Source organism: Bradyrhizobium sp. 137 (assembly GCF_023074095.1).
Classification (GTDB): Bacteria; Pseudomonadota; Alphaproteobacteria; order Rhizobiales; family Xanthobacteraceae; genus Bradyrhizobium.
Map to the genome: position 1 here is coordinate 55,937 of NZ_JADPKU010000011.1, position 56,185 is coordinate 112,121.

General features: G+C 64.9%; 52 protein-coding genes and 1 pseudogene (2 of these 53 cut by a window edge). 29 read left to right on the plus strand and 24 right to left on the minus strand.

Going from position 1 to position 56,185, the window contains the following annotated elements:
- From glmS to IVA78_RS02230, 3 genes are all read left to right on the plus strand, one after another.
- A protein-coding gene (gene glmS / locus IVA78_RS02220; RefSeq protein WP_247419454.1) for a glutamine--fructose-6-phosphate transaminase (isomerizing) crosses the window boundary here: on the plus strand, positions 1-54 show its 3' end. The gene continues 1,773 nt to the left of window position 1, outside the view; only the last 54 of its 1,827 coding nucleotides appear in the window; its start codon lies beyond the left edge, outside the window; the stop codon is at positions 52-54.
- Between the two features lie 84 nt (positions 55-138).
- Positions 139-903, plus strand: a complete 765-nt coding sequence (locus IVA78_RS02225; protein WP_247275662.1) for a DUF502 domain-containing protein — start codon at positions 139-141, stop codon at positions 901-903.
- A gap of 103 nt (positions 904-1,006) precedes the next feature.
- Entirely contained in the window at positions 1,007-1,864 is an 858-nt protein-coding gene (locus IVA78_RS02230; protein WP_247419455.1) for an NAD(P)-dependent oxidoreductase, read from the plus strand.
- A 28-nt stretch (positions 1,865-1,892) separates the two neighbouring features.
- On the opposite strand, the gene IVA78_RS02235 is transcribed toward IVA78_RS02230, so the two are convergent.
- Both IVA78_RS02235 and recG read right to left on the minus strand, forming a co-directional pair.
- Positions 1,893-2,414 carry an AAA family ATPase gene (locus IVA78_RS02235; protein ID WP_247419458.1) on the minus strand — a complete coding sequence of 174 codons (522 nt, stop codon included), beginning with the start codon at positions 2,412-2,414 and terminating at the stop codon, positions 1,893-1,895.
- Positions 2,415-2,639: 225 nt separating this feature from the next.
- Entirely contained in the window at positions 2,640-4,748 is a 2,109-nt protein-coding gene (recG, locus tag IVA78_RS02240) for an ATP-dependent DNA helicase RecG (protein WP_247419460.1), read from the minus strand.
- Between the two features lie 189 nt (positions 4,749-4,937).
- Here recG and IVA78_RS02245 point away from each other — a divergent pair, with 189 nt between their 5' ends.
- Complete coding sequence (locus tag IVA78_RS02245) at positions 4,938-5,228, plus strand: succinate dehydrogenase assembly factor 2 (RefSeq protein WP_247275659.1); 291 nt, start codon at positions 4,938-4,940, stop codon at positions 5,226-5,228.
- Complete coding sequence (gene mfd / locus IVA78_RS02250) at positions 5,225-8,743, plus strand: transcription-repair coupling factor (protein ID WP_247419462.1); 3,519 nt, start codon at positions 5,225-5,227, stop codon at positions 8,741-8,743. The genes IVA78_RS02245 and mfd overlap by 4 nt, the downstream gene beginning before the upstream one ends.
- Positions 8,744-8,910: 167 nt before the next feature.
- Here mfd and IVA78_RS02255 read toward each other — a convergent pair whose 3' ends face one another.
- The 3 genes from IVA78_RS02255 to IVA78_RS02265 form a co-directional block, all read right to left on the minus strand.
- Positions 8,911-10,134 (minus strand): GGDEF domain-containing protein, encoded by a 1,224-nt coding sequence (locus tag IVA78_RS02255; protein WP_247419463.1) that lies wholly within the window; start codon positions 10,132-10,134, stop codon positions 8,911-8,913.
- A gap of 84 nt (positions 10,135-10,218) precedes the next feature.
- Positions 10,219-11,721, minus strand: a complete 1,503-nt coding sequence (locus IVA78_RS02260) for a class I adenylate-forming enzyme family protein (RefSeq protein ID WP_247419464.1) — start codon at positions 11,719-11,721, stop codon at positions 10,219-10,221.
- Positions 11,722-11,725: 4 nt separating this feature from the next.
- Positions 11,726-13,582 carry an extracellular solute-binding protein gene (locus IVA78_RS02265; protein ID WP_247419707.1) on the minus strand — a complete coding sequence of 619 codons (1,857 nt, stop codon included), beginning with the start codon at positions 13,580-13,582 and terminating at the stop codon, positions 11,726-11,728.
- A gap of 261 nt (positions 13,583-13,843) precedes the next feature.
- Between IVA78_RS02265 and IVA78_RS02270 the strand changes: the two genes are divergently transcribed.
- Positions 13,844-14,665: an invasion associated locus B family protein gene (locus tag IVA78_RS02270; protein ID WP_247464045.1), complete on the plus strand. Its 822-nt coding sequence runs from the start codon at positions 13,844-13,846 to the stop codon at positions 14,663-14,665.
- A 77-nt stretch (positions 14,666-14,742) separates the two neighbouring features.
- Here the strand turns inward: IVA78_RS02270 and hspQ are convergent, their stop codons facing one another.
- The gene (hspQ, locus tag IVA78_RS02275) at positions 14,743-15,075 is read right to left on the minus strand and encodes a heat shock protein HspQ (RefSeq protein ID WP_008564941.1); all 333 of its coding nucleotides are present in this window, start codon (positions 15,073-15,075) and stop codon (positions 14,743-14,745) included.
- A 105-nt stretch (positions 15,076-15,180) separates the two neighbouring features.
- On the opposite strand from hspQ, the gene IVA78_RS02280 reads away from it, so the two are divergent.
- Positions 15,181-16,134: an AEC family transporter gene (locus IVA78_RS02280; protein WP_247275654.1), complete on the plus strand. Its 954-nt coding sequence runs from the start codon at positions 15,181-15,183 to the stop codon at positions 16,132-16,134.
- Between the two features lie 6 nt (positions 16,135-16,140).
- On the opposite strand, the gene IVA78_RS02285 is transcribed toward IVA78_RS02280, so the two are convergent.
- Complete coding sequence (locus tag IVA78_RS02285; protein WP_247275653.1) at positions 16,141-17,325, minus strand: UbiH/UbiF family hydroxylase; 1,185 nt, start codon at positions 17,323-17,325, stop codon at positions 16,141-16,143.
- 86 nt (positions 17,326-17,411) lie between these two features.
- Between IVA78_RS02285 and pcsA the strand changes: the two genes are divergently transcribed.
- From pcsA to IVA78_RS02300, 3 genes are all read left to right on the plus strand, one after another.
- Positions 17,412-18,179 (plus strand): phosphatidylcholine synthase, encoded by a 768-nt coding sequence (pcsA, locus tag IVA78_RS02290; protein ID WP_247275652.1) that lies wholly within the window; start codon positions 17,412-17,414, stop codon positions 18,177-18,179.
- The gene (locus tag IVA78_RS02295) at positions 18,176-18,910 is read left to right on the plus strand and encodes a TerC family protein (protein WP_247275651.1); all 735 of its coding nucleotides are present in this window, start codon (positions 18,176-18,178) and stop codon (positions 18,908-18,910) included. The genes pcsA and IVA78_RS02295 overlap by 4 nt, the downstream gene beginning before the upstream one ends.
- A 75-nt stretch (positions 18,911-18,985) precedes the next feature.
- Entirely contained in the window at positions 18,986-19,960 is a 975-nt protein-coding gene (locus IVA78_RS02300; RefSeq protein ID WP_247275650.1) for a quinone oxidoreductase, read from the plus strand.
- 152 nt (positions 19,961-20,112) lie between these two features.
- Here IVA78_RS02300 and IVA78_RS02305 read toward each other — a convergent pair whose 3' ends face one another.
- Positions 20,113-21,309 (minus strand): acetylornithine transaminase, encoded by a 1,197-nt coding sequence (locus IVA78_RS02305; protein ID WP_247275649.1) that lies wholly within the window; start codon positions 21,307-21,309, stop codon positions 20,113-20,115.
- A 326-nt stretch (positions 21,310-21,635) separates the two neighbouring features.
- Entirely contained in the window at positions 21,636-22,961 is a 1,326-nt protein-coding gene (gene rimO / locus IVA78_RS02310; protein ID WP_247275648.1) for a 30S ribosomal protein S12 methylthiotransferase RimO, read from the minus strand.
- A gap of 110 nt (positions 22,962-23,071) precedes the next feature.
- Here rimO and IVA78_RS02315 point away from each other — a divergent pair, with 110 nt between their 5' ends.
- The 5 genes from IVA78_RS02315 (at position 23,072) to IVA78_RS02335 (ending at position 28,957) form a co-directional block, all read left to right on the plus strand.
- Positions 23,072-23,662: an ANTAR domain-containing protein gene (locus IVA78_RS02315; RefSeq protein WP_008564898.1), complete on the plus strand. Its 591-nt coding sequence runs from the start codon at positions 23,072-23,074 to the stop codon at positions 23,660-23,662.
- Positions 23,659-24,822, plus strand: a complete 1,164-nt coding sequence (locus IVA78_RS02320; RefSeq protein ID WP_247275647.1) for a CmpA/NrtA family ABC transporter substrate-binding protein — start codon at positions 23,659-23,661, stop codon at positions 24,820-24,822. The genes IVA78_RS02315 and IVA78_RS02320 overlap by 4 nt, the downstream gene beginning before the upstream one ends.
- A 337-nt stretch (positions 24,823-25,159) precedes the next feature.
- The gene (locus IVA78_RS02325; RefSeq protein WP_247275646.1) at positions 25,160-26,941 is read left to right on the plus strand and encodes a NirA family protein; all 1,782 of its coding nucleotides are present in this window, start codon (positions 25,160-25,162) and stop codon (positions 26,939-26,941) included.
- Positions 26,938-28,548 carry a sulfite reductase subunit alpha gene (locus IVA78_RS02330; RefSeq protein WP_247275645.1) on the plus strand — a complete coding sequence of 537 codons (1,611 nt, stop codon included), beginning with the start codon at positions 26,938-26,940 and terminating at the stop codon, positions 28,546-28,548. Before IVA78_RS02325 ends, IVA78_RS02330 begins: the two co-directional genes overlap by 4 nt.
- A 256-nt stretch (positions 28,549-28,804) precedes the next feature.
- Entirely contained in the window at positions 28,805-28,957 is a 153-nt protein-coding gene (locus IVA78_RS02335; RefSeq protein ID WP_212025333.1) for a hypothetical protein, read from the plus strand.
- On the opposite strand, the gene IVA78_RS02340 is transcribed toward IVA78_RS02335, so the two are convergent.
- Genes IVA78_RS02340 through pxpB form a run of 3 tightly spaced genes read right to left on the minus strand, consistent with a single transcriptional unit; the run spans position 28,958 to position 31,525 of the window.
- On the minus strand, positions 28,958-29,728 hold the full coding sequence (locus tag IVA78_RS02340; RefSeq protein ID WP_247275644.1) for a 5-oxoprolinase subunit PxpA: 771 nt from the start codon (positions 29,726-29,728) through the stop codon (positions 28,958-28,960).
- A 31-nt stretch (positions 29,729-29,759) separates the two neighbouring features.
- Positions 29,760-30,797 carry a biotin-dependent carboxyltransferase family protein gene (locus IVA78_RS02345; RefSeq protein ID WP_247275643.1) on the minus strand — a complete coding sequence of 346 codons (1,038 nt, stop codon included), beginning with the start codon at positions 30,795-30,797 and terminating at the stop codon, positions 29,760-29,762.
- On the minus strand, positions 30,794-31,525 hold the full coding sequence (gene pxpB, locus IVA78_RS02350) for a 5-oxoprolinase subunit PxpB (protein WP_247275642.1): 732 nt from the start codon (positions 31,523-31,525) through the stop codon (positions 30,794-30,796). The genes IVA78_RS02345 and pxpB overlap by 4 nt, the downstream gene beginning before the upstream one ends.
- Before the next feature lie 248 nt (positions 31,526-31,773).
- Between pxpB and IVA78_RS02355 the strand changes: the two genes are divergently transcribed.
- On the plus strand, positions 31,774-32,472 hold the full coding sequence (locus IVA78_RS02355; protein ID WP_247419471.1) for a ribonuclease activity regulator RraA: 699 nt from the start codon (positions 31,774-31,776) through the stop codon (positions 32,470-32,472).
- Positions 32,473-32,496: 24 nt separating this feature from the next.
- A complete protein-coding gene (locus IVA78_RS02360) occupies positions 32,497-32,901 on the plus strand; it encodes a cupin domain-containing protein (RefSeq protein WP_247275640.1) in 405 nt (134 codons plus the stop codon).
- Between the two features lie 157 nt (positions 32,902-33,058).
- Here IVA78_RS02360 and IVA78_RS02365 read toward each other — a convergent pair whose 3' ends face one another.
- From IVA78_RS02365 to IVA78_RS02375, 3 genes and pseudogenes are all read right to left on the minus strand, one after another.
- A complete protein-coding gene (locus IVA78_RS02365; protein WP_247275639.1) occupies positions 33,059-33,415 on the minus strand; it encodes a hypothetical protein in 357 nt (118 codons plus the stop codon).
- A gap of 180 nt (positions 33,416-33,595) precedes the next feature.
- A complete protein-coding gene (locus IVA78_RS02370; protein WP_247419473.1) occupies positions 33,596-34,468 on the minus strand; it encodes a DUF2147 domain-containing protein in 873 nt (290 codons plus the stop codon).
- Positions 34,469-34,639: 171 nt separating this feature from the next.
- Positions 34,640-35,420, minus strand: a pseudogene (locus IVA78_RS02375) (transporter substrate-binding domain-containing protein).
- Between the two features lie 105 nt (positions 35,421-35,525).
- Here IVA78_RS02375 and IVA78_RS02380 point away from each other — a divergent pair.
- A complete protein-coding gene (locus IVA78_RS02380; protein ID WP_247275675.1) occupies positions 35,526-36,023 on the plus strand; it encodes a DUF1993 domain-containing protein in 498 nt (165 codons plus the stop codon).
- Positions 36,024-36,075: 52 nt separating this feature from the next.
- Here IVA78_RS02380 and IVA78_RS02385 read toward each other — a convergent pair whose 3' ends face one another.
- From IVA78_RS02385 to IVA78_RS02410, 6 genes are all read right to left on the minus strand, one after another.
- A complete protein-coding gene (locus tag IVA78_RS02385; protein ID WP_247275636.1) occupies positions 36,076-36,549 on the minus strand; it encodes a hypothetical protein in 474 nt (157 codons plus the stop codon).
- Positions 36,550-36,717: 168 nt separating this feature from the next.
- Positions 36,718-37,707 carry a hydroxyacid dehydrogenase gene (locus IVA78_RS02390; protein WP_247275635.1) on the minus strand — a complete coding sequence of 330 codons (990 nt, stop codon included), beginning with the start codon at positions 37,705-37,707 and terminating at the stop codon, positions 36,718-36,720.
- 34 nt (positions 37,708-37,741) lie between these two features.
- Positions 37,742-38,842, minus strand: a complete 1,101-nt coding sequence (gene ugpC / locus IVA78_RS02395) for a sn-glycerol-3-phosphate ABC transporter ATP-binding protein UgpC (RefSeq protein WP_247275634.1) — start codon at positions 38,840-38,842, stop codon at positions 37,742-37,744.
- A gap of 20 nt (positions 38,843-38,862) precedes the next feature.
- Positions 38,863-39,774 (minus strand): carbohydrate ABC transporter permease, encoded by a 912-nt coding sequence (locus IVA78_RS02400; protein ID WP_247275633.1) that lies wholly within the window; start codon positions 39,772-39,774, stop codon positions 38,863-38,865.
- Positions 39,774-40,712, minus strand: a complete 939-nt coding sequence (locus IVA78_RS02405) for a sugar ABC transporter permease (RefSeq protein ID WP_247275632.1) — start codon at positions 40,710-40,712, stop codon at positions 39,774-39,776. The genes IVA78_RS02400 and IVA78_RS02405 overlap by 1 nt, the downstream gene beginning before the upstream one ends.
- A gap of 148 nt (positions 40,713-40,860) precedes the next feature.
- Positions 40,861-42,201 carry an extracellular solute-binding protein gene (locus tag IVA78_RS02410; RefSeq protein WP_247275631.1) on the minus strand — a complete coding sequence of 447 codons (1,341 nt, stop codon included), beginning with the start codon at positions 42,199-42,201 and terminating at the stop codon, positions 40,861-40,863.
- 485 nt (positions 42,202-42,686) lie between these two features.
- On the opposite strand from IVA78_RS02410, the gene IVA78_RS02415 reads away from it, so the two are divergent.
- Both IVA78_RS02415 and IVA78_RS02420 read left to right on the plus strand, forming a co-directional pair.
- On the plus strand, positions 42,687-43,487 hold the full coding sequence (locus IVA78_RS02415; protein ID WP_247275630.1) for a Spy/CpxP family protein refolding chaperone: 801 nt from the start codon (positions 42,687-42,689) through the stop codon (positions 43,485-43,487).
- 112 nt (positions 43,488-43,599) lie between these two features.
- The gene (locus tag IVA78_RS02420; RefSeq protein WP_247275629.1) at positions 43,600-43,977 is read left to right on the plus strand and encodes a response regulator; all 378 of its coding nucleotides are present in this window, start codon (positions 43,600-43,602) and stop codon (positions 43,975-43,977) included.
- Positions 43,978-44,112: 135 nt separating this feature from the next.
- Here the strand turns inward: IVA78_RS02420 and IVA78_RS02425 are convergent, their stop codons facing one another.
- The 3 genes from IVA78_RS02425 to glk form a co-directional block, all read right to left on the minus strand.
- The gene (locus tag IVA78_RS02425) at positions 44,113-44,268 is read right to left on the minus strand and encodes a hypothetical protein (RefSeq protein WP_247275628.1); all 156 of its coding nucleotides are present in this window, start codon (positions 44,266-44,268) and stop codon (positions 44,113-44,115) included.
- A 149-nt stretch (positions 44,269-44,417) separates the two neighbouring features.
- Positions 44,418-44,621 (minus strand): hypothetical protein, encoded by a 204-nt coding sequence (locus tag IVA78_RS02430; protein ID WP_247275627.1) that lies wholly within the window; start codon positions 44,619-44,621, stop codon positions 44,418-44,420.
- A gap of 150 nt (positions 44,622-44,771) precedes the next feature.
- Entirely contained in the window at positions 44,772-45,758 is a 987-nt protein-coding gene (glk, locus tag IVA78_RS02435) for a glucokinase (protein WP_247275674.1), read from the minus strand.
- 265 nt (positions 45,759-46,023) lie between these two features.
- Between glk and pncA the strand changes: the two genes are divergently transcribed.
- The 9 genes from pncA to IVA78_RS02480 all read left to right on the plus strand — a co-directional run.
- On the plus strand, positions 46,024-46,650 hold the full coding sequence (pncA, locus tag IVA78_RS02440; RefSeq protein ID WP_247450259.1) for a bifunctional nicotinamidase/pyrazinamidase: 627 nt from the start codon (positions 46,024-46,026) through the stop codon (positions 46,648-46,650).
- A gap of 13 nt (positions 46,651-46,663) precedes the next feature.
- Positions 46,664-47,779, plus strand: coding sequence for an alpha/beta fold hydrolase (locus tag IVA78_RS02445; RefSeq protein WP_247460708.1), 1,116 nt, complete (start codon positions 46,664-46,666; stop codon positions 47,777-47,779).
- 161 nt (positions 47,780-47,940) lie between these two features.
- Entirely contained in the window at positions 47,941-49,974 is a 2,034-nt protein-coding gene (locus IVA78_RS02450; protein ID WP_247275673.1) for an NAD(+) synthase, read from the plus strand.
- 35 nt (positions 49,975-50,009) lie between these two features.
- Positions 50,010-50,387, plus strand: a complete 378-nt coding sequence (locus IVA78_RS02455; protein WP_247275624.1) for a GrlR family regulatory protein — start codon at positions 50,010-50,012, stop codon at positions 50,385-50,387.
- A gap of 92 nt (positions 50,388-50,479) precedes the next feature.
- A complete protein-coding gene (locus IVA78_RS02460; RefSeq protein ID WP_247275623.1) occupies positions 50,480-51,745 on the plus strand; it encodes a DUF1236 domain-containing protein in 1,266 nt (421 codons plus the stop codon).
- A 544-nt stretch (positions 51,746-52,289) separates the two neighbouring features.
- A complete protein-coding gene (locus IVA78_RS02465; protein ID WP_247281124.1) occupies positions 52,290-53,105 on the plus strand; it encodes a sugar phosphate isomerase/epimerase family protein in 816 nt (271 codons plus the stop codon).
- Between the two features lie 28 nt (positions 53,106-53,133).
- Positions 53,134-54,771 carry an ABC transporter substrate-binding protein gene (locus IVA78_RS02470; RefSeq protein ID WP_247460706.1) on the plus strand — a complete coding sequence of 546 codons (1,638 nt, stop codon included), beginning with the start codon at positions 53,134-53,136 and terminating at the stop codon, positions 54,769-54,771.
- Between the two features lies 1 nt (position 54,772).
- Complete coding sequence (locus IVA78_RS02475) at positions 54,773-55,756, plus strand: ABC transporter ATP-binding protein (RefSeq protein WP_247281122.1); 984 nt, start codon at positions 54,773-54,775, stop codon at positions 55,754-55,756.
- On the plus strand, positions 55,753-56,185 hold the 5' end (the start) of the coding sequence (locus tag IVA78_RS02480) for an ABC transporter ATP-binding protein (RefSeq protein WP_247281121.1). 554 nt of this gene lie beyond the right edge of the window; only the first 433 of its 987 coding nucleotides appear in the window; its start codon is at positions 55,753-55,755; its stop codon lies off the right edge, out of view. The genes IVA78_RS02475 and IVA78_RS02480 overlap by 4 nt, the downstream gene beginning before the upstream one ends.

The window sequence follows — 56,185 nt, forward strand, 5'->3', positions numbered from 1 at the left end:
GGCACCGACGTGGACCAGCCGCGCAACCTCGCAAAATCGGTGACCGTGGAATAGGCACAAGGGATATCGGTTGGTCGCAGTCTTCCCAAACCTGCTAGAAGCCCCTAGCTTGTGTGCTGCGACCCATCTGGAACCCTAATGACCCCCCGCGACGACGCGCCTGCGCCACCTGATCCCATTCCGGAACCACATACCGGCCTGATCGGCCGTTTCCGCAATTATTTTCTGACCGGCCTCGTCGTGACGGGGCCTATCGCGATCACGCTCTACCTGGTCTGGTGGTTCGTGACCTGGGTCGATGGCGTGGTGCGGCCGTTCGTGCCGCTGGCCTATCGGCCTGAAACATATCTGCCCTACGTCATTCCGGGCTGGGGACTGGTTGTCGCGTTTTTCACGCTGACGCTGGTCGGTTTCCTCGCGGCCAACCTGATCGGCCGGACGCTGGTCGACGTCGGCGAGACCTTTCTCGGCCGGATCCCGGCCGTGCGCGCCATCTACCGCGGCCTCAAGCAGGTGTTCGAGACATTGTTCTCGGGCAAGGGCTCGAGCTTCCGGAAAGTGGGCCTGGTCGAGTTTCCTTCGCCCGGCATGTGGTCGATCGTGCTGATCTCGCAATCGCCGAACGAAGACATTGCGCGCAACCTGCCCGGACAGGAGGAACACGTCTCGGTATTCCTGCCGTGCTCGCCGAATCCGACCACCGGCTTCTTCTTCTATGTCCCCAAAAGCAAGATCATCGAGGTCGATCTCACCGCTGAGGACGCGGCCACGCTGATCATGTCGGCCGGCGTGGTTCAGCCGGGCTCGGCGCCAGATCCGAAGAAGGCCGCCGCGCTCGCGGGCGTCGCCAACGCCGCACGCATCGCGAATGCGTCTGCGCTCCAGCCTGCGAAAGTGGAGTAGGGCCATTCCCGCGCGGGATGGCCACATTCACGCGGGCGTTCGCGTCCTCTGCTACTGTCCGGTCGACTGAGCGTATCGTTCGGAATTCGACCTGGAGTGCATGATGTCCAAAACCATTGCGATCCTCGCGCCCGGTGCCATGGGCAGTGCCGTGGCTCGCCGCCTCGGCGAGAATGGCGCACGCGTGCTGACGTCCCTGAAAGGGCGAAGTGAAGCCACCCTGAAGCGCGCGGCGGACGCTGGCATGGTCGGCGCCGAGGACGACGCGCTTGCTGAAGCCGATATCATCCTCTCGATCGTGCCTCCGGGCGAAGCAGTGGCGCTGGCTGAACGGCTGGCCGCGCTGATCGTCCGGCGCGAGAAGAAGCCGGTTGTGGTCGACTGCAACGCCGTCAATGTCGACACCGTGCAAAGGATCGCGGAGATCATCGGCTCGGCGCAGGCGCCATTCGTCGATGCCGGCATCATCGGCTTTCCGCCGCAGCCGGGGGGCAAGAGCCCGGCCTTCTACATGTCCGGCGAGTACGCCAAGGACGTCGCCGTTCTGAACGACCTTGGTCTCGACGTGCGGATCGTTGAAGGCCCGGTCGGCGCAGCCTCTGCGCTCAAGATGTCCTACGCCGGGATCGTCAAGGGTCTCGCCGGCATCGGCTCGGCCATGGTAATCGCGGCAACGAAAGCGGGCGCGGCCGAGGCGCTGCGCGACGAGCTCGCGCTCAGCCAACCCGCGATCCTGGCTCGGCTCGAGATCGCGCTGCCCGACATGATCCCGAAAGCCTATCGCTGGGTCGCGGAAATGCGGGAGATTTCCGGATTCCTCGGCCCCGATCATCCGGCCAGCCAGATCTACGAGGGTTTTGCGCGGTGGTTCGAGCATCTCGCGGAGGACGCGAAGGGCGAGGCGGCGGATGCGGAGCTGTTGAAGTCGTTCGCCGCGCGCATCGCGCAGAAGAAATCCTGATCGCCTGATCTCACGTCACCACAATCATTCACTCGCCGTGCGCTGAAACGGATTCCAGAAAACCCTGGATATCCCGGTCGCGTCTCAGGCGCACGACCGGGACATCAGGGCCATATTGAATGCGCTCGGCCTCGATGGCGGGCACGCGCTCCGTGTTGTAGCGCCACGCCTCTTTCATCAGTTTCCAGTCGAACTGTTCCGGACATCCCTCGGGCAAATCGGGCCGTGCGGTAGCGCGATCGAAAGCCGAGCGCCAGAGAATGCGCCATTGGCAAAGCCAGCGCGGACGGTCGATAACGACCAGCGTATCGGCGCGCGCGAGCGTGAGATCGAAGGCCAGCCCCGAGAAGCTGCCGTCGACGACCCACGCATCGCCCGCGATTGCCTCAGCGACGCGCGAGCGAAAGTTTGCCTTGTCGGATGGCTTCCAGCCCGACCGCCAGTAGAGCACGTCGAGATGGACCACCGGCAGATCGAGCTTCTGCCCGAGATTTCGGGACAGGCTTGTTTTTCCGCTTCCCTGGGAGCCAACGACGATGATCCGGCGCATGGCCGAAGGTTTTCACGAAAACGCTCGCAACGAAAGATAGCACTCTTGGCCAAGACCGAGGCGGCCGCATCCTTCGCTCCCGCGAGACGATTGGTTGAGATGCGCAGGTCTGTGTCCACGCCGTCATTGCGAGCGCAGGGAAGCAATCCAGAGTCCCTCCGCGGCAAGATTCTGGATTGCTTCGCTGCGCTCGCAATGACGGGGAGGAGGCGTCCCGGCTGTAGCTCAGCCCGCTCCGATCAGCGGAATCGCCTCGTCCCGCTCATACAGATACAGCAGGCACCGCAACGCTTCGCCGCGCTCGCCCTTCAGCTTCGGATCGTCCTTCAGGATGCGCAGCGCCTCGTCGCGCGCCTGGGTGATGAGCTGGCCATGGACTTCCGAACGCGCGATGCGATAGCCGGGCAGGCCGCTCTGGCGCACGCCCAGCACGTCGCCTTCGCCGCGCAGCTTTAAATCTTCCTCGGCGATGCGGAAGCCGTCGGTGGTTTCGCGGATCACCTTCAGCCGCGCCTTCGACATCTCGCCGAGCGGCTCCGAATACAGCAGCAGGCAGGTCGAGGCTTCCGAGCCGCGCCCGATCCGGCCGCGCAGCTGATGCAATTGGGCAAGACCAAATCGTTCGGCGTTCTCGACTACCATGATGGTCGCGGCCGGCACGTCGACGCCGACTTCGACCACGGTGGTCGCGACCAGAAGCCCGATCTCGTGGGCGGCGAACTTGCCCATAACGCGGTCCTTCTCGGTGCCCTTCATCTGGCCGTGGACGAGGCCGACGCGCTCACCGAAGCGTTTTTGCAGGCTTTGGAAACGCTTCGTCGCGTTGGTCAGGTGCTCGGTGCCCTCGGCCTCGGATTCCTCGACCAGCGGGCAGATCCAGTAGACCAGCTTGCCGGATTGGAGCGCGCGGCCGATGCCGTCCATGACCTCCTCGATTCGGCTCATCGGCACCGCGCGGGTGTCGATTGGCTGGCGGCCGGCTGGCTTTTCGCGCAGCTCGGAGATGTCCATGTCGCCGAAATAGGTCAGCACCAGCGTGCGCGGGATCGGCGTTGCACTCAGCACCAGCACATCGACGGATTCGCCCTTCGAGGTCAGCGCGAGGCGTTCGCGCACGCCAAAGCGGTGCTGCTCGTCGACGATGGCGAGCGCGAGGTCCTTGAAGATGACATCGTCCTGGATCAGCGCATGCGTGCCGACGAGGAGGTTGATCTCGCCGGCTTCAAGCTGCGCCAACAACTCCCGACGCTCCTTGCCCTTTTCGCGGCCGGTGAGGATCGCAACCCGCATGCCGGCGCGCTCGGCGAGCGGGGCGATGGTCTTGATGTGCTGGCGCGCCAGGATCTCGGTCGGGGCCATCAGCGCGGCCTGCTTGCCGACCTCGGCGACCGCGGTGGCAGCTAACAGCGCCACTACGGTCTTGCCGGATCCGACGTCGCCCTGGAGCAGGCGCAGCATGCGCACGGGCTGTTTCAGGTCCTCGGCGATGGCCGCAGCAGCGCTGCGCTGCGACGGCGTGAGCGCGTAGGGCAGGGCGTCGATGATGTTGTTGCGCAGGTGCCCGTCGCCGGCATTGCGCACGCCGGCGGGGCGGCGCAATTGCGCGCGGATCAGGGCGAGTGCGAGCTGGCCGGCGAGCAGTTCGTCGAAGGCGAGACGCGACCAGAACGGCTGGTCCGGCAGGACGTCGGTGAGCTCGACCGGCTGGTGCACGCGCGTGAGCGCCTCGGTAACCGGAGGAAAATTGCAGCGGCGCATCACCTCCGGACTGATCCACTCCGGCAGGGCTGGCAGCTTTTGAAGGGCCTGCGCGATCGCGCGGCGCAGCGAGCCGAGCGCGAGGCCCTCGGTCAGCGGATACACCGGATCGATGCCAGAGAGCTTTGCAATCGCCTCTTCGTCGAGCACGCGATCGGGATGCACGATCTGCGGGATGCCGTCATACATCTGCAGCGTGCCGGAGACGTAGCGCTTCTCGCCTACCGGCAGCAGCTTTTCGACATAGCCGGGCTTGGCGCGGAAGAAGGTCAGCACGACCTCTCCGGTGTCGTCGCTGGCGTACACGAGATAGGGCGCGCGCGCGTTGCGCGGCGGGGGCGGGCGATGGCGGTCGACGGTGACCTCCAGCGTCACCATGGTTCCCTGGACGGCGTCGCGGATTTTTGGCCGGGTCCGGCGGTCGATGACGTGGCTCGGCAGGTGCAGCAGCAGATCGACCAGCCGCGGCGTCTCGTTGCGGCTGAGCAGGTACTGCAACAGCTTGTCTTGCTTCGGACCGACGCCGGGCAGGCTGGTCACGGGAGCAAACAGCGGATTGAGCAGACTGGGGCGCATTCTCGCAACAATCGTCACGCGGGCTCAACCCGCGCATCCATCTATTCAAGAGGATGGATTGCCGGGTCAAGCCCGGCAATGACGACCACAAACAATTGCAACAACAAAGGGCTGACACGGCCGGTCCGAGTGGCTATATCCACCCCGCCCGGCACGTCCGGGCTTTCTGCGTTTGACTGGATTTGAGACATGACGGGAACGACACGATCGAGCAGCGGGCTCGACGACCGCCGCAAGCGGCTTCTGTTCCGCTGCTGGCACCGCGGCACGCGCGAGATGGACCTGATCCTCGGCCGCTTTGCGGATGCCGAGATCGGCAATTTGTCCGAGCCTGAATTGATCGAGCTCGAGCGCTTGCTCGAGGTCAACGATCCCGATCTCTATGCCGCGGTCACCGGCGACAAGGTGCTTCCGGCCGATGTCCCCGGCGCGCTGTTTGCCCGCATCAAGGCATTCCCGATCGCGGACGGCGACGCATGAAGCAGGGCATGAAATCACCGGCCGAGCTGCTGACGCCCGGCCGCGCGCTGACGCTTGCCAATGTCGCCGAGGGCGCCGAAGGCCTCGTCGTCTCCGATCTCGCCCGTGCCATCGCGGCGCGGCCGAAGAAGCCGGCGGTCAGCCTTGCGGTGGTCTGCCGCGACGGTCCGCGCATGCAGCAGCTCGAACGGGCACTGCAATTCTTCGCGCCCGATCTGCCGGTGCTGACCTTCCCGGCCTGGGACTGTCAGCCCTATGACCGCGTCTCGCCGCATGGCGGCATTTTGGCGCAACGCCTGACAACGCTGGCGCGGCTGGCTGCGCTCGCCGGCAGCGACAAGCCGCTGATCGTGCTGACCACGGTGAACGCCGTGGTGCAGCGCGTGCCTGCGCGCGACCTCGTCGCGGCGCAGGCGCTGTCGGTTGCGCCAGGCAACGTGGTGCCGATGGACACCATCGTCGCCTGGCTCGAGCACAACGGCTACAACCGCTCCTCGACCGTGCGCGAGCCTGGTGAATACGCCGTGCGCGGCGGCATCCTGGACCTGTTTCCGGCCGGCCTCGACCAGCCCGTGCGCTTCGACTTCTTCGGCGACAGCCTGGAATCGATCCGCTCGTTCGACGCCGAGACCCAGCGCACGCTGCTCGACATGCGCGCGCTCGACCTCGTGCCAATCTCGGAATTTCAGCTCGTCACCGATACCATCCGCCGTTTCCGCATGGGCTATGTCGCCGAGTTCGGCGCGCCCGAGCGCGACGACGCGCTGTACGAGGCGGTCAGTGAAGGCCGCCGCCATCCCGGCATGGAGCACTGGCTTCCGCTGTTCCAGGACCGGATGGACACGCTGTTCGACTATCTGCAAGGCGCGGCGGTCGCGATCGAGCCGCAGGCCGAGGATGCCGTCCGCGAGCGCTTCAAGCAGGTCCTCGACTATTACGAGGCCAGACGCGAGGCGCTGGAGCATCCCGGTGGCGGCGCCATCTACAAGCCGCTGCCACCCGACCGGCTCTATCTGACCGAGGAGGAGTGGGGCAAACGCCTCGGCGACGTCCCGGTGGCGCGGCTGACGCCGTTCTCCGTGCCGACCGACGGCACGAGTGTCGTCGATGCCGGCGCGCGCAAGGGCCGCGACTTCGCGCCGGAACGCAATGACACCACCGTCAATGTGTTCGAGTCCGTCGTCGCGCATGTGATGGCCTTGCAGGCCCAGCGCAAGAAGGTCGTGATCGCGCTGTGGACCGAAGGCTCGCGCGACCGCATGACCTCGATGCTGCGCGACCACAAGCTGGCCCACACAACCAGCGTCAACAGCTGGCGGACGGTGCAGGCGACGCCGCGAAACGAGACCATGCTCGCCGTGCTCGGCCTCGAAAGCGGCTTCGAGACCGACGAGATCGCACTGATCAGCGAGCAGGACATCCTCGGCGACCGTCTGGTGCGGCCGCGCAAGGCGAGCCGCAAGCTCGACAATTTCATCTCGGAAGTGACGAGCCTCGCCGCCGGCGACATCGTCGTCCACGTCGATCACGGCATCGGCCGCTTTATCGGCCTGCAGACCCTCGACGTCGCGGGCGCGCCGCACGACTGTCTCGAGCTGCATTATGCCGCCGAGACCAAGCTGTTCCTCCCTGTCGAGAACATCGAGCTGTTGTCGCGCTACGGCTCCGACCAGACCACCGTCGAGCTCGACCGCCTCGGCGGTTCGGGCTGGCAGACTCGCAAGGCCAAGCTGAAGAACCGCATCCGCGAGATCGCTGGCGAGCTGATCAAGATCGCGGCCGAACGCATGCTGCACGAGGCGCCGAAGCTGCCGGTGCAGCAGGGCCTCTACGACGAGTTCTGCGCGCGCTTTCCCTATGACGAGACCGAGGACCAGCTGGGCGCGATCGAGTCCACCCTGAAGGACCTCGAAAAGGGCCGCCCGATGGATCGCCTGATCTGCGGCGACGTCGGCTTCGGCAAGACCGAGGTGGCGCTGCGCGCGGCCTTCGCCGTGGCACTCGACGGCAAGCAGGTCGCGGTCGTGGTGCCGACCACGCTGCTCGCCCGTCAGCACCACAAGACTTTCTCCGAGCGGTTCAAGGGTTTTCCGGTCAACGTGGCGCAGGCCTCACGCCTCGTCCCGACCAAGCAGCTTAACCAGGTCAAGAAGGGCCTCGCCGACGGCTCCGTCGACATCGTCGTCGGCACCCATGCGCTGCTCGGCAAGGCGATCAAATTTCGCGACCTCGGCCTGCTCATCGTCGACGAGGAGCAGCATTTCGGTGTCAGCCACAAGGAGCGGCTGAAGGCGCTTCGGGCCGAGGTGCACGTGCTGACGTTATCGGCGACCCCGATTCCGCGCACGCTGCAATTGGCGCTCACCGGCGTGCGCGAACTCTCGATCATCGCCTCGCCCCCGGTCGATCGGCTCGCGGTCCGCACCTTCGTCGCCCCGCACGATCCCTTGATGATCCGCGAGGCGCTGTTGCGCGAGCGTTATCGCGGCGGCCAGGCGTTCTACGTGGTGCCGCGCATCGACGACCTCGCCGAGGTCAAGGATTTCCTCGACAAGAACGTGCCGGAGATGAAGGTCGCGGTCGCGCACGGCCAGATGCCGCCCGCCGTGATCGAGGACATCATGACGGCATTCTACGACGGCAAGTTCGACATCCTGCTGTCGACCACGATCGTGGAATCCGGCCTCGATATCCCCAACGCCAACACGCTGATCGTGCACCGCGCGGACATGTTTGGTCTGGCCCAGCTCTACCAGCTCCGTGGCCGCGTCGGCCGCTCCAAGCTGCGGGCGTACGCGCTGTTCACGCTGCCGGCGCAGCAGAAGATCACCGCGCAGGCCGAGCGCCGGCTCACCGTGCTGCAATCGCTGGAGACCCTCGGCGCAGGCTTCCAGCTTGCCTCGCACGATCTCGACATCCGCGGCGCCGGAAACTTGCTCGGCGAGGAGCAGTCCGGCCACATCAAGGAGGTCGGCTTCGAGCTCTATCAATCGATGCTGGAGGAGGCGATCGTCAACCTCAAGGCCGGCGTCTCCGAACCCGCCGCCGACCGCTGGTCGCCATCGATCACGATCGGCATGCCCGTGCTCATTCCGGAGGACTATGTCAACGACCTCTCGGTGCGGCTGTCCCTGTATCGGCGCCTCGCCGATCTCGACACCGAGGAGGAGATCGAGAATTTTGGCGCCGAGATGCGCGACCGCTTCGGCGTCTTGCCCGACGAGGTCCGCTATCTGTTCAAGGTCGCCGCGATCAAGGCGTTCTGCCGCCGGGCCAATGTCGAGAAGATCGATGCAGGTCCCAAGGGCGCCGTCATCGCCTTCCGCGACAATTCCTTCGCCTATCCCGATCGCCTGGTGACGTTCATCCGCAGCCACGGCCAGGCCGCGAAGGTGCGGCCCGACATGAAGGTGGTGTTCCTCCAGGACTGGGAGACGCCCGAAGAGCGTCTCGCCGGCACCACGGAGATCATGCGCCAGCTGGCGCAGCTCGCGCAGAGCAGGAAGGCGGCGTGAACCTCCGGCCTCTCCGCGTCATTGCGAGGAGCCCTTGCGACGAAGCAATCCAGAATCGTTCCGTGGAGAGAGCCTTGGATTGCTTCGCGGAGCCTGTCATCGGGCCGCGCTTCGCGCGGACGCGTTGGCTCGCAATGATGGTGCTTGTTGAAGGCGCTCGCTAAAAACTACGACGCCGCCCGCGACGCATCGGCGGAGAGCCGCCCAAGGAGCGAGCGCGCCGTATCCGATGCCGACAGCGAATCCACGCTGACCACGGGATCGCTGCGCATCTCGTGCTTGCCGTTCGCGGTGTGCCGCATCACCGCCGACAGACGACGCGCGATCATATGGGCGGTGCGGAAGTCGGTCTCTGCGAACACCACGATCACCGAACCGTCCTTCTGCGCCGCGCCAAAATCCATCTGCCGCATCAGGCGACTGAGGATCCGCGCGGCATCGAGCTGGGCACGGGGATTATTGGGATCGAAGGCGAAACGGGCAACAGAGAGGCCGCCGCCGCGGGCCAAGGTCTGTTCGACCGCCTTGGCAAAATCTCGGGCGAAGGCTTCCACGGTGAGTAGGCCGCTGCGTGGATCGATCCAGCCGCCGGCATCGATCGAGCGCAGCGTGCGGCTCAGCTGTGCTTCCATCGCATGCTGGCGGATCAGTGGCAGTGCATTGGCGGCGACCTTCACCGGCTCGCCGGAGATCAGCTCGAGATTGGGCAGATCGTAACTTTGCGCGAGCTGGTGTGCGGTGACGACGACGGGCAGGCTACGGAAGCGGGTGTCCTCGGCGAGCACCGTCAGGAAGGCATCGGTGACGCGCGCCGTAAAGCCTTCGGCGAGCACGACGCCATCGAGGTCGCGGGTGTTGAGATGCTTGGCGGCGGCTTCGATCGAGAGCGCGCCGATGACGCCGATGCGTTCGCCGAGCGCGACCGACAGCGCAGGATAGGCCGCGCCGCGGCCGATCAGGAGCACGGTGGCATCGCGTGCGGGATCGGCCGCGGGCAACGGGACCGTCGCTTCCGGCAGCCGGCGCAGCACGGTGGCGTGAAGGGTGCGCACACGCAGCGCGGCGCGGAGCCGCGCGATCAGGCGGTCGGGATTGCCGCCGCGTGAGGCGAAGGGCAGGGCGTTGTGCGGCAGCGTGCCCGCGGCATCCATGGCTACGAAGGGAAGGTAGGGTGACTGGCTCGCAATCTTCTTCGCGAGCGGAGCCATGTGCGGCTCGTGTCCGGCATGCATCGCCGCGAGAACGGCGGCCGGCTGCACCTGCTCGACCGCGCGTGCGGCGCTGGCCCAGTCGGTGTCGACCACGGGAAAGAGCCGGGCCTCGTCCAGCGCCGCAATGAAGGGCGGCCGTTCGGCATTGGACACAAACAGGATCGGGCCCGCCTGGGACATTGCAAACTCTGATCACGCGACAGATGCCGCACAATCTAGTTTGGCTGCCTTAATGCAGCGTCAACGGAACGGGTGGAACTGGGCCTAGACCTGCCCCGAGCGGTCACGAAAAGCCTCGACCATCAGGGGGTTGAGCCCGAGCTCGCTGAGCGCCTCGCGGGCGCGGGCATTGTCGTGGGCCCGGCCTGCCAGCCGATGGCCGGAGAGGCGGTCGGGCAGGGCGGTGAGCAGGGCACCCTGACCGAGGCGGCGAGCCCATTCTTGGAGATCGTTGGAGAGGAAGCGGTAGCCGCCGACGGCCATGATGCCGGAGGGCGGCGCGGTGATGCAGATTGCGCCGCTCGGACGGTCGAGCCGCGCGGCATAGCCGGTATCGACATAGTCGCGCGGCGGCTGCGCGACCAGCGTGTCGCCGACCGGCTGCGGCGGCGCGTAGGCTGCGATCGGCACCATCGGCCCGCGCAGGCCGAGCGTGCCCTTCGGGGTCAGCAGGATCTCGCCCGCGATGGAGGAGCCGGACTGCTCGCGCGGGGCGCCGTGCGGCCCCGGCATCACCGCGACAGGCATGCCGTCCTCGCCGCGGCGGGCGCCGAACAGGCCAGCCTCGCCGAACAGATAGACATCCGTCAGCCGCGCATGCGGCGCTATCCAGGCATCGCTTGCGGCGACCTGCTCGGGCGCGCGCCAGAGGCCGATGACGTTGCGCAAGGTCGGCATCCGCGCGGCGAGATCGGAATCGCCGAGGCGTAGCGCGAGCTGGGCAGGCGCGATCAGCACCTCGCATTTGTGCTGGTTGATCTGCTGCTCCAGCACCTCGCTCTCGAAGGGATGATGCAGCGCCAGCGTGCCGCCCGAGAGCAGCCAGACCGCCAGCGAAGAGGCTAGCCCCGCGAACGACATCGGCGCGAACGCCGCCATCACGGTCGCGCCCTGCTTGACGTCGGCCTCGAGCGACATCGCGAGGCCACCGGCGATCAGGCTGAAATGCGGCCGCGGCACCGGGCGAAAACCTTCCGCGGTGACGTCGAAAGAGATCATCGCCGCCTTGCGGCCGTCCTGGATCACGGTGCGCGTGCTGCCGGGCGGGCGGGCCAGCACGTCGTCGAGCGAAGCCATGCCCTCGGGCAGATCGGTGCCGAAGCCGCAGACGTGACGGATCGAGAATGCTTCTGCCGCTGCTTGCATCGCCAGGTCGGCATAGCTGACGCCATCGACCGTGCTCATGGTGACGATGGCGCGCGCCGCGGTGCGGTTGAGCGCGGCGGTCAGTTCCGCATGCCGCCACAGCAGCGGCAGCACGGCGACGACGAGGCCCGCGCGGTGGGCGGCGAGCACCGTCAGCACGAATTCGACCGTGTTGGGCAGCTGGATCGCGATGACGGAATTGGCCGGCAGGCCGGATTCGACGAAATGCGCCGACAGCGCCTCGATCGCCGTATCGGCCTCGGCGTAGCTCATCCGCCGCGGCTGGTGCCCGGTCACGTGCGTCTTGTTGAGGGGATCGAGCAGAGCCGGCGCGTGCGGCTGCCGGGTCAGCGTGCGCTGAAACAGCGTGTCGAGCGTCGGCGATATTGCTGGCTGGTTCACGGCGTCACTTTGCTTGATGGGCTTCCGGCTGCCCCTTCGACCACCAGGTCTCCGGCAGATAGCCGGACAGCGAAGTGGCCTTCGGCCGTTCTATCCGATTCCAGCGCGCGATCCATTGCTCGGATACGTTAAACAAGGGGATTGTGTAGAAGCCCGCGACCAAGGCGCGGTCGAGCGCGCGCACCGCCGAGACGAAATCCGCATGTTCACGGGCCTCCAGCAGAGCGGCGATCATGGCATCGACGGCGGGATCCCTGGCGCCCATGTAGTTGCGGGTCCCCGGATTGTCGGCGGCAGCGCTGCCCCAATAGAAATACTGCTCGTTGCCGGGCGACAGCGACTGGTCCCAGCGGTTCTGGATCATGTCGAACTCGTAAGCGAGTCGGCGCTGATCGAACTGCACGGGATCGACCGAGCGCACGGTCGGCTCGATGCCGGCGCGCTTGAGGTCGCGCTGGAAGGCGAGCGCGATGCGCTCCTGGTCGCGGGTTGTGACCATGATCTCGAAGGTGAAGGGCGCCTTGGTCGCGCGGTTGCGCAGCACGGTTCCGTCGAGATCGTAGCCGGCCTCCGACAACAGTTTCAGCGCGGCGCGCAGTGTCGCGCGGTCGCGACCCGAGCCGTCGGTGACCGGCAGGCGGTAGCTGCCGTCCATGATGTCGGGCGGGATCCCGGCGGCGAAGGGTTTCAGCAGCTCACGCTCACGCGCATCCGCAGGCCGGCCGTAGGCCGATAGTTCCGAGCCGGCGAAATAGCCGGCGACGCGCGAATAGAGGCCGAAGAAATAATTGCGGTTGACCAACTCGAAATCGAACAGCAGCGTCAGCGCCTTGCGTACGCGGATGTCGGCGAAGATCGGTCGGCGGGTGTTGAACACCAGGAATTCGGAAGGCTGCGGCACCCCCGGCTTGACGGTATCGCGGATCACTTCACCGCTTCGTGCAGCGGGAAAATCATAGCCGTCGTGCCAGCGCAGCGGCTCGTGCTCGACACGGAAATCATAGAGGCCGCGCTTGAAGGCCTCGAACTGGCCGTTGGCCTCGCGAAAATAGTCGAGCCTGATCTCGTCGAAATTGTAGAACCCGCGATTGATCGGCAAATCACGGCCCCAATAGTCGGGATTGCGGGTCAGCGTCACGCTGGCGCCGGGCCTCACCGCCGTGACGCGATAGGGGCCCGAGCCGATCGGGCCCGTCAGCGTTGTCTCCTCGAAGCTGGCGAGGTCCACCGCATGCTTGGGCAGGATTGGCATCAGGCCGAGGATCAGTGGCAACTCGCGGTCATTGGCGCCAGAGAGGTCGAAGCGGACGGTGAGGGGGTCGGGCGCCTCGGCCTTTGCGACCTTGGCGTAATATTGCCGGTGATTGGGACGGCCGTGGTCGCGCAGGAGTTGCCAGGAGAACAGCACGTCTTCAGCCAGCACGGGTTTGCCGTCGGAGAAGTGGGCGCGCGGATCGAGGTGGAACGTGACAAAGGTCCTGTCGTCGTTGGTTTCGACGGTCCTGGCGAGCAGGCCATAAAGCGTGAACGGCTCGTCCTGGCCGCGCGCGAGCAGGCTCTCGACCACGTAGCTCCGCACCTGCTGCACGGCCAACCCCTTCACGATGAAAGGATTGAGGCTGTCGAAGGTGCCGAGAACGCCCCACGTCATGCGTCCGCCTTTGGGGGCATCCGGATTGACGTAGGGCATGTGGGTGAAATCGGCAGGTATCGCCGGCTTGCCGTGCATGGCAATGGCATGGGCTTCCTCGGCACACGCGCCGCCTGCCGACAATCCGACGGAGAGGGCCAAAACGAGGGCCGGGGCGAGACGGCAAAGGCGGAGTCCGGGGCCCTCGAAGAGGCGCTGGAACATGAACATCGGCACACGTTGATTCGAGGACCGGCAGGCCTGAATCCTATCACAGGGAATTTCCCCTGGGCGCAGCTGTGGGTGTGGCCAAAGATGGCTGTCGGCATTGATCTTTTCGTCGGCCACGTTAAGAAGGCGGTCAATCGCGCAAGAGCGCCGAGCCCGTCACTTATCCGCCTCAATTGACGGGAAGAGAGCCGCGCCCAAGGCGGCCAGGTTCGGCGCTTCGGAGCGGTTCGGGCACTTCCCGTTCAGAAAGGGTTTTCCGCAATGAATTTCCGTTACTTGGCCGCGTCCGTCCGGCCGCGCGGGCGACTTCTCGCCCTGTTGACGGCGACGGCGTTGGCCGTTCCGTTTGCCGCTGAGGCCCAAGCTCCCGCACCAGCTCCTGGCGCGCCCGCGCCCAAGGCGACTCCGGCCCCGAAAGCGGCGCCGAAGGCTGCCCCCAAGGCTCCGGCGCCGGCGGCCTCACCGCAGGCCCAGCAGGCTCCGGCGCAGAGCGGCCAGCAGCAGGGCGCAGCCCAGCCGGCCGATCAGCAGATCCAGCTGATCTATGCCCCCTGGACCAAGTTCTGCCTGAAGGGCCAGGACGCCAACGCCAAGCAGGTCTGCTTCACCGGCAAGGACGGCCGCATCGAGTCGGGCCAGCCGGTCATCGCCGCCGTGATCATCGAGCCCGAAGGCGAACCCAAGAAGATTCTGCGTGTGACGCTGCCGCTCGGCATGCAGCTCGTGCACGGCACCCGCATCATCGTGGACAGCAACGCGCCGCTGCAGCAGCCCTACGTGATCTGCTTCCAGAACGGCTGCATGTCCGATTACGAGGCCACGCCCGAGCTCATCAACAGCATGAAGAAGGGCCAGAACCTCGTTGTCCAGGCGATCAATGCCAACGGCGCGCCGCTGACCCTGCCGCTGCCGCTCGCCGGCGAATTCCAGAAGGCCTATGACGGTCCGCCGACCGACCCGAAGGTGTTCGAGGAAACCCAGAAGAAGCTTCAGGAAGAGCTTCAGAAGAAGGCGGAGGAGCAGCGCAAGAAGCTCGAGCAGCAGGGCATGCCTCCCGGCACAGCTGCGGCTGGTCAGAAGTAATCGGGACCACATCCCAAACACGAAAAAGGCGCTCGGTTTGAGCGCCTTTTTTGCGGGCCGCTTGCTGGCGGCGAATTTCAGTTCAGCGACGGATTGCGCGGGCGATAGCCGCCGGCTTTGTCCTTGATGAAGATCTCGGCAACCTGTGAATGCCGGACCGGCTCGCCGGAATCGTCGGGCAACAGATTCTGCTCCGAGACATAGGCGACGTATTCCGATTCCGCGTTCTCCGCGAGCAGGTGATAGAACGGCTGGTCCTTGTGGGGCCGCACCTCCTCGGGAATCGAGAGCCACCACTCCTCGGTGTTGTTGAATTCCGGATCGATGTCGAAGATCACGCCCCGGAACGAGAAGATCCGGTGGCGCACGACCTGTCCGATCTGGAATTTGGCGGTCCGCGCTTTAATCATCCCCCGTCGATAGACCAGGATTGTGGCCGATGCTAGTGGCGTCACCGGAATTAACCTTCGCGTCAGGGACGGGTAGCCCCCAAGTCTTCAGAAAACACTTCATCAATGCTCAATATCCTCAATCTGGCTCTGCCTTATTTCGGCTTGATCTTCGTCGGATTCGCGTGCGGCAAGGCCAAGTCCCTGCCGGAATCGGGCCTCGCCTGGATGAACTTCTTCCTGCTTTACGTCTCGCTGCCAGCGCTGCTGTTCGCGATCATGTCGAAGACGCCGTTTGCGGAGCTGAATAATCCACCGTTCCTGATCGCGACCACGCTGGCGACGGTTGCGGCGTTCACGCTCGCGCTGGTCGCCGGCAAGGTTCTCGGCCGGCTGACGCTGCGCGAGGCGACGCTTGCGGGCCTCTCCGGCGGCTACGGCAATATCGGTTATATGGGGCCGGGCCTGGCGCTCGCAGTGCTTGGGCCGAAGGCATCGGCGCCAACCGCGCTGATCTTCTGCTGCGACAGCATCTTCCTGTTCACGATCGTGCCGCTCTTGATCGAGTTGTCCGACCGCGACCATCCCTCGCTCGTCCACGCCTTCGGCGTCGTGCTGAAGCAGATCGTGCTCAACCCGCTGATCATGTCGGCCTGTTTTGGTGCAGCGGTTGCAGCGCTGCATATCGAGCTGCCGGTTGCGCTCGACCGCACCATCACCTTCCTCCAGAACGCAGCTGCGCCGACCGCGCTGTTCGTGCTCGGCGTGACCGTGGCGCTGCGCCCATTCGACCGCGTGCCTTGGGAGGTGCCGGGCGTGATCGCGGTCAAGCTCCTGATCCATCCGCTCACGGCATTCGGCCTGATGCTGGCGTTCGGTCCGTTTGCGCAGCCCTGGGCCGCGACCGCTGTACTGATGGCTTCACTGCCACCGGCCCTGAACGTGTTCGTGATCGCTCGGCAGAACGATGCCTGGATCGAATCCGCCTCCGTTGCGGTACTGCTCGGCACCTTCGCATCGGTGGTCACGCTGACCAGCGTGATGTGGGCGATCCAGAGCGGCCGGCTGGCGCTCCCGTGAGGCGGCTTACCTTCGCCATGTCGGCGCCAGGCCCTCGCGCATCGCAAAGCGACGGAGCGGGCCGATGGCGCCGAGCAGGCGCATGCCAACGGCGCGGACCGGCTGCAGCGGCAGGAAATCGTTGAGCAGGGAGCGGTTGGCGATGTCGATCGCAAAGGTCCGGCTCAAGACGTCCGGACGCCGCGCCCGGTCGTAGCGCTTGAGCACGTCGCTCGCGCCCGGATCCCGGCCCGCTGCGAGGGCCTCGCCCGCGACCCGGGCGATGTCGGCGGCATCGCGCAGGCCGAGATTAAGGCCCTGGGCGCCGATCGGGGGAACCACATGGGCCGCTTCTCCGACGAGCGCGATACGGTCACGGCCGAAGGATCTTGGACGCTCGATCGCCAGCGGGAACAGGTTGCGGCCGGGCTCGACCGTCATGCGTCCCAGAATCGAATGCGACTGCTTCTCGATCGCGGCGGACAACTCCTCGTCGCTCAGGCCGCGAAGCCGCTCGGCCTCCGCCGGCGCCGCGACCCAGACGATGCTGGAGCGATCGCCGGGCAGGGGCACGAACACGCAAGGACCGTGCGGCGTGTGGAACTCGGTCGAGACATTGCGATGCGGCCGTGCATGGCAGACGTTGAAGGTCAGTGCGGTTTGCGTCAGCTCACGCCGCATCACCGCGATGCCGGCAGCCTCGCGGCATAGCGAATGCCGACCATCGGCGCCGACCACGAGCCGGGCCGAGAGGAATTGTGCCGCGGCCGTGCGAATGGCGACCGCGTCGGCTTCGATCAAGACGCTTTCCGCCTCGTCGTCGCAACGGACGAGGTGGGGGAGTTCGGCCGCGCGTTCTTCGAGCGCCAGCATCAGCGAACGATTGTCGATGTTGTAGCCGAACGCGTCGAGACCGATTTCGTGACAGGAGAAGCGGACCTCCGGGGCACGGAAAAGCCGGCCGGTGTCGTCGACGAGGCGCATCACCTCGAGCGCGGCCGCCTTTTCCTTGCAGTGCGACCAGACGCCGAGGCTCTCCAGAAGATCGACGGAGGCCCCCAACAGTGCGGTGGTGCGGTTGTCTGCATAGGGCACGCGGCGCGCCACCAGCGCGGTCCGCGCACCCGCCTGCGCCAACGCGATCGCCGCTGCAAGTCCTGCCGGTCCGCCGCCGATCACGGCGGCGTCATGGAGTGTCGATGCGTCTGTCATGGAAGGACAATTGACACGCCCCGCGGCAAATTCAAGCCCGCTGATTTTGCCTGATTTTATGACGAATTGTGCAACGGCGCGCCGCAATGGCGGATGTGCAAATCGGTCTCATTCTGGTAGCAGAAGCCATGGACAGCCAAGAGGATTCCCTGAAGCCCAGCCCCGCGATCCGCGCCGCGGCGTTCTCGGTCCACATCTTCACCGCGTTCGGTGCGGCGATCGCGCTGCTGGCGATGCTGGAGGCCGTGCGCGAGCACTGGGCAGCGATGTTTCAGTGGCTGGGCGTTGCCCTGATCATCGACGCGATCGACGGTCCGATCGCGCGCCGGCTCGACGTCAAGAAGGTGCAGCCGAACTGGTCGGGTGACGTGCTCGATCTCGTGGTCGACTTCGTCACCTATGTCTTCGTGCCGGCTTACGCGATCGTGGCCAGCGGGCTGTTGCTGCCGGTCGCAGCTCCCTTGCTCGGCGTCGCCATCATCGTCACCAGCGCATTATATTTCGCCGATCTGCGCATGAAGGCGGACGACAATCATTTCCGCGGCTTCCCGGCACTGTGGAATGCGGCGGCGTTCTATTTGTTCCTGCTGCACTGGCCGCCGCTCTGGTCGACGTTGCTGGTCGCCGTGCTCGTGGTGCTGACCTTCGTGCCGTTTCACGTGCTGCATCCGGTCCGCGTCGTGCGGCTGCGCTGGCTGACGATGTCGTTGATCGCTATCTGGGCGCTGCTCGGCCTCTATGTGCTGCAGATGGATTTCCGCGTCGGCACCGGCGTGACAATAGTGCTTTGTGCCATCGCGCTCTGGATCAGCTTCAGCGATGCCCTGATACGACTGGTGAGATCCTTCGCATGATCGATCTCCTCACCAGTCCCGAAGCCTGGGCTGCGCTGCTGACATTGACGGCGCTCGAGATCGTGCTCGGCATCGACAACGTCATCTTCCTGTCGGTGATCGTCTCGCGCATTCCGGAGAAGCAGGCGCATCGCGCCCGCCAGATCGGGCTGGCGCTGGCGCTGCTGTTCCGCATCGTCCTGCTCAGCCTCCTGGTCTGGCTGATCGGGCTGACCGCGCCGGTGTTCGCCGTCAAGGGTTACGACTTCTCCTGGCGCGATCTCATCCTGATCGCCGGCGGCCTGTTCCTGATCGCCAAGGCGACGCACGAGATTCACGGCGAGGTCGAAGCCGATGACGGCGAGGGCGACGAGAAGTCCGCCGGCAACGCCTTCTTCTGGGTGATCGTCCAGATCGTGATCATCGATGTCGTGTTCTCGCTGGACTCGATCATCACCGCGATCGGCATGGCGCAGGACATCGAGATCATGATCGCGGCCGTCGTGATCGCCTGCCTGATCATGTACATTTCGTCGGGGCCGGTGTCGCGATTCGTCGCGGAGCATCCGACCACCAAGATGCTGGCGCTGGCATTCCTGGTGCTGATCGGCGTCGCGCTGGTCGCGGACGGATTCCAATTCCACATTCCGCGCGGCTACATCTATTTTGCGATTGCGTTCTCGGCGGCGGTCGAATTCTTCAACGTGCTGGCCAAGCGCAACCGCAGGAAAGCCGGCACGCCGTCCGTCTAGCCGTTCCTAACTGGGTCGAGTTGACAAGGCGGGCGCGATGCCGTTCGCTGAGCCGCGAGAAGAGGAGGTCAGGTGATGACCAAAGCCGTCCGTGTGCACAAGGTCGGAGGCCCCGAAGCCCTGGTCTATGAGAGCGTCGACGTGCCGGCGCCCGGGCCCGGCGAGGTGCGCATCCGCCAGCACGCGGTCGGCCTGAACTTCATCGACGTCTATTACCGTACCGGCCTCTACAAGGCGCCGGGATTGCCTTTCATCGCCGGCAACGAGGCCTCGGGTGAGGTCGTCGCGGTGGGACCGGGCGTCACCAATTTCCATCCCGGCGACCGCGTGGCCTATTATCACAATCTCGGCGCCTATACCGGCGAGCGCAACATCCCCTGGGAGAAGCTGGTCAAGCTGCCCGACCACATCACCCACGAGCAGGGCGCCGTGCTGATGCTGAAGGGGCTCACGGTCTGGTATCTCCTGCACAAGACCTTCAAGGTCGAGCCGCATCATCGCGTGCTGATCCACGCAGCCGCCGGCGGCATCGGCTTGCTTGCCTGCCAATGGGCGAGGGCGCTCGGGGCCCACGTCATCGGCACGGTGGGTTCGCGCGAGAAGGCCGAGCTTGCGGAGGCCAATGGCTGCGACCACGTTATCCTCTACAACGAGGAAGACTTCGTCGCGCGCGTCAAGCAGATCAGCCGCAACGAGGGTTGCGACGTGGTCTATGACGGCGTCGGCAAAGCGACCTTCCCGGGCTCGCTGTCCTGCCTGAAGCCGCGCGGCATGTTCGTCTCGTTCGGCAATGCCTCCGGTCCCGTGCCGCCGTTCTCGATCGCCGAGCTCAACAATCACGGCTCGCTGTTTGCGACGCGGCCGAAGCTCAACGACTATGTCGGCAAGCGCTCGGAATTGCTGGAAGGCGCCGACACGCTGTTCGCCGCCGTCATCAATGGCAAGCTGCACGTGCCGATCAACCACGCCTACGCGCTCAAGGACGCCGCGAAGGCGCATATCGAGCTGGAAAGCCGCAGGACGACGGGCGCGTCGATCTTGAAGCCGTAGTTTCTTCCGTCATCACCTGCTCCGGGGTCCCGGACAAGCTGCAGCGCGCAAGCGCTGCGGCGTAGATGCGCACCATGCAGAGAGATGGGGCCCCGGCTCTGCAGCGCATCGCCGAAGGGGCGCTGCGCTGCGTCCGGGGCACGAGACGTGTTTTACGCCACCCGCCGTGCCGCGCCGGCCTTGGTCAGAATCGCGTCGAGACAATCGATCATCTCGGCGATCTCAGCCCGCGTGACGTTCAGCGCCGGCATGAAGCGCAGCGTGTCGACCTGCGGCGCGTTCAGGAGCACGCCGGCCTCGAACGCCTGCGCGACGATCCCCGGCGCGATCGGCAGCTTGAGGTCGAGCGCCAGCAGCAAGCCTCGGCCCCGCACGCCGCCAAGCCCGTGCCGGGCCGAGACTTTCTGCAGCTCGCTTTCGAGCAGCAGCCCGGTCTCGATGACCGACTTCAAAAAGTTCGGCTTGCTGACCGCTTCCAGCACCGCAAGCCCCGCCGCGCACATGATCGGGTTGCCATTGAACGTGCCGCCCTGATCGCCATGCGCGAAGCAGGAGGCGCGTTCGGCCGCAAGCAGGGCGGCGAGCGGCACGCCGCCGCCGATACCTTTGCCGAGCGTCATGATGTCGGGCGAGATCCCGGTGTGCTCGTGGTGGAAAAGTTTTCCGGTCCGGCCCATGCCGGTCTGGATCTCGTCGAAGATCAGCAGAAGACCGTGCGACTCGGTGAGCGCGCGCAGCTCTTGCAGGAACTGATCACTCGCCGGCCACACGCCGGACTCGCCCTGGATCGGCTCGAGCATCACAGCGACGGTGTTGTCGTTGATCAGCTTCTCGACGGAGGCAATGTCGTTGAGCTTGGCCTTCTTGAAGCCAGCGACTTTTGGCTCGAACAGCGGCTCGAACGCCTTCTTGCCCGAGGCCGACATCGTCGCCAGCGTCCTTCCGTGGAAGCTGCCTTCGAAGCTGATGATCTCGAACGCACCGCCCTTGTGGAGGCTGCCGTATTTCCGCGCCAGCTTGATGGCGCCCTCGTTGGCTTCCGCGCCTGAATTGGCGAAGAACACCTGGTCGAAAGCGCTGCCTTCGACCAGAGCCTGGGCGAGCCTGAGGCTCGGCTCATTGTAGAAGGCCGGGCTGGGCGTCAGCAGCCGCTTGGCCTGCGCGGCGAGCGCATCGACGATCGCAGGCGGCGAATGGCCGAGGCAGTTCACGGCCCAGCCCTGCACGAAATCGAGATAGCGCTTGCGGCTGTCGTCCCAGAGATAGGAGCCGGCGCCCCGGACGAACACGGCCTTGGGTCGTGCCGTGATGTCCATCAGCGCGTCATACGGATGGGTGGCGGTGGTCATGTCGAACTCCTCTGGAGGCGGATGGAAAAGACGCGCGAAAGCAAGAAGGCCGCACTTTGCGGGTGCGGCCTTCTCGAAAACTCTGCTGAATTCAGGCGATCAGCGGCGTCGTCGGACATGGCGCAACCCATCATCGTCGCGGGTGCGACGACGGAAAGCTGCGCGGCGGTGGGTCCGAGAGTTGATCATGGGGCGCGTCCGTACAGCCGAACGGCTGGACTTGTCAAGCAGACGTTCTAAAAAAACACGCGCCTGGCGTGTATCGGTCAGGTACGAAGCGCGGCTTCCTCGCTGCTTCCGGACGCAGGTCAAGTTTTGACGAGCCGTCAGAATCCCGCGACGCTGCCGTACAGATCGTATGCGTCGGCGCGCTCGATCTTGGCGGTGACGATCTCGCCGACGCGCAAGGGGCGGCGGCTGGAGAGATAGACGGCGCCGTCGATCTCGGGCGCATCCGCCTTGGAGCGGCCCTTTGCCACCGTCGGGCCGACCTCGTCGATGATGATCTGCTGGCGTGTGCCGACCTTGCGCTTCAGCCGCCGTGCCGAGATCTTCTGTTGGCGGGCCATCAGCGCATTGTAGCGCTCCTGCTTGATCTCTTCCGGGACCGGGTTCTCGATCGCATTCGACGTGGCGCCCGCGACCGGCTCGTATTTGAAGCAGCCGACGCGGTCGATCTCCGCTTCATCCAGCCAGTCGAGCAGATAGGCGAAGTCGGCATCGGTCTCGCCGGGGAAGCCGACGATGAAGGTGGAGCGCAAGGCGAGATCGGGACATTCCTCACGCCAGCGCTTGATGCGCGCCAGCGTCTTGTCCTGCGCCGCCGGGCGCTTCATCGCCTTCAGCACCTCGGGGCTCGCGTGCTGGAACGGGATGTCGAGATAGGGCAGCACCTTGCCCTCGTTCATCAGCGCGATGACATCATCGACATGCGGGTAGGGGTAGACATATTGCAGCCGGACCCATGCTCCGAGCTCGCCGAGCTCGCGCGCGAGATCGAGGAATTTGGCACGGACCTGGCGATCCTTCCACGGGCTCTCGGCGTATTTGAGATCGATGCCGTAAGCGGACGTGTCCTGCGAGATCACCAGCAGCTCCTTGACGCCGGCGCCGACCAGGCGCTCGGCCTCGCGCAGCACGTCGTTGGCGGGGCGCGAGACGAGATCGCCGCGCAGCTTCGGGATGATGCAGAAGGTGCAGCGGTTGTTGCAGCCTTCGGAGATCTTCAAATAGGCATAGTGCCGCGGCGTCAGCTTGATGCCTTGTGGCGGCACCAGGTCGAGATGCGGATTATGGGCCGGCGGCAGCGCGCGATGCACGGCGTCGAGCACGCTCTCATATTGCTGCGGGCCGGTGATGGAGAGCACGCCCGGATAGGCCTGCTCGATCTGCTCGGGTTCCGCGCCCATGCAGCCTGTTACGATCACCTTGCCGTTCTCGGCCATGGCCTCGCCGATCGCCGAGAGCGATTCCTGCTTGGCGCTGTCGAGGAATCCGCAGGTGTTGACGATGACGATGTCGGCCCCGTCATGCTTGCGGGCGAGCTCGTAACCCTCGGCGCGCAGGCGCGTGATGATGCGCTCGGAATCCACCAATGCCTTGGGACACCCGAGCGACACGAAGCTGACCTTGGGCGCAGCCGTCTGATCCATATCTGAACTGCCTGATTGACCGGCCTGAGCTAGTCCCAATTGCCCACAATTACAACCCTTTGCAGGGCGTTCCGGCGTGCTATGGATGAATCACTGGTGGTGAGTGAGCTATGAGCGCCGAACAGTCGCCCAAAATCGTGATCGTCGATGAAAGCCCGATCCGGGCTGCGATCCTGGAGGAAGGATTGCGGGAGGCCGGATTCACGCAGGTCGTCCATATCCGCGAGATGCAGAGCCTGCTTGCCCGTATTTATGCGGTCGACCCCGACATCATCCTGATCGATCTGGAGAACCCCAGTCGCGACGTGCTGGAGGCGATGTTCCAGGTCAGCCGCGCCGTGAAGCGGCCGATCGCGATGTTCGTCGACCAGAGCGATTCCGCCTCGATCCAAGCCTCGGTCGAGGCGGGGGTATCCGCCTACATCGTCGACGGGCTGAAGAAGGAGCGCATCAAGCCGATCCTCGACCTCTGCGTGTCTCGCTTCAACGCTTTCGCCAAGCTCCAGGAGGAGCTGGAACGCACCAAGTCGCAGCTCGAGGACCGCAAGATCATCGAACGCGCCAAGGGCATCCTGATGAAGGTGAAGGGCCTCACCGAAGACGAAGCCTATGTGCTGCTGCGCTCCACCGCGATGCGCGAGAAGAAGAAAATCGGCGAGATCGCGCAGTCGATCATCACCGCGTCGGAGATGCTGAAATGACCGCGCCCCTTCGCATCGGGTTCATTCCGCTGGTTGATGCCGCCGCCCTGATCGTCGCCGTCGACAAGGGCTTTGCCGCTGCCGAAGGGCTCGAGGTCGAGCTGGTGCGCGAGGTGTCCTGGTCCAACGTCCGCGACAAGCTCAATATCGGCCTGTTCGACGCCGCGCATCTGCTCGCGCCCGTCGCGATCGCGTCCTCGCTCGGGCTCGGCCACGTCAAGGTGCCGATCGCCGCGCCCTTCAATCTCGGCATCAACGGCAACGCGATCACGGTGTCGCCGGCGCTCCACGCCGCGCTGATGGAGGAGATCGACGGCGACCGCTTCGATCCGCTTGTCACCGCCAAGGCGCTGGCGAAGGTGGTCGCCAAGCGCCGCAAGGCCGGGGCCGATCCACTGACCTTCGGCATGACCTTCCCGTTCTCGACCCACAATTACCAATTGCGGTTCTGGATGGCGGCGGCCGGCGTCGATCCCGATGAGGACGTGCGCCTTGTCGTGCTGCCGCCGCCCTACATGGTCGACAGTCTCAAGAGCGGGCACGTCGACGCATTCTGCGTCGGTGCGCCCTGGAACTCGATCGCGGTCGATCTCGGCATCGGCCATATCCTGCATTTCGTCTCCGACATTTTGGTGCGCGCGGCGGAGAAGGTCCTGGCCGTCCGCCAGGTCTGGGCCGACAAGAATCCGGACGTGGTCGCCAGCCTCGTGCGCGCGGCGGTGAAGGCGGCCGAGTTCATCGAGCATCCGGAAAACCGGATCGAAGCGGCGCGGATACTGGCGCAACCCGAGCGGATCGGCGTCGATGCCGAAGTCATCCAGCGCACCCTCACGGGACGTCTGAAGATTTCGCCGGACGGGACGTTCCGCGAGAGCGGCCGCTATCTGCTGGTTGGGCGCGAGGAGGCTGGGCGCCCCGATCCGGTTCAGGCCGCCTGGCTCTATGCGCAAATGGTACGTTGGGGGCAGGCGGCGTTGAGCCCGGACGGCGCCAAGACGGCGATGGCGGTGTTCAGGTCCGACCTTTACGATGCCGCCCTCGGCCGCCGCCCGCCCGACGAAGCCCCGGCGGCATTTGGGGCCTTCGCCGGGCCGGCGTTCGATGCTGACAACATCCTGCAACATCTAGAGGCCTTCGACGTGGGGCGTTGGAAGGCCTGATCGTCTCTGCATAATTTTAAGGCAATCCATCTCATCGACTAAATTTTGAGCTGACTGCTCGAATTTCATGAGGTGATCCGCGACCGGAATGTTCCGGAGCTGCTGCTAAGTGATTGAATTCTCAATTTTTCTTATTTCGTCGAAGCTGGCACGCAACTTGAATGTTGCACTGCGGCCAGCTTGTCACAGGTGCCTGCTGAGCCGAAACCCGCAGCAACGAAGCTGATCGGACCGCTGGGTCACGAGGCCGGCTCTTGGAGCCAGCCGAGATACCTCGCGGGTCGTGCCAATTTCCGTCGATACCACCTCGGTGGCCGCAGGAGCTTCGTTACCGACCATGAAAATCGATACGCTCGCAGTCGACTTTACCGACGAGCAGAAACGCTATCTCGAAGGCTTCACGACCGGTCTGCAGATCAGCCGCGTCGGTCGCGGTCTCGGCGGCGGCGCCGCCAAGGCGAGCGCCGAGCCCACCGGTCCCGATGCCGTGCACATCAAGGCGCAGGACAAGGTGATCGCGTCGGGCAAGAAGCTCGCCGACCAGGAGAAGTTCAAGCGCGAGGAGCATCCTTTCGATGCTTATTCGCGCTTGCGTCAGCAGGCGCTCGACAACGCGCCGCCGAGCCCGGCGGACAATTTCCGCTGGCGCTATTACGGCATCTTCTATGTCGCGCCGACGCAGGATTCCTACATGAGCCGCCTGCGGATTCCCAACGGCATCATGAAGCACTGGCAGCTGTCCGGCCTTGCCGATCTCGCCGACGAACTCTGCGGCCCCTACAGCCACGTCACCACGCGCGCGAATCTCCAGCTTCGTGAGATTCCGCCGAAGAACGCCGTGAAGCTGATCGAGGGCATCCAGGACCTCGGCCTGTGCTCGCGCGGCTCCGGCGCCGACAACATCCGCAACGTGACGGGAACGCCGACGGCGGGCATCGATCCGCAGGAGCTGATCGACACGCAGCCTTATGCGCGCGAGTGGCACTATCACATCCTCAATGACCGCTCGCTCTACGGCTTGCCGCGCAAGTTCAACGTCGCCTTCGATGGTGCCGGCAGGATCGCGGTACTCGAGGAGACCAATGACATCGCATTCACCGCGTACGAGGTGAAGGACGGTTTCGGCGTCGAGCCCGGAGTCTGGTTCCGTCTCGGTCTCGGCGGCATCACCGGCCACAAGGATTTCGCCAAATATTCCGGCATCATCGTCAAGCCGGAGCAGGCGACCGCGGTCGCCGACGCAATCGTGCGCGTGTTCATCGACCATGGTGACCGCACCAACCGCAACAAGGCGCGTCTGAAATACGTGCTCGACAGCATGGGCCATGACGGCTTCCTCAAGCTGGTCGAGGAGCGATTGAAGACACCGTTCACGCGCGTGCCCGGAGAGGCCTTTGCGCCTCGGCCGGCCGCGGACCGCATGGCGCATGTCGGCGTGCACAAGCAGAAGCAGGACGGTCTCAACTGGATCGGCGTGTCGCTGACACTCGGCAAGCTCACCTGCGATCAGATGCGCGGCCTTGCCAAGATCGCACGGGATCTCGGCGACGGCGAGATCCGCCTCACGGTCTGGCAGAACCTTCTGATCTCGGGCGTGCGCAACGAGAATGTCGAGCTTGCCATCGCGGCGATCAAGCAGATCGGGCTCGCGGTCGAGGCCTCGCATATCCGCGCCGGCCTGATCGCCTGCACCGGCAATGCGGGCTGCCGCTTCGCCGCGGCGAACACCAAGCGCCATGCCGAAGAGATCGGTGACTGGTGCGAGCCGCGCGTTCCGATGGACAAGCCGGTCAACATCCATGTCACCGGCTGTCACCATTCCTGCGCGCAGCACTACATCAGCGACATCGGTCTGATCGGGGCGCGCGTGCCTGTCAACGAGGAGGACACGGTCGAGGGCTATCACCTTTTCACCGGCGGCGGGTTCGGCCCTGACGCGGACGTCGGGCAGGAGGTCTATCACGACCTCAAGGCCGAGGATGCGCCGAAGACGGTCGAAGGACTGCTCAAGGCCTATATCGCCCATCGTTCGTCTCCCGATGAAACCTTCCTGTCCTTTGCGCGCCGCCATGACGGCGAAACGCTGCGCAAGCTCGCCGATGCACAGGTGTCCGCATGAACCAGATCACGCCTCCGCCGAAACTCGACATCATTCCCGCCAGCGCACCGTTCTCCGATGCGCAGCGTTCCTGGCTGAACGGCTTCTTTGCCGGACTGTTGTCGCCTGACGCCGCCGCGCCGCTGTCGGCGGAGCAGGGCGCGGCCGTCATGCAAGGCGCCGCCGGCGACGGCGACGACGGCGAAGCGCCGTGGCACGACCAGACCTTGCCGATTGCCGAGCGGATGAAACTCGCCGAGGGCCGTCCCCTGCGCCGCAAAATGATGGCGGCGATGGCGCAGCAGGATTGCGGCCAGTGCGGCTACAATTGCCACGATTATTCCGAGGCCATCGCGAGCCGCAGCGAAGCACGGCTCAACCTCTGCGTTCCCGGCGGCAAGGAAACCGCGCGAATGCTGAAGTCGCTGTACGAGGAGCTCGACAAGGCCCCGGCGGCCAAAGCGGCGGACAAGCCGGACACGGCCGCGCCAGCGGTGACCGTGACCATCGCAGAGCCGGGCCGCTCGCGCGACAACCCCGTGACCGCGACTTTCCTGTCGCGCCGTCTTCTCAACAAGGGAAAGTCGGAGAAGGAGACCTACCACATCGAGTTCGATCTCTCCGAGAGCAGGCTCGACTACGTCGTCGGCGACAGTTTTGGTGTGTTCGCGCGCAACGATGTCGGCCTCGTCGACCAGATCATCGCGCTGCTCGGCGCCTCCCACACCACCAAGGTCAACGGCAAGACGTTGCGCGAGGTGCTGATCGAGGACGTCTCGCTGTCGCCGGCGCCGGACACGCTGTTCGAGCTGATCTCCTTCATCACCGGCGGTGCGGCGCGCGAGAAGGCGCGGGCGCTGGCGCAGGGCGAGGATCCCGATGGCGATGCGGCGACGCTCGACGTCATGGCCGCGCTCCAGAAGTTTTCGGGCACGCGGCCGCATCCGGAGGCCTTCGTCGAGGCGCTGGAGCCGCTTCAGCCGCGGCTCTATTCGATCTCGTCCTCGCACAACGCGACGCCCGGAAAGCTATCGCTGACGGTCGATTCGGTGCGCTACGTTGTCGGCAAGCGCAAGCGCCTCGGCGTCGCCTCGACCTTCCTCGGCGAGCGTATCAACGAGGGCGAGAAGCTCAATGTCTATGTGCAGAAGGCACACGCCTTCGGCCTGCCGCAGGACCCGAAGACGCCAATCATCATGGTCGGCCCCGGCACCGGCATCGCGCCGTTCCGCGCCTTCCTGCTCGACCGCAAGGCTACCGGCGCGCCCGGCAAGAACTGGCTGTTCTTCGGGCACCAGCGCAGCGATTGCGACTTCTTCTACCAGGAGGAGCTCAACGCGATGAAGACCTCGGGTCTGCTCACGCGACTGTCGCTGGCCTGGTCGCGCGACGGTGAGAAGAAGTTTTACGTGCAGGACCGCATGCGCGAGGTCGGCCGTGAGGTGTGGACGTGGCTTGCCGAAGGCGCGCATCTCTACATCTGCGGCGATGCCAAGCGCATGGCCAAGGACGTCGAGCGCGCGCTGGTCGACATCGTCGCCCAGTTCGGCGCACGTTCGACCGACGAAGCCGTCAGTTTCGTCGCCGAGCTCAAGAAGACCGGCCGATTCCAGGCTGACGTTTATTAAAACGCGAGAACATCGGGATGAGTCGTCCGGTTGATCGGACGGCCTTCCCAGGGTTTGGCCTGGCCATCATCCCTTGCGAGCCGGTTCCGGCTGCCTCGGAATTTAACGAATGAGATTCTCGGAACCTTCGCTTGCGGAGAATATGCATCTGCAATGAGCCTCCTATGAAGAAGCTCATCGCTTTTTCTGTCGACGTCTTGCCGGCACCCCCGGTTGATCCATCATAATCCCGCAAATGGGGCACTGGAGATCGACCATGCGCGAATTATCGGCCGAGGCCAGACTGCACTTCTACGCGCGCTCGCTCTCGCGTCGGACCGGGACGAGCATGCATCATGTCGCGCTCTATAGCGCGTTCGCCGTCATCGCGGCGATCGTGTTCGGCACGTTGTCGGTGCATCCGTTCTGATCACGCCCCGCGCTTGAACGGCGCGACCTCGATCCCCGCATTCTTCAACGCCTGACGCACACCGCGCGCGATCTCGACGGCGCCAGGCGTATCGCCGTGGATGCAGACCGTGTCCGTGCGCATCTTGATCACCTTGCCGGTGACAGAGACCACCGCGCCGTCCTGCACCATGCGCACGACGCGATCGGCGATCGCCGTGGCATCGTGCAGCACCGCGCCGGGTTTCTTGCGCGAGACAAGATTGCCGTCGTCCTCATAGGCGCGGTCGGCGAACACCTCGTGCACCATCGGCAGATTGGCCGCTTCGCCGGCCTTCACCAGCTTCGAGTTCGCGAGCACGACGAAGATCAGGCTGGGATCGACCGCCTTGATGCCGGCGGCGATCGCCTTCGCCGTCATGTCGTCCTCGCAGGCGACGTTGGAAAGCGCGCCATGCGCCTTCACATGCGTCACCTTGTACCCGGCTGCGGTCGCGATCGCCTGCAACGCGCCGATCTGGTAGGCGACGAGGTTCTCGATCTCGGATGCCTTCAGCCCCGCGATCGGATGCCGGCCAAAGCCGTGCAGATCGCGGTAGCCGGGATGCGCGCCGACCGAGACGCCGCGCGCTTTCGCGAGCTCCACCGTGCGGCGCATGATGTCAGGGTCGCCGGCGTGGAAGCCGCAGGCGACGTTGACCGAGCTTGCCAGCTCGATCATCGCCGCGTCATTGCCCATCTCCCACGCGCCAAAACCTTCGCCGAGGTCGCAATTGAGATCGACTGTCTTCATGGGTGCTCTCCGCCTCTGGTCTTGTTGCCGTTCACGGTTCCGCGGCGACCTGCCACGTCCCGGCATCGACGGCGCTCACGGCATAGCCCGCAACGTTAGCATCGCTGAGCGCCTCGATGTTGAGCGAGGTGGTGTCGGCAGGGCGCAGGCGATCGGGCAGGCTGCGGATCAGTTGCGCGAACTTGCGCGCCTCGTCCTGCGCCTCGGCCATGCTGACCGCCTTGAAACGGAACGCGGTTCCCGCCGAAGTCTGCGCGAGCCGGCCGACATCGGCCGTGATGACGGTTGCGATCTTCGGATAACCGCCCGAGGTGCCGCGATCCATCATCAGCACGATTGGCGCGCCATTGCCGGGCACCTGGATGCTGCCATTGACGGTGCCGTCGGAGACGATGTTGTGGCCGTGCAGATGCTTGATGGCGGGGCCCTCGAGGCGGTAGCCCATCCGATCGGAGGTTGCCGAGATCTTCCACTCGCTGTCCAGGAACAGCGCCTTGTTGGCGTCGTCGAATTCGTCGTCCTGCGGGCCCAGCAGAACACGGATCGGGCCGCTCACGGGCTTCGGCAACTCGATCCGCAGCTCGCTCGCGCCGCTTGCGGCATCAATGTTGAATTCGTCGCCGGCCTGGAGCGGGCGCGGGTAGGGGCTGCCGAGGCCCGCGCGCGCATTCACGGCGAGGCTGCCGAACACCGGCTCGCCCTTGATGGCGCCCTCGATCGCGAGATAGGTGAAGGCGCCGCCGCGGGCAAAGCCCAGCGTCAGAGTCTCGCCATCCTTCAAGATCACCGATGTGTCCATGGCGATCGGATTTCCGGCGACGTCCGCATTGCGCGGCGCGCCCGATATCGCGATGCGCACGGCGCCATCACGTGCGGTGAAGGAGGCGCCGAACGGGCCGATCTCGACGGCGGCCGCAAACGGCCCGTTGCCGACAAGCGTGTTCGCCGCAGCAAGCGACAGCCGGTCCATCGCCCCGCTCACCGTCAGTCCATAGCGCTGCGCGCCGTGGCGGCCGCCATCCTGAACGGAGCTTGCGGGCCCGATGCTGGTGACGACGAGCCGGCTCATGCGACCACCTGGTCGGCGACGATTTCGCCGGCTTCAGCAGCGCGGTCCAATTCTTCGAACGTCTTGTGGTCGATGGCGTAAAACGTCACGCGATCACCGGGTTCGGTGAGGAAGGTCGGATTGCGGTGGAGCTGATAGGTCCGCACCGGCGTGCGGCCCAGAAGGTGCCAGCCGCTCGGGGCGGCCAGGCATTGGATTCCGGCCTGGACGCCGCCGATCGAGATCGTGCCGGCGGGCGTCAGCACGCGCGGATTCTGTCGCCGCGACATGTGGAGAAATTTATCCAGCCCGCTGAGATAGGACCAGCCCGGCGTAAAGCCGATCATGGCGACCTTGTAGTCGCCGGCGACGTGACGGGCGACGATGTCGTCGGGGGTGGTGTTGAGCGCCTTGGCGACATCCTCGAGGTCGATGCCGTGCTCGCCGCCATAGGCGACGGGAATGCGCCAGCGGCGAGCCTTGGTTGCCGGAGGCAGCTTCTGGCTCGCGAGCGCGAGCAGCTTCTCGCCGAGCGCGTCGAAACCGATCTTGCCGGGATCGTAGTGCACCAGCAGCGAGCGATAAGTCGGCACGGCCTCAGTGATGCCGTCGATCGGGCTTGCGACAAGCGCCTTGTCGAGCGCCAGCACGCGCTGGTTGGCATCATCGTCGATGGTGCGGCTGAACTCGACCGTGACGGCGCTGTCGCCACTGGGCAAAAGGCGGGGCGGGGGAAGCGTCGAGGCCATGAGCTGTCGAAATCGGACTTCTGAAGAATGCGGTCCCCAGCGTTCGAGTTCCGCTTCGTCCTGCTTCGCGTAAATGCGCCCGCAAGTCCAATAAATTAATGCAAGGGGACACGATAAAGCCTTGTTATCGCGTCGCATAATAGCCCGGCGGCCCTGCGTTATTGCTAGCCTCTTGGCCCTTGACGCAAGGCGCCCGGCTCGCAAGATGCGCGCGTTCTTTCCCGCCCATCCGGAGCTCGTCTGTTTCCATGTCGCTGTCCCCCGAAGCCCGCAAAACCCTCGTCGGCATCACCACCGCCACCATCACCACGGTCCTGCTGAAGAAGGGCCTGCGCAATGTGTGGATGCGCGGCGCGCGTCCGTTGCGACCGGGCCTGCCGCGCCTGGTGGGTCCGGCCTTCACCCTGCGCTTCGTGCCTGCGCGCGAGGATCTGGCGACGCCGGAATCCTGGTCATCGCCGATCTCGACCCGCACCGCGATCGAGGCAATGCCCGAAGGCTGCATCGCCGTGGTCGATGCCATGGGCATCACCGATGCCGGCATCTTCGGCGACATCCTCTGCGCGCGCATGGTCAAGCGCGGCGTGACCGCGCTCGTCACCGACGGCGTGGTGCGTGACGTCGAGGGCGTGCTTGGCACCAATCTTCCGGTCTGGTGCGACGGCTATGCCGCGCCGCCGTCGGTTGCGGGCCTCACCTTCGTCGGCTGGGGCGAGCCGATCGGCTGCGGCGGCGTCGCGGTGTTTCCCAACGACATCGTGGTCGCCGACCAGGACGGCTGCGTGCTGATCCCGCAGGCGATGCTCGATCACGTGCTCAACGAGGGTGTCGAGCAGGAGCGGATGGAAGCCTGGATCGTCAACGAGGTGAACAACGGCGCCGTGCTGCCTGGCCTCTATCCCATGAATGCCGAAACCAAGGCGCGCTACGCCGCCAGCAAGAAGTAACCGGGAAGGAACGAGGTAATCCCCATGGAGATCACTATTGCAGGCACGCGGCCGACCCGCCGTGCGCCGAAGGAAAACTTCACCGGCACCGTGTGGCAGGACCCGGTCATCATGGCGCCCGCGCCGGCACGGCTGAACTGCTCGCGCGTTGCGTTCGAGCCGGGCGCGCGCACCAACTGGCACCATCATCCGCTCGGCCAGACGCTCTACGTCATCTCCGGCGTCGGGCGCGTGCAGTCCAAGGGCGGCCCGATCCGCGAGATCCGCCCGGGCGACACCGTCTGGATTCCGCCGGGCGAATTGCACTGGCACGGCGCATCGCCGACCAACGGCATGTGCCACATCGCCATGCAGGAAGCGCTCGATGGCGTCTATTCGACCTGGCTGGAGCCGGTCACCGACGCCGAATATGGGGCAGCGGTCGGCTAAGGCGCTCGCGTGCGGGGCAAGGTGTATCGCCCCAGGGCGATGCATCGCCGATCCCGAGACCGGAAATTTGGGACTACCCGAGCGCTGGGTTCCGGCTCTGCGCAGAGACGCCGTAGCGCGTTTACGGGCGTCCTGGCTGCTTGTCCCCGCGGCACCATCACATTCTTTCCGCCGTCCACGTCCCCCTGCACATGGCGCCACGCCAGGTGCCGGAGCCGGAAGTGCCGGTGAGCCGGCCGAAACCGACGGCGCGCTTGATGCCGGTGCTCAGCGTGACGTTGATGTTGCCGGCATCGGCGACGCGGCCCGACGCCGTCACCGCGGCGCTGCTCGATGCGATGTGACCATTGTTGATTCCGATCGAGACGGTCGCGCCGTCGCCGCAGGCCTGGATCGAGGAGGCGATGCGGACATTCCATGCACCGTCGAAGGCGGAGCCCGCAGCATCGGCCTGCGCGAGCGGGAAGGCGATAGTGACAATGGTGGCGAAGAGAGCCTTGCGAAAGCCGTTCATGACACGCCCCTGTGGTTGACCGTTCGGGGATCGTGACATGGACCGGGAACCGGCGATGTGAGGGCTGTCACGTGTGCAGGAGGTTGAGTGAGGTTGCTCACCTCGCAACAGAAGGGCGCGTAAAAACAAAGGGACCCGCATCGGGGCCCCCTTGCATTGGTCAGAACGATCAGTCCGATCTCAGTTCACCCGCGTCCAGGTCTGGCCGCCGCAGAACATGCCGCCGAAGGCGCAGCCCTGCACGCGCAACCGGTCGGTGCCCTTCATCGCGATCGTCGAGTCGTAGGTCGAGCCGGAATTGGGGTCGAGGATGCGGCCTGACCATTTCTGGTCCTTGCCGGGCTTCATGTTGATCAGGACCTGCTCGCCGTTCTGGTTCGATTTCGAATCGACCGAATAGCCGCAGAGATTGGTGCCGCATTGCTCGATGCGGACCTTGCCTTCCTTCTCCTCCGTGAGCCAAACGCCGAGCGGCGAATTCAGATCGCGCGTGGGCGCGGCTGCCGGAGCAGGCGTGGCTGCAGCCGCCTGAACGGGAGCGGGGGCAGGCGCCGGCGCGGGTGGCGGAGGCGGCGCCGGTGGTGCGGCAGCCACGGTCGGGGCGGGCGGTGGCGTCACAGCGGGCGCCGCCTGCTGCTCGACGGGAGCAGCGGCCGAAGGCGGCGCAGGGGGCGGCGCCACGGCCGTGTCGGCGGGCGTGTTGTTGGCGGTGGCCGGTGACGGAGCGGGTGGTTGCGGCGCTGCGGGCGGCGCTGCTGCGGCGGCGGGTGCAGGCGCCTGCACGGCCGCGGGCGGCGCGGCGGCGGGAGCGGGGGCAGGTGCCGGAGCAGCAGCCGGCGCTTGCGGATCCACCGTGGCCTGCTGCGGCGCCTGCTCGTTCTTCTTGGCCTTCTTGGCCTTGCCCTGGCCGGTGTTGTCGTACACGCCGGGGATCTGCACCGTGCCGCGGTCGGGATCGATGCGGATGGTGCGCCCGCCATATTCGAAAGTGTATTGTGCCTGAGCAGCCGTGCTCGCCAACAGGAATGCGGCCGTAGCCAACAGCTTCCTCATTTCGCATCTCCTGAACAGATGGTCCCCGGACTGACGCATACGCTCCGGTTCGATCGCAAAAAGTGATCTAGATCACTTTCATCCGTATGAGTCGTGCTGCAATGCGTTCGGGTTCAATACGCCCGGAACCCGTCCACAGTTTGGCCGAAGCGAGCGACAGGGCGACGCAGCCTAGTTGAACCAGGCGGCATAGATCTTCTTGTAGCTGCCGTCTTCCATCGAGATGTGCAGCCATTGGTCGACGAAGGCTTTCAACGCGACATCGCGCTGCAGCCAATAGGCCTTCTCCGAAAAATCGAACGGCTTTTCAGGGTGCACCGCGCAGAGCACGCCGGCATGCTGCTTCTGCTGGTATCGCGTCTCGGAGGCCGTCGGTCATCATCAGATCGGCGTTGCCCTTGGCGATCTCGTCGAAGATCACGGTGTTGTCGGCAAAGACGGTGATCTCGGCATCCTTGATGTTGGCGCGCGCGAAGCGTTCGTTGGTGCCGCCCGGATTGACGATGATTCGGGTGCCCTTCTTGTCGATGTCGGCGATGCTCTGGTACTTGGCCGTGTCGGCGCAGCGCGCGATCGGCGTCTTGCCCTCCCGCATGATCGGCGTGGAGAAGAAGCCTTTCTTCTGCCGGTCGAGCGTGACGGAGACACCGCCCATGGCGATGTCGAACTGGTCGGCCTCGAAATCCTTCATCAGCTTCGGCCAGGCCGTCGGCACGAATTCGACCTTGACGCCGAGCGCCTTGCCAAGGGCCTGCGCCATGTCGACGTCGAAGCCGCTGAATTGCTGCGTGGTCTTGTCCAGATAGGTGAAGGGCTTGTAGTCGCCGGTCATGCCGACGCGCAAGGTGCCGCGCTTGACTATCTCGTCGAGGCGCGAGGGCGCCTGCTGCGCGTGCGCCGAGAGATTCACCAGCAACGCCACGGCCAAAGCTGCCCAGATTCGAACGATCATCTCTTTTCCACCCGTGCCCGAGCTGTCATTGTGCGGGGTGGATTTAGACCAGATGCCCGTCGCTGGCGAGGCGGAATTGAAGGGAATTCAGAGGTGACAATCTCGATGTACGAGGCCTCGGTAGGCCTCTTCGTGCCGTACTTGCGCAACCTGTCCGGATTGCTCGACAAGGGCGTGGCCTATGCCGAGACCCGCAAGTTCAATCCGGCGGTTCTGCTCGGTATGCGCCTGGCGCCGAACATGTACGATCTGGCGCAGCAGGTCGGCGAGGCCTGCCGCCATGGCGTGGTCGCCCCGGCCTTGCTGGCGGAGCGCGAACCGATCACGCTGCCGGTGCTGGAGCACGACATGGCCGGACTTCAGGCACGCATCGCGACGTCGATCGAGTTCATCGAAAGCCTGCCGCGCGCCGAGATAGACGCGTCGGCCGAACGCAATGTGTTCTTCAAGCTGAAGAACGGCACCGAGCTGCCATTCACCGGACGAACGCTGCTGCTGACCTTCAGCGTCCCGCAGTTCTTCTTTCACGTGACGACGGCCTACGACCTGTTGCGGCACGCCGGCGTCGAACTCGTGAAGAAGGATTATCTGGGAAGGAAGTAGATGCTCGGCCTTCACCTCTCCCCGGCGGGGAGAGGTGTACAGCGACGTAAACCTACGCTTCGCCCTTGCGCTCGAATTCGGCGAGCGAGCTGCGGCCGGCAATTTCGCTGCGCAGCTCTTCGAAACGCCGATGCGCTTCGTGCTCCTGCGCGTCGACGAAATGCACGGCGGCTTCGCTCGTCATCGGGCCGCTAACCACGGGCGCCGACTGCTCGCCGATGGTCTCGTGGACGTAGAATTGGCCGTCGTCGCCGCGATGGACTGTCCATTTGAGACGGATCGCCACCATCGGGCCCGGGCCGACCTTGCTGTAGCCATCCGCATCAGTGTGCTCCGGCACCAGCGGCTGCTCCTCGACCACTGGATGCTCGTCGACAATTGGCTGCTCGTCGGCGGCGATGTGCTCACGTTCACCAGCGACCATCATTTCGGTCTCGGTCTCCCGTACGACGAGAACGGGCTCGGGGTGCTCTAAAATGCTGGCGATGGTCGCCAGCGCGTGGTCGGTCGGGTCGATCTCTGCCAAGGGTCCATCCTCCAGCTCGACGCGGCCGGCTGGTCTGTCCCACTGCCGGTGCGCCCTGGCTCATTACGCGCGTTTGATTAAGGCTGAGTTGGGGCTCGATCTGCACCAAAATGGGACGGTTTTTGGTCGTCCCAAGCGAGCGCCTGCGCCGCCCGCCCGGAGTTCGGCTCAGCCCAGCACGTCCTGGTTGATGACGTTCTGCCGGATGGGATCGCCGTCCAGCGCACTCAGGATGTTGCGCGCGGTCTGCTCGCTCATGCGGCTCACGGCCTCGATGGTAACGCCGGCAACATGCGGGGCCATGATGACGTTGGGCAGGGCAAACAGTGCGTTGCTGAGCGGCGGCGGCTCCACCTCGAACACATCGATACCGGCACCGGCGAGCTTGCCGGAGACCAGCGCGTCATAGAGCGCGGCCTCTTTCACGATGCCGCCGCGCGCGGTGTTGATGAGGTAGGATTTCGGCTTCATCCCGCCGATCCGTGCCGCATCGAACAGGCCGACCGTCTCCGGCGTCTTCGGACAATGGATGGTGACGAAATCGGCATGAGGCAGCGCGGCATCGAAATCGGCGACGGGCTCGCAGCCGGCGGCCTTGATATCGGCAGCCGGCTTGTAGGGATCATAGACCTGTACCTTCATCTCCATCGCTAGGCAGCGCTTGGCGGTGCGACTGCCGATACGGCCGAAGCCGATGATCAGCACGGTCTTGCCGTAGAGATCGAACGGCAGCATGCCGAGCCGGTCGGCCCATTTGCCGTCCTTGACGCAAGCGTGCAATTCCTGCGCGCGCTTCGCCAGCGTCAGCATCATGAACAGCGCGGCTTCCGCGACCGAGGGCGAGTTGGCACTGCCAGCGACCATCAGCGGCACCTTGCGGCGGGAGAGGGCGGGCACGTCGACGGCGTCGTAGCCGACGCCGATGCGGGTCACCACCTTCATGTCCTTCGCGGCGTCGAGCTCGGTCTCGCCAAAGGCGGTGGCGCCGAGCGCGACGCCATGGACCGGTGCATGGCTCTTGAGCAGAGCCTCGAAGTCCTTGGCGGAGATCAGGTTCGGAAACTCGACGAGCTCGATATCGTCCCGCTGGGTGAGGAGGGCGCGTGCCCCTTGCGACAAAGTTTGCGTAACGAAAATCTTCTTCTTGTTGGTCGCCATCGTCTCCTGCCTGCGCGAGTTTCTTGGACCGGCATCACAACACGACGCCGGACGCCTCGTTTAGCAGGTGCATGTTGTTGAGGTCCATCGCCAAACGCATGGGTGCCCCGTCCTTGGCGCCGGCATTGGGATCGACGCGGCCGCAGACCGGCGTGCCGTCGAGCCCGAAATAGACCAGCGTCTCCATCCCCATCGGTTCGGTCACGTCGAGCACGGTCTCGAAGGTTTCGACGCCGGGCGCGAGATGCGCATGCGACTCGGTGAGGTGCTCGGGGCGAAGGCCCAGCAGCAGCTTCTCGGTGCGCGGCAGAGTCTTGTAGCGTGCGGCGCGGGCTGGGGGCAGCGGGAAAGCGATGCGGTCGGTGAGACGGATCTGGAGCGTGCCGCCGACGTCCTCGAGCCGGCACGGAATGAAGTTCATCGCGGGCGAGCCGATGAAGCCCGCGACGAAGCGTGTGGCCGGCTTGTGGTAGAGCTCGTTCGGCGTGCCGATCTGCTCGATACATCCCTTGTTCATCACAACGACGCGGTCGGCCAGCGTCATCGCCTCGACCTGGTCGTGGGTGACGTAGACCGTGGTGGTGCGCACCTTCTGGTGCACCTTCTTGATCTCGATCCGCATCTGCACGCGCAGCTTGGCGTCGAGATTGGACAGCGGCTCGTCGAACAGGAACACCTTCGGATTGCGCACGATGGCGCGGCCCATCGCGACGCGCTGGCGCTGGCCGCCGGATAGCTGCTTCGGCTTGCGATCGATCAGGTCGGTGATGTCGAGGAGCCGGGCGGCCTCGGTCACTCGCGCCTTGATCTCAGCCTTGGGATAGTGCTTCAGGCGCAGGCCGAACGACATGTTCTCCGCGACCGTCATGTGCGGGTAGAGCGCGTAATTCTGGAACACCATGGCGATGTCGCGGTCCTTCGGCGGCACGTCATTGACGACGTCGCCGCCGATCATGATGTCACCGTCGGTGATGTCCTCGAGCCCTGCGATCATGCGCAGCGTCGTCGACTTGCCGCAGCCGGAGGGGCCCACCAGCACGATGAATTCATGATCGGAGATATCGAGATCGATGCCGCGCACGGCTTCGACATCGTCGTAACGCTTGATCACCTTACGCAGGGAAACGTCGGCCATTGCACTTCAACCCCTCAATTTCAACCCTTCGTCGCGCCGGCGGTCAGGCCGGCAATGTAATAGTCCATCAGGAAGGCGTAGATGATCAGCGGCGGCGCGGCGCCAAGCAGCGCGCCGGTCATGATCTGTCCCCAGTTGAAGACGTCGCCCTTGATCAGTGTGGTGGTGATGCCGACCGGCAGCACGAGCTGATCGATCGAGGTCGTGAACACCAGCGGATAGAGGAACTGGGCCCAGGACACCGTAAAGGCGAAGATGGTCGCCGCGATCAGCCCGGGCAATGCAACGGGAATGAAGATCCGGGTCAAGGTCTGGAGCCACGAGGCGCCGTCGATGAGGGCGGCTTCATCGAGCTCCTTCGGGATCGAGGCGAAATAGCCGATCATGATCCACGTGCAGAACGGCACCGTCAACGTCGGATAGATGAACAGCAGCACGTACCATCGGTTGAGCAGCGTGATGCCGGTGTAGTCCTGGACGACCCCGAGCATCTTGAACAGCGGGATGAAGAGAAGACTGTCCGGGATCAGGTAGGTAAGAAAGACACCGGTGGCCAGCGTCGCTGAGCCCCAGAACTTCATCCGCGCCAGCGCAAAGGCCGCGGGGATGCTGATCAGCATCGTGATGATCACGACCACGATCGACACGATCGACGAGTTCCAGAAGAAGCGCAGAAACTGGTTCGAGCTCAGCAGCTCGACATAGTTCGACAGCGTCGGGTGGAACACCCACCAGGGATTGGTTGCCGCCGATATCTCCGCGCTGCTCTTGAGCGAGGTGATCAGCATGTAGATTGGCGGCGTCAGGAAGAAGATCGCGAACAGCACCAGGAAGAAATAGGACCAGCGCAGCGCCCAGGCGCGGTCGCGGCTCATGCTGCCATACTTGATCTTGCGGGAGGGGCCGGCCTTGTCGATTGCGAGCGTGCTCATCAGGCTTCGTTTCCGCGTTTGTTGACATCGCGCAGGATGAAGATCGCAGCGACCGCCAGGATCGGCACCATGAACAGCGAGACACAGGCGCCGAGCGGAATGTCGCTGCTCTGGATGCCGACCTGGAACGCCCAGGTGGCGAACAGATGCGTCGTATCCAGCGGACCGCCTGAGGTCAGGATGCGCACGATGTCGAAATTGGCGAAGGTGACGATCAGCGAGAACAGCGTGGTGATGGCGATGATGTTGCGCATCATCGGCAAGGTGACGTACCAGATCCGCTGCCACCAATTGGCGCCATCGATCGCGGCGGCCTCGTAGAGTTGATCGGGGACGGATTTCAGCGCGGCCAGATACATGATCATGAAGAATGGCGCGCCGTACCAGATGTTGACGAGGATGACGGAGAAGCGTGCCCAGAAGGTGTCGCCGAGCCAGGGGATCGGGCCGACGCCGAAGAAGGACAGCGTGTAATTGAAGGCGCTGTAGGAAGGGTCGAACAGCCACAGCCAGGCCAGCGTGCTCATCGCCGGTGGGATCACCCAGGGCACCAGCAGCATGCCGCGCCATTTGCGCTGGCCCTTGGCCGGAATGTTGTGGACGAAATGCGCGACGATGAAGCCGATCAGCGCCTTGAAGATCACGGCCGTGATCGCGAAGATGCAGGACTGCTGCACCACCATCCAGAACGTCTCGCGCTTGAACAGGAAGGTGAAGTTGCCGAAGCCGACGAACTTCGTCATCGACTTGTTCAGCGTCGCCAGATGAACGGAATAGAAGGCGGGGTAGAGCACGAGCAGCGCGATCAGGAGGATCAGCGGCAGCGTCAGGAAAAACGCCACCGTCGATTTGCGCCCGAGCGCATTGCGCAGGCTCGATCCCCTGCGGGCGCCCGCCGCACGGGCGACGCGACCTCGCTCAACGACGACATCGGCCATGTCAGATTCCTTGGATTAGTCTTTCTCTATGCTCTTATGCTGTCCAACCGTGAAGCCGGCCATGCGGCTTCACGGTCAAGCGGATTGAAGCATGCAGCCCGGGCAGCTCACGCACGTGACGCGAGCCGCCCTGTCAGCAGGCCCCGGCCTAGCTCCGCATGAAGCCTTCGCACTCGCCCTCGGCCCAGGCGAGCGCCTGCTCCAACGTCTCGCCCCGCGCATAACGCAGTGCCATTTTGGTCAGCGTCGCCTGGAAGTAGATCTGCTGTGCGATCTTGGGCGGCGCCGGCGATGCCGCGATCGACAGCGTCTGATGCTTGTGCGGGTCCGGATAGTGATAGAGCGTTCCCTTCGGCGGCCCTTCTTCCGCCCAGGTCTTGAACTTGGTCATGTTCGCATACGCCGGCAGATCATAGCCGCCGCTCACCGCGACGAACTTCTCGATCGATGACGGCGCGGACAAGTGAACGAGCAGGCTCTTGGCCGCCTCCTTGTTCTTGCCGAAGCTCCAGACGCCCCAGAAGTACGGCAGGTACGGCGCAAACCGGCCCTTCGGACCGGACGGGAAGCCGTGCGTCCAGCACTGCTCGGCGACCTGCGGCGCATCGCGCTTGGCAACAGCCCAGGCGCTCGGCGGATTCAGGATCATCGCACCACGGCCGGAGATCAGCCATTTGTTGTTCGAAGCGTCGTCCCAGGAGGGTGCATCCGGCGGCAGGAACGCGATCAGCTTCTTGTAGAATTCCATGGCCTGGCGAACCTGATCGGTCTTCACCGTGATATCGCCCTTGGCGTTGACGAGCTCGGCCCCGAAGGACTGAAAGATCGCGCCGGCGGTATCCACGCTGTCGGTGGTCTCGCCGAGGCCGATGCCGAATGCAAAGCCAGCCTTCTGGCAAGCCTCGGCTGCCTTCAGGAAGGTCTCCATGGTCCAGTTGTCCGCCTTGGGCGGGCTGCCGGCCGGGTACATCTCCTGTACGTCGATGCCGGCGTGCTGCTTCATCAAATCGATGCGGGAGCAGGGCCCCTTGATCTGGCTGCCGGGGGTCGCGGGCACCGCGAGCCATTTGCCGCCCGAATTCCCGAGATATTTGACGGTGCCGTTCACCTCGCCATTCTGCTTGAGGAGCGGCTCCACGACGTCGTTGAGCGGCTCGAGATTCTCGGCATAGGCCTGCGGCCACCAGCTCGGCATCTGAAGAATGTCATGACCCGACTTGGCCTGGGCTTCGGCCGCGGCGGTCAGCTCGATCTTCTTGTTGTTGCTGGTGATGTAGTCGATGGAGACTTCCACCTTCTCCTTCGCGGCCCATTCGTTGACGAGATCGGTCGAGGCCTTGTTGGCGCCGGGCACCCAATGGTCCCAGAACCCGATTGAGAGCTTGCCGGCGGCGTAAGCGCCTCTGACATAAGGCGCCGTGATCAGCGCCGCGGAGGACATTGCAGTGGCAGCCACAAATTGACGTCGCGTCAGTGTCTTGCGTGACATCTCGTTTCCTCGCTTGGGTGTTGTTGTTGGAGTTTCCTCTGAGAGACTTCTTTCTTGAGTTCTCGTTGTTGGATTTTCTTATTGGTGCCGTCGGCCCGCGTCGGCATTTCACGCGAGGTCGCAGCAAATTGGTAGCGCGATCAGATCATGATTGATCGCGTCTGTCGAGAAAGCCGAACGGCTCCTCGTCTAGAACTATTGGTGTGCCCGGCAGGATCGCGAGCGCATTCACGACCGTGTGCTGCAGGCAAACCGCGGACGTTCATTTTTGCGGCGCACACTTCGCGCAAGCGAGCCCTCGAACGATCTGTGCGCAATTACGCCGCAGTTTCGAATAAGCCTGCATAACCGCTTCGCGCGAAAGACTTTTCGGGCGTGGACGGCGATTGGTGGCGTCTGGACCTCGGCGCGGCGGAAACGATAGAGTTGCAATTGTCATGGGCCTTTCGCCGGAGAGGCCAGCCAGATCGACGATGGAGACGAGAATGATCAAACCGGTGCTGCCAGCGCGGCTTCACCTGCGACGATGGTTTGCGCTGGGGTCCGTGCTCGCGCTGCTGCTGGGCGTCGCCGCGGTGGCGAACGCCCAAGGTCTGGTCAAAGGCGTTCAGGAGGGCGCGGCGGCCGGAAACAAGGCGGCAGGTCCGGTCGGCGGCGTGCTTGGCGGCGCCATCGGCGGCGTGGTGGGCGTCTTCACCGGCGTGCTCGGCGTCGGCAACAATGGCAATCAGGCGCCGCCGCCCAAGGAGGCCAGCAAGGATGCAAGCAAGGATGCCAAGCAGCCGGGCGGCAAGGACAAGGACGCCAAGAGCGCCAAGGCGGGGAAGGGCTCCAAAGCGAGCAAGGAAGCGAAGAACGCCCCGCAGAATGGCAAGGACAACAAAGAAAATAAGGATGTCACGGTTCTCACCCAGACCGGCGCTCCGCAGCAGAGCGCGGAACAGATCGTTGCCAACAGCGATGCCTATATCGAGCGGATCAAGACCGAACTGAACCTCACGCCCGATCAGGAGAAGCACTGGTACGGCTTCTCGAGCGCCATGCACTACCTCGGGCATAATGGTGCAGAGCGGCTCAACCTTCGGGTCGCGCGCGCCAAGCGCGATCCGCCCGACGACATCATCGAGCAGATGCGCAACGAGGCGCAGTTCCTGATCGACCGGGCGGCCGACCAGCGCAACGTGGCCGACGCGGCCGAGCCGCTCTATTCGAGCCTCGATGACAAGCAGAAGCAGGTGTTCATTCAGGAGATGGTGCGCCTGAGCCACGAGCGAGGACTGGATTGATCAAGTTGAATCGGATCGGGCGCGTCTGAATTAAGGGCGGCGGCCACGAATTCGTGTATCCTCTCCGCAATTCGGTTATGGTTAGCTTCGTAAGGCTGACTGCGGGGTTGATATGGCGGACGGACTCTCCGTTTTCCTGGTCGAAGACGAGGCGTTGATCCGGATGATGATCGCCGACATGGTGGAGGAGCTCGGCCACCGCGTCGTCGCGGAAGCGGACAATGTCCGCGACGCCAGCGCCTTTGCCATGACCGCGCAGTATGATCTGGCCATCCTCGACATCAATCTGATGGGCGTCTACGTCGATCCCGTCGCCGATCTGATCGAGCGACGCGGAAAACCGTTTCTGTTCGCGACGGGTTATGGACCGGAGCTGCTGCCGTCCTTGCTGCGGCGAAGGCCGATCCTGCGCAAGCCGATCGCGATGGATCAGCTCAAGGCGATGATCGATTCGATGTTTCCGGAAGCCACAGAGAAGGCGCCGCACTGAGTGATGGCGTGGACGCCTCCCTGGTGACGGCGTAGACGCCGCACTGGTGACGGCGAGACGCCGCACTGAGATCGCCAAACGAAAATGGCCGCCCGTCGGGGGGGCGGCCATTTGGCGAAACAGCTCGGCGCGCTGTCAGATCAGGCCGGCGCTGAGATCGATGCCACGCGCGATCAAGCCGAACGAGACGGCCAGGCCCGTGCAGCAGAACAGCAAGATGGTCTTGAACGAAGAAACGGCGAACCGCGCTTCGACGGCGGCCGGCATCACGGCGAGCGAGATCATGCTCATGTTCACTTCCCCCCTTATTGGTTATTGACCCTGATTTGCCTCAGGTGGGGGAACTCTTAGAGCAAAAAGTTTGACGCCAGATTGCGAGGCATCGTTAATGAAGTCGCAATCGCCTCGTGTTCTCACGCGCCGGGACGAGCTCGCAAGCCTCAGTTGCGACCGTTTCTCAGCACCGTGGCAATGGTGTGCGCCGTCATGGCGGCGCGATCCGAAGCGCGCTGGGCGGCCAGCCGGTCCCTTGCCTTTTCCTCGATCAGGAGCTCGATCAGGGCCAGCCGCTTGTCTTCGTTGTCCGCCTCCCGCAGCAGGCGGTGATAGCGGTGATAGTCGAAACCGAAATCCTGTTTACGCATGCCACGCCCCCGCAACTACGCCACACACAGACAGGATTGTTTCGCATCGGAAACGCGCAGGCAAGCACGATCCCGCGCGGAATCGGGTGTACGCGGCAATCAGTTGTGAATTGCTGGACCGCGAGAGGGCGCTTCCTCCGCTCAATTTAGTCAATTTGGATTGTGCTGGGCGAACATCTTGAGGCCGACGAAGCTCGCATCAGGCTTGATCACCAGCCTGGTCGGGATGTTGCGCAAGTAATCCTGGAAGCGTCCCTTGGCCTCGAAGCGTGCTCGGAATGCGGACGCCGCGAGGAACTCGGGAAAACGCGGCACGATCCCGCCGGCGATATAGACGCCGCCGCGGGCGCCGAAGGTCACCGCGAGATTGCCCGCGACCGAGCCGAGGATGGCGCAGAACATGTCGAGCGTCGCACGGCTGACGGGGCAATTGCCCTCCAGCGCGGCCTTGGTGATGGCGGCAGGATCCCGATGTGGTACCTGGGCGCCATCGACCTCCGCGAGGGCCTCGTAGAGGCTTTGCAGGCCAGAACCTGAGAGCGCGCCGCGCTCGATGGAGACATGGCCAAGGCGCTTGCGCAGACAGGCGATCACGCGTTCCTCGCGCTCGTTCTCCGCCGGCAGGGTGGCGTGACCGGCCTCGGTCACGACCGCCAGCCGTGCGCCATGGCGCTCGACCAAACAGGACACCCCAAAGCCGGTTCCGGGCCCGACCACCAGCAGGGGCTCTCCGGGCAGGCCATCCTGCCCGCCAAGCGGAATGAGGTCGGCAGGCTGCAAGGCGGGAAGAGACCAGGCCACCACTTCGAAGTCGTTGAGCACGTGGACGCTGTCGAAGCCGAGCGCAGCTTGCAGCTCGTTGCCGTCGATGACCCACGGACTGTTGGTCATGACGCAGCGATTGTTGGTGACAGGGCCGGCCACCGCCAGCACAGCTCTTCGGGGCTGCCCGCCGGAGAACCTGCGAGCGAGAACATCGACGATGGCCTCCCGAACGGTCGGGAAGTCGGCGACCTTGACGTAGTCGATCGGTCCGGTCGGATCGCTGTTACTCGATTCAGCCTGGCTCAGCGCGAAGCGCGCATTGGTGCCGCCGATATCGGCGAGTAGAATTTGTCCTGTCTTGCCGATCGTCATGGCCATATGGCTGCCGCAGCCGCACGGGCTGCGGGAACCGCTTCCTCCGCTCTCTGATCGCAAATTGCGAACGGCTGTCAGAATCCGTCCCTGGGTGCAGCTAGTCAACACGGTTGATGTCAAACCGTTGCACCCTGAGCGCCTTTCCGGGACCAATTCGCGGGTGCTTCCTCACGGACCAACGGTTGCGCAGCAGCGCGGGAAGGCGGACACTAGGGGAAGCGCGCCTGGCGCCTTCGCGCCGGCAGATGCAACGAGACCAGCGATGAAGATTTCCGACCGCGACGTGCTGCTGGCGATTGACGTGCAGAACGACTTCTGCACCAACGGGGCGCTCGCCGTTCCCGGCGGCGAAAAGGTCGTCCCCGCCATCAACCGAGTCGCCCAAAAATTCGCCAATGTGGTGCTGACTCAGGACTGGCATCCGCGGGATCACGTGTCATTCGCGGCCAACCATGCCGGCAAGCAGCCGTTCCAGACCATCGAGCTCGACTACGGCACCCAGGTGCTCTGGCCCTCTCATTGCGTGCAGGGTACGACGGGCGCTGAATTCCACCGGGAGCTCGACGTTGTCAGCGCGAGCCTGGTGGTGCGCAAGGGCTTTCGCCGCGGCATCGATTCCTATTCGGCGCTGTTCGAGAACGACCATAAGACGCCGACCGGACTGCTCGGTTACTTGCGCGAACGCGAGCTGAAGACCGTCTTCGTCGCCGGTCTGGCGCTGGATTTCTGTGTTCGCTTCTCGGCGGAGGACGCCCGCACGGCCGGTTTCGAGGTCGCCGTCGTCGAGGACGCCTGTCGCGGCATCGATCTCGACGGCTCCGTGGCTGCCACCCATAGGAGTTTTAAGGATCGCGGCATTTCGGTCGTGAGCCTCGAGGCGTTCCTGTGAGGATGAGATAGCCATGGTGGAGAAGGCCGGCAGACAGCCAGGCGGACCGGGGCATGCGCCGGATGACCCGATGCTGTGGCCATTTGCGGCGGCGCGACTGGCTATGGACGCCTGTTTCTGGTGGCTGGAGCGCGGAACTGCGGAGCAGGGCGAGAGCAGCTTGCCGTGGACGACGCCCAGCACGGTTGCGCTGGAGCTTGCGACCATGCGCCTGCGCGATTTCACGCAGACGCGGTCCGGTCAGCCGGCGCTGGTCTGCGCACCCTATGCGCTGCATCGGGCCCCGATCGCCGACTTCGCGCCTGGCCACAGCGTGGTGCAGTCGCTGCAAAATGGCGGCATCGACCGCGTCTATCTCACCGACTGGCGGTCAGCCACGCCGGAGATGCGCTATCTCTCGATCGACAGCTATCTGACCGATCTCAACGTCGCCATCGACGAGATCGGCGCGCCGGTCGATCTCATCGGGCTGTGCCAGGGCGGCTGGCTGTCGCTGCTCTATGCGGCGCGCTTTCCGGCCAAGGTGCGGCGGCTGGTCCTGGTCGGCGCTCCGGTCGATCTGTCGATCGACTCGGCGCTGTCGCGGCTCGCCCGCAACGCACCCGACCTGGTATACGACCAGCTCGTCGCTCGCGGCGGCGGCAATGTCAGCGGCGAGGAGATGCTGCGCTTCTGGTCCAAGGCGCCTGACAGCGACGATATCGCAGTGGCGTTGCAGAGGGGACTCTCGGACGAGGAGGGCGCGACCCTACTCGCGCGCTTCGACCGCTGGAATAGCGAGACGCTCGATTTGCCGGGCACTTATTACCTTCAGATCGTCAACTGGATTTTCCGGGAGAACCGGATTGCCGGCGGCAAATTCGTCGCGCTCGGCCGCCCGGTTGACCTGAAGGACGTCAAGGCGCCGATCTTCCTGCTGGCCGGGTTGGACGACGACGTCGTGCCGGCTGTGCAGGCGCTCGCCACCGCTGATCTCGTCGGCACCCCGCCGCCTTTCATTGCGGCAGCTTCCGAGCCGAGCGGTCATCTCGGCCTTTTCATGGGGGCGCGGACCCACGCCCATGCCTGGCCTCGGATCGCCGAATGGCTGCGCGATGATCTGTCCGGGGTCTTGGCGCGCAGCGCCTGACGTCGCGGGCGCCGGCTGGCCGACATGCAAATCGGTTATGCATGATGGCGGATGGCCTGCACGGGCGCCGGTCGATGGGCTACATATGATGCGGTGCTGGCGGCTGCGGCTAGTGGCGCAAGAGGTTGAAGAGATTGCAAGGATTGAAGGTACAGCGCTTGATGTCTTTCCACTCGATCTATGCCCATGGATTTGCGCGCGTAGGGGCCTGCGTCACCACCTCCCGCGTGGCCGACCCCTCGGCCAATGCGAAGACCGTCCTGGTGGCGGCAAATGCCTGCCACGAACAATCGGTGGCGGTTGCCGTGTTTCCCGAGCTGTGCCTGTCCGGCTACGCGATCGAAGACCTGGTCAAGCAGGATCCGCTGCTCGATGCGGTCGAGCGCGGGCTCGCTGCGATCGCCGAGGCCTCCGCGGCACTGATGACGGTCCTGATCGTCGGCGCACCGCTGCGCTTTGGCCATCGCATCTACAATTGTGCGGTCGTCATCCATCGCGGCACCGTGCTTGGCGTTGTGCCCAAGAGCTATCTGCCGACCTACCGCGAATTCTACGAAGGACGGCATTTCGCCTCCGGCGCGGGCATCGCCGGAGAGACGATCTCCTTTGGCGGGCTGCATGCGCCGTTCGGCGTCGACCTTCTGTTCTCGGCCGAGGACGTTCCGGGCCTCACCATCGGCGTCGAGATCTGCGAGGACATGTGGATTCCGGTGACGCCGGCATCCGAGCTCGCGCTCGCGGGCGCCAGCGTGCTGATCAACCTCTCGGGCAGCCCGATCACGATCGGCCGGGCGCGCTCGCGCGCGCTGCTGTGCCAATCGACATCGGCGCGATGCCTCGCAGCCTACGTCTATTCCGCCGCCGGAGCAGGGGAATCGACCACCGATCTGGCCTGGGACGGCCAGACCTCGATCTACGAGAATGGCGTGCTGCTGGCCGAGGGCGAGCGGTTCCGCCAGGACGGCCAGATTACGCTGGCCGACGTCGATCTCGACCTGCTCAGGCAGGAGCGCGCGCTGATGGGCACGTTCGACGACAATCGCCGCCAGCGAGAGGCGTTTTTCCGCAAGGTGACATTCGCGCTGAAGCCGCCCGCCGCCGACGTCGGCTTCCTGCGCAAGGTCGAGCGGTTTCCGTTCGTGCCGAGCGACGAGAGCCTGCTCGAGCAGGATTGCTATGAGGCCTACAACATCCAGGTCGCCGGCCTCGTTCAGCGGATGCGTGCCACCGGCACCAAGCGCGTCGTGATCGGCGTCTCCGGCGGGCTCGATTCCACGCACGCCCTGATCGTCGCCGCCAAGGCAGTCGATCTCCTCGGCCTGCCGCGCGAAAACATCCTGGCTTACACCATGCCGGGCTTTGCCACCGGCAGCGAGAGCAAGACCCACGCGCTGGCGCTGATGAAGGCGTTGCAGACGAGCTGGCAAGAGCTCGACATCCGCACCACGGCCACGCAGATGCTGAAGGATATCGGCCACCCCTTTGGCAAGGGCCAGAAGGTCTACGACGTCACCTTCGAGAATGTGCAGGCGGGCCTGCGCACGGACTATCTGTTCCGCCTCGCCAATCATCACGGCGGCATCGTCATCGGCACGGGCGATCTCTCTGAACTCGCGCTCGGCTGGTGCACCTATGGCGTCGGCGACCAGATGGCGCATTACAACGTCAATGCCGGCGTGCCGAAGACGCTGATCCAGCATCTCATCCGCTGGGTGATCTCATCGAACCAGTTCAGCGACAACGTCAACCGCACGCTTGGCTCGATCCTCGCTGCCGAAATCTCTCCAGAGCTGGTGCCGGTGCAGCCTGGCGAGAAGCCGCAGAGCACGGAAGCGTCCGTCGGGCCCTACGAGCTGCAGGATTTCAACCTGTTCTACACGCTGCGCTTCGGCATGCGTCCCTCCAAGATCGCCTTCATGGCGCAGCACGCCTGGAAGGACGTCGCCACGGGCGAATGGCCGCCGGCCTTCCCGAGCGACCGGCGCAGGGCCTACGATCTTCCCGAGATCCGGCGCTGGCTCGAGGTATTCCTGCGTCGCTTCTTCGCTTTCAGCCAGTTCAAGCGCTCGGCGATGCCGAATGGACCGAAGGTTTCGGCGGGTGGGTCATTGTCGCCGCGCGGCGACTGGCGGGCCCCGTCGGATGCGAGCGCAGCGGCATGGCTTGAGGAACTTGAACGGAACGTGCCGAACTGATCGGCGCGGCGCATGGACATTGAGGGGACGATCGGATGCCAGTCGGAGAGGGGGCGGGTGAGGAAGCCAAGGTCGTCAACGGCCTCTACATCTTCGACATCGAAATGCGCGACGGCAAACGCGGCCAAGCCAGGGGCGTGGTCGTGCTCTGCGACGGGCGCATCATGGGCGGCGACAGCTATTTCTATTACACCGGCAGCTACACGTTCCGGAACGGCAAGTGGCGCGGCGACATGATCGTCAATCAGCATACCGAAGCCATCGGCAAGACCCTCGCATTCGGCGGCAGGGAGGTCACCTGCGGTTTCTCGGGCGACTACTCGGCCGGCGGCGCCGAGGTCGAGGGCATGGCGCTGGTCGGCAAGACCACCGTGACATTCACGGCCCGCCTCACGCTGAAGGACGCGATGTAAGCCCCGCGTGATCTGCTCCCGTTCCTTGGCAGGAACCTTCGCACCCGCAGAACGTTCGCGTCTGTTGCTGTGAATTGTCGAGGAGAGGGACCATGCGCAAGCACTTGATGTTATCGACTGCGGCCGTCGGACTGATGCTCGCCTCCGGCTTGGCCTACGCCCAGGCGCCCGGTGAGCGCAGAGACGAGCCGAAACGGACCGAGGAACCGGCCAAAGGCGCTGCGCCGCAGCGCGGGGGCGCGGCCCAAGGCGCTCAAGAGCGGGTTCAGGAGCGCACGCAGGGCGCCCAGGAGAGACTCCAGGGAGCCGGTCGCGAAGAGAAAGGCGGCGCGGCCAAGCGCGAGGCCAACGAAGACAAGCGCCAGCCAGCTACAGCCGCCGAACGTGATCAACCGAAGGCGAAGGATCAGGCACAAGAATCTCGCGAACCTTCGCGCGATCGCAATCGCGAGGCCGAGACCGCCAAACCTGGGCGCGACAGCGGCAAGAGCAGCGCAGAGACGAAGCAGGACAAGTCCGCGCCGCAGAAATCAACTGCCGAGTCCGAGAAATCCAAGGCCGGCCCCGCGGGCCAGCAGAACGAGCGCAGTGGGGCTGCGGCCAACCAGAACGAGCGCAACCAGACCCAGCCGCCGCGCAACGCCGCCGAACAACAGCCGCCGGCGCAACAGAACAACCGCCCGGCCACCGCGACCGACACGAACCGGACGGCGCCGACCAACAATGCACAGACTGCGCCGGCGACGGGCACGCAGACCAATCAAGCCAATCAGACCACCCAGACCAACACGCAGGTTAATCAGCAGACCAGCATGACGTCTGAACGGCAGGTGCGGATCTCTGAAACGGTAAGCCGCGCGCGCCTGGCGCCACCAGAGCGCAACCTGAGCATCGCGATCCGGGTGGGTGAGACGATCCCTTCGCGCGTCCGTCTGCATCGGCTGCCGCCTGAGATCGTGTCGATCGAGCCGGAATATCGCGACTATGAGTATTTCGCGACGGATGACGACGTCGTCATCGTGGAGCCGCGCACGCATCGCATCGTCAGCCAGGTTCCGCGGGATCCGTCGCGGGCTCGTGCACAGATGGGCGGCAGCGCCGGCCAGAGCATGGCGGCCGCCGGCGGGAGCAATGTGAACTGCCGGATCATGCGGCGCGATGCCTCGGGGAACGTGGCCGAAGCAGAGCCGTCAACCGTCGGCTCGACTGCGCGCACGGATTCGCTGAGCGTGACGGTCCAGATGCCCGGCGGCGGATCGTCCGCGCCGATTGCCCTCGGCGCTCCCGCGGGTGACATCGTGGTCGCGTCGCAAGGGCAGGGCGACTGCACGGTGACAATCGAGCCGCAGACGCGCTAAAGCATGATCCGGAAAAGTGCGAAGCGGTTTTCCGAAAAGATCATGCTTAAACAGCCGCATGAAGCGCGATGACGATTCATCGCGCTTTAGGCGCCGGGCCGAACGACGACGCTGAAACGAGAACGCGCCGCCCGGCTGAACAGCCGGACGGCGCGCATCGCGTTCAATCTGAAAAGTTTCGAGGTCCGGAGTGCCTAGGAGTCCGGACCTCGTCACCTTGCCCCAGCCTTCAATCCCCCGCCCCATGTGGTCCCCCAACCCCATGTAGCGCGATCAGAGGGTGATGCCCGTGGAAGTGGCCGCCGATCGATGTCCCGCGATGTACGCGAAGGTTGGTTAGGCTTCCATTCCGGATCACTACGGACACGCCCGCGCCGTTTGAACATTGACGCGTTCGTCCGCGCATGCCGCGATCCTTGCCGCCTGAATGCGATGCGAGCAGATGTCCACATCTGGTCCGCGGTGCGAAACCCGCATTTCACCGGCCTGTCATTGAACTGGTCTAGCCCTGTTCCCGTCATCGCTGATGGCCAAGGAGCAAGCCATGTCGAAGCCGGTGCTGGGCGCCGCATTGTCCATCAAGTCGATCCCCGCGCATCGCGACTGGCTTCTGGAACGGCAGCGCGATCTCGAGATCCAGGATTTTTTCCGCGCGGATCTGCTCGATAGCGACTGGCGCGCGACTGCCGGCGAGATCAAGCAGATGCTTGCGGGCCACACGGGCCGGCTCGGCATTCACGGCCCGTTCTGGGGCTTCAAGATCGACAGCCACGATCCCATGATCCGCCAGGCCGTCACCAAACGCCTGCTTCAGGGTCTTGATGCAGCCGAGTTCCTCGGCGCGACCCAGATGGTGATCTATTCGCCGTTCACCACCTGGGACCACAACAATCTTGATCTCTACACCGATAACCGCGGCAATCTGGTCGAGCGGGTCAAGGCGACGCTCGCCGAAGTGATCGCGCGCGCCGAGACCATCGGCTGCGAGATCGTCATCGAGAACATCGAGGACAAGGATCCGCGCGACCGCGTCCGCCTTGCGAAGGCGCTGGAGAGCAGCAAGGTCCGCGTCTCGCTCGACACCGGGCACGCCAACTACGCCCACATCTCCACCGGCGCACCGCCGGTCGACTATTACGTCGAAACCGCCGGCGACATGCTGACGCATGTGCACCTGCAGGATACCGACGGCTTTGCCGACCGGCACTGGGCGCCGGGCGAAGGCAACATCCCGTGGGTCGCCGTGTTCCGCGCCCTTGGGCGGCTGACCTCGAACCCGCGGCTGATCCTCGAACTTCGCAACCACGACGACGTCCGCGCCGGCGCAGCCCATCTCGCTGCGCTCGGACTGGCCGAATAATCGCATCATCCTGGGCAGGGGTCACATCATGAGCAAGTTCACCCGTCGCACCATTCTGAAATCCGGCGGCGCTGCCGCCAGCACGCTCCTTTTGCCGCGCTTTGCCATCGCGCAAGGCGACAACCGTCCGTCGGTCACGATCGCCGTGCAGAAGGTGACCAATTCGAACGTCCTCGACGTGCTGCGCGAGCAGTCCAATGTCGGCGAGCGCGTGTTCTTCTCCTCGATCTGGGAAGGCCTGATCTCCAAGAACTGGCGCGGCAACCTGGAGGCCGTGCCCGGCCTTGCCACCGAATGGCGCCGCATCGACGACCAGACCGTCGAAGTGAAGCTGCGCCAGGGCGTCAAATTCCACAATGGCGACGAGCTCACTGCCGAAGACGTCGTCTTCACCTTCAGCCGCGAGCGCATGTTCGGCGAGACTGAAGCCAAGAGCCGCTCCACCATCCAGGCTTTCGAGAAGATCCCGGCGCCGCGTCCCGGCAAAGAGCTGCCGCCAGATGTGCCGGCCGTTGCCCGCCGCATCTGGCCGGACCTCGTCCGGGTCGATGCCGTGGACAAGTACACGGTGCGCTTCTACAACGCCACACCCGACGTCACCATCGAAGGCCGGCTGTCGCGCTATGGCTCCGACATCATGAACCGCCGGGCCTGGGAAGAAGCCGCGAGCTACCTCGACTGGGCGCGCAAGCCCGTCACCACCGGTCCCTACAAGGTCGTCGAGCTCAAGCCCGACGTGTCGCTGGTGCTGGAAGCGCACGACGAATATTGGGGCGGCCGCCCGCCGCTCAAGCGCATCCGCTTCCTCGAAGTGCCGGAAGTTGCGAGCCGCATCAACGGCCTGCTCTCGGGCGAATACCACTTCGCCTGCGACATCCCGCCGGACCAGATCGCCGGCATCGAAAAGAATTCCGCGTTCGAAGTGCAGGGCGGCACCATTCTCAATCATCGCCTGACCGTGTTCGACAAGAACCACGCCCAGCTCGCCAATCCGCTTGTCAGGCGCGCCTTTACTCACGCAATCGACCGCCAGGCCATCGTCGACAGCCTGTGGGCCGGCCGCACCCGCGTGCCGAAGGGCCTGCAATGGGAATTCTACGGCGACATATTCAACGCGGACTGGAGCGTGCCGGCCTATGATCCCAAGCTTGCGCAGGATCTGTTGAAGCAGGCCAATTACAAGGGCGATCCGATTCCCTATCGCCTGCTCAGCAATTACTACACCAACCAGGTCGCGACCGCGCAGATCCTGGTCGAAATGTGGAAGTCGGTCGGCCTCAACGTGCAGATCGAGACCAAGGAGAACTGGTCCCAGATCATGGAGCGGGCGCCGACCCGCGCGGTGCGCGACTGGTCGAACTCGGCCGCCTTCAACGATCCGGTGTCGTCGCTGGTTGCCCAGCACGGGCCGAACGGCCAGCAGCAGCAGATCGGCGAGTGGACCAATGTCGAGCTAAACAAGCTATCGGAGTTCCTGGAGACCTCGACCGATCGCCCAGCCCGCAAGAAGGCGTTCCGCCGCATGCTGGAGATCGCCGAGCGCGAGGACCCCGCCTATACGGTGCTACACCAGAACGCGACCTTCACGGCCAAGCCGAAATCCATCAAGTGGAAGGCAGCGCCCGCCTTCGCGATGGATTTCCGCGCCGGCAATTTCGAGGCCTGACGTGGCGCCGCTGGTCAGCATCCGGAACTTGCGCGTCACCTTCAACGGCGTGCAGGTGCTGCGCGGCGTCGACGTCAGCTTGCAGAAGGGCGAGGCCCTCGGGCTCGTCGGTGAGTCCGGATCGGGCAAGTCGGTGACCTGGCTTGCCGCCCTGGGCCTGCTGCCGCGCCATGCCAAGGTCTCGGGCTCGGTACTGCTGGACGACCGCGAGATCCTCGGCGCGCCCGCGGCCGACCTCGACCATGTCAGGGGCGGGCGGGTCGCGATGATCTTCCAGGATCCGGCGAGCGCGTTGAACCCCGTGCTGACCATCCGCAGGCAGCTCTGCGAAGCGCTGGCGTTGCATCGCGATCTCTCGGGCGACGCGGTGAAGGCGGAAGCGCGGCGGCTGCTCGATCTCGTCGGGATTCCCGACGCAGGCCGGCGGCTGTCCGCCTATCCGCACGAATTCTCCGGCGGCCAGGTCCAGCGCATCATGATCGCAATGGCGCTCGCCGGAAATCCCGACCTGCTGGTCGCGGACGAGCCGACTACCGCGCTCGATGCCACCATTCAGGCCCAGATCCTGGAGCTGCTCTCCTCGGTCCGTCGCGAGATGGGCATGGCCATGGTCCTGATCAGCCACGATCTCGGGGTCGTCGCCGAGAACTGCGATCGTGTCGCCGTGATGTATGCCGGCCGCATCGTCGAGGAGGCACCCAGCAACCAGCTCTTCGCCGATCCCGTGCACCCTTACGCGCAAGGCCTGATCGGTGCGCTGCCGCCGCTCGATGGAGCGCGCCGGCGCCTGACGGCCATTCCCGGCACCGTGCCCGATCCCGCGCGGATGCCTGAGGGTTGCGCCTTCGCGCCACGCTGCACGCTGGCGAGTGAAGCTTGCGGACTTGTCGCGCCGAGCCTGGCCCCGATCGCGCATGACCGCAACGTCGCCTGCATCCGCGCCGAGGCTTCGCGCCGGGCGCTGCTCGGGATCGCCGCCGAATGAGCGCGCCGTTCGTCCAGGTGTCCGCGATTTCGCGCAGCTACGCGATGCGCTCCGGAATGTTCGGCCGCAGCACCGTCGTTCACGCTGTCGACGGCGTGTCGCTGAGCATTCCCAAGGGCGAGACGCTGGGCTTGGTCGGCGAGTCCGGCTCGGGCAAATCGACCACGGGCCGCATCGTGCTCGGCTTCGAGCCGTCCGACAGCGGTGAGGTGCGGTTCGATGGCAAGCCGATGGCCCCGCTGGGAACGGCTGCATGGCGCGCCCAGCGCGCACGCATGCAGATGATCTTCCAGGATCCGCTGGGCGCGCTGGACCGGCGGCTGCCAGTCGCCGCGCAAATTCGCGAGCCCCTGGACATCCACGATCTCGGCATGCCCGCCGAGCGCGAAGACCGCGTTCGCGAATTGCTGCGCGCGGTTGAGCTGACGC

Coding starts and splice junctions, on each gene's coding strand:
- IVA78_RS02225 (WP_247275662.1), top strand. CDS start 139: ATGACCCCCCGCGACGACGCGCCTGCGCCACCTGATCCCATTCCGGAA.
- IVA78_RS02230 (WP_247419455.1), top strand. CDS start 1,007: ATGTCCAAAACCATTGCGATCCTCGCGCCCGGTGCCATGGGCAGTGCC.
- IVA78_RS02235 (WP_247419458.1), bottom strand. CDS start 2,414: ATGCGCCGGATCATCGTCGTTGGCTCCCAGGGAAGCGGAAAAACAAGC.
- recG (WP_247419460.1), bottom strand. CDS start 4,748: ATGCGCCCCAGTCTGCTCAATCCGCTGTTTGCTCCCGTGACCAGCCTG.
- IVA78_RS02245 (WP_247275659.1), top strand. CDS start 4,938: ATGACGGGAACGACACGATCGAGCAGCGGGCTCGACGACCGCCGCAAG.
- mfd (WP_247419462.1), top strand. CDS start 5,225: ATGAAGCAGGGCATGAAATCACCGGCCGAGCTGCTGACGCCCGGCCGC.
- IVA78_RS02255 (WP_247419463.1), bottom strand. CDS start 10,134: ATGTCCCAGGCGGGCCCGATCCTGTTTGTGTCCAATGCCGAACGGCCG.
- IVA78_RS02265 (WP_247419707.1), bottom strand. CDS start 13,582: ATGTTCATGTTCCAGCGCCTCTTCGAGGGCCCCGGACTCCGCCTTTGC.
- IVA78_RS02270 (WP_247464045.1), top strand. CDS start 13,844: ATGAATTTCCGTTACTTGGCCGCGTCCGTCCGGCCGCGCGGGCGACTT.
- hspQ (WP_008564941.1), bottom strand. CDS start 15,075: ATGATTAAAGCGCGGACCGCCAAATTCCAGATCGGACAGGTCGTGCGC.
- IVA78_RS02280 (WP_247275654.1), top strand. CDS start 15,181: ATGCTCAATATCCTCAATCTGGCTCTGCCTTATTTCGGCTTGATCTTC.
- IVA78_RS02285 (WP_247275653.1), bottom strand. CDS start 17,325: ATGACAGACGCATCGACACTCCATGACGCCGCCGTGATCGGCGGCGGA.
- pcsA (WP_247275652.1), top strand. CDS start 17,412: ATGGCGGATGTGCAAATCGGTCTCATTCTGGTAGCAGAAGCCATGGAC.
- IVA78_RS02295 (WP_247275651.1), top strand. CDS start 18,176: ATGATCGATCTCCTCACCAGTCCCGAAGCCTGGGCTGCGCTGCTGACA.
- IVA78_RS02300 (WP_247275650.1), top strand. CDS start 18,986: ATGACCAAAGCCGTCCGTGTGCACAAGGTCGGAGGCCCCGAAGCCCTG.
- IVA78_RS02305 (WP_247275649.1), bottom strand. CDS start 21,309: ATGACCACCGCCACCCATCCGTATGACGCGCTGATGGACATCACGGCA.
- rimO (WP_247275648.1), bottom strand. CDS start 22,961: ATGGATCAGACGGCTGCGCCCAAGGTCAGCTTCGTGTCGCTCGGGTGT.
- IVA78_RS02315 (WP_008564898.1), top strand. CDS start 23,072: ATGAGCGCCGAACAGTCGCCCAAAATCGTGATCGTCGATGAAAGCCCG.
- IVA78_RS02320 (WP_247275647.1), top strand. CDS start 23,659: ATGACCGCGCCCCTTCGCATCGGGTTCATTCCGCTGGTTGATGCCGCC.
- IVA78_RS02325 (WP_247275646.1), top strand. CDS start 25,160: ATGAAAATCGATACGCTCGCAGTCGACTTTACCGACGAGCAGAAACGC.
- IVA78_RS02330 (WP_247275645.1), top strand. CDS start 26,938: ATGAACCAGATCACGCCTCCGCCGAAACTCGACATCATTCCCGCCAGC.
- IVA78_RS02335 (WP_212025333.1), top strand. CDS start 28,805: ATGCGCGAATTATCGGCCGAGGCCAGACTGCACTTCTACGCGCGCTCG.
- IVA78_RS02340 (WP_247275644.1), bottom strand. CDS start 29,728: ATGAAGACAGTCGATCTCAATTGCGACCTCGGCGAAGGTTTTGGCGCG.
- IVA78_RS02345 (WP_247275643.1), bottom strand. CDS start 30,797: ATGAGCCGGCTCGTCGTCACCAGCATCGGGCCCGCAAGCTCCGTTCAG.
- pxpB (WP_247275642.1), bottom strand. CDS start 31,525: ATGGCCTCGACGCTTCCCCCGCCCCGCCTTTTGCCCAGTGGCGACAGC.
- IVA78_RS02355 (WP_247419471.1), top strand. CDS start 31,774: ATGTCGCTGTCCCCCGAAGCCCGCAAAACCCTCGTCGGCATCACCACC.
- IVA78_RS02360 (WP_247275640.1), top strand. CDS start 32,497: ATGGAGATCACTATTGCAGGCACGCGGCCGACCCGCCGTGCGCCGAAG.
- IVA78_RS02365 (WP_247275639.1), bottom strand. CDS start 33,415: ATGAACGGCTTTCGCAAGGCTCTCTTCGCCACCATTGTCACTATCGCC.
- IVA78_RS02370 (WP_247419473.1), bottom strand. CDS start 34,468: ATGAGGAAGCTGTTGGCTACGGCCGCATTCCTGTTGGCGAGCACGGCT.
- IVA78_RS02380 (WP_247275675.1), top strand. CDS start 35,526: ATGTACGAGGCCTCGGTAGGCCTCTTCGTGCCGTACTTGCGCAACCTG.
- IVA78_RS02390 (WP_247275635.1), bottom strand. CDS start 37,707: ATGGCGACCAACAAGAAGAAGATTTTCGTTACGCAAACTTTGTCGCAA.
- ugpC (WP_247275634.1), bottom strand. CDS start 38,842: ATGGCCGACGTTTCCCTGCGTAAGGTGATCAAGCGTTACGACGATGTC.
- IVA78_RS02400 (WP_247275633.1), bottom strand. CDS start 39,774: ATGAGCACGCTCGCAATCGACAAGGCCGGCCCCTCCCGCAAGATCAAG.
- IVA78_RS02405 (WP_247275632.1), bottom strand. CDS start 40,712: ATGGCCGATGTCGTCGTTGAGCGAGGTCGCGTCGCCCGTGCGGCGGGC.
- IVA78_RS02410 (WP_247275631.1), bottom strand. CDS start 42,201: ATGTCACGCAAGACACTGACGCGACGTCAATTTGTGGCTGCCACTGCA.
- IVA78_RS02415 (WP_247275630.1), top strand. CDS start 42,687: ATGATCAAACCGGTGCTGCCAGCGCGGCTTCACCTGCGACGATGGTTT.
- IVA78_RS02420 (WP_247275629.1), top strand. CDS start 43,600: ATGGCGGACGGACTCTCCGTTTTCCTGGTCGAAGACGAGGCGTTGATC.
- IVA78_RS02425 (WP_247275628.1), bottom strand. CDS start 44,268: ATGAGCATGATCTCGCTCGCCGTGATGCCGGCCGCCGTCGAAGCGCGG.
- IVA78_RS02430 (WP_247275627.1), bottom strand. CDS start 44,621: ATGCGTAAACAGGATTTCGGTTTCGACTATCACCGCTATCACCGCCTG.
- glk (WP_247275674.1), bottom strand. CDS start 45,758: ATGACGATCGGCAAGACAGGACAAATTCTACTCGCCGATATCGGCGGC.
- pncA (WP_247450259.1), top strand. CDS start 46,024: ATGAAGATTTCCGACCGCGACGTGCTGCTGGCGATTGACGTGCAGAAC.
- IVA78_RS02445 (WP_247460708.1), top strand. CDS start 46,664: ATGGTGGAGAAGGCCGGCAGACAGCCAGGCGGACCGGGGCATGCGCCG.
- IVA78_RS02450 (WP_247275673.1), top strand. CDS start 47,941: ATGTCTTTCCACTCGATCTATGCCCATGGATTTGCGCGCGTAGGGGCC.
- IVA78_RS02455 (WP_247275624.1), top strand. CDS start 50,010: ATGCCAGTCGGAGAGGGGGCGGGTGAGGAAGCCAAGGTCGTCAACGGC.
- IVA78_RS02460 (WP_247275623.1), top strand. CDS start 50,480: ATGCGCAAGCACTTGATGTTATCGACTGCGGCCGTCGGACTGATGCTC.
- IVA78_RS02465 (WP_247281124.1), top strand. CDS start 52,290: ATGTCGAAGCCGGTGCTGGGCGCCGCATTGTCCATCAAGTCGATCCCC.
- IVA78_RS02470 (WP_247460706.1), top strand. CDS start 53,134: ATGAGCAAGTTCACCCGTCGCACCATTCTGAAATCCGGCGGCGCTGCC.